This window comes from Arthrobacter sp. BPSS-3 (assembly GCF_044628475.1).
GTDB lineage: Bacteria > Actinomycetota > Actinomycetes > Actinomycetales > Micrococcaceae > Arthrobacter.
On record NZ_JBIMMV010000001.1, the window covers coordinates 110,253 to 166,199 of the forward strand.

A 55,947-nucleotide genomic window follows, 5' to 3' on the forward strand; every position below is an offset into this window, starting at 1 on the left:
CTCCGCGTTCATCTCCTGGCAGTACTTCCAGGCCTCGTCCAGGCGGCCGCTCTCGGCCAGGGCGCCGATGAGGGCGCGGAGGGCACCGATGATCATGGTGGAGCCCTTTGGCAGCTGTGCGCAGAGCCGGACAGCCTCCTGGGCGTAGTCGACGGCGTCCTTCAGCTGGCCCTGGCCCTGTGCGGCGGCGGCGAGCATCTGCCGGGCCCTGACCCCCAGGCCCGCCGATTCGGCGGCCAGCGGGTGGTCCAGGAGGCGCTGGACCATGGCCCGGCACTCGGCCCAGAGGCCCTGCTTGATCAGGCACTCGGCCTGCATGTAGGTCATGTTCCACCAAGCGCTGGTGTTCTTGGATTCCAGGGCGATCTGCGCGGCGGTCGCGGCGTGCTGCGCGGCCAGCGGGTAGTCCCGGAGATCCCAGGCCTGGCGGGCGTAGAGGCCGGCCAGCACATACTCGGCGTCACTGATGGAGACCGGCTGGCTCCAGGCCTCCAGGGCCTTCGGGGCCAGGTCCAGGCGTCGGGCCAGTTCCTCGATGACGTCGGCGGTGGGTTCGCGGCGCCCGGTTTCGAGCAGGGAGATGTAGCTGGGCGAGTACAAATCCTTGCCCAGTTCAGCCTGCGTGAGCCCGCGGTCCAACCGCTCCGCGCGGAGTTTTTCGCCAAATCCGTTCCCCACGGATCCCACCTCATTCCGGACAATCGATGTACTAAATGCTTGACAGTCTCTGTGGAAGAAATTTTACAATGTATGTCAACAAGGGAACTACAGACTTGGTAACGACTCCGACTCGAGATTTGAGGATCACCATGGTGAAGAAGATTGCAGCAGGCCTGGCACTCGCAGGGGCCTTGGCCTTCTCCGCAGCGGCTCCCGGCATCATCGCCGCCGGCTCCAGCTCCGATTCCACGCAGGTTACCGCCGTCGGCAACTGGCCCGACCCGATGCGCGTGGCCTCCGCGGTGGGTAACTGGCCGGACCCTATGACCTACTCCACCAACGTCGGCAACTGGCCTGACCCGATGTAATCCCTGATTCGATTTCGTGACCGACCGGCAGACTCCACGGCCCCGGCATCCCAGGATGCCGGGGCCGTGACGTGTCTGTCGGAGTTTTGGTCCGGCCGCCCCGAAGCTGCATACCCGGGGAGCGGGCACAAAAAAGAGGGCCTTCCAGCTGGAAGGCCCTCTTTTTTTACTGGTCGGGATGACAGGATTTGAACCTGCGACCTCGTCGTCCCGAACGACGCGCGCTACCAAGCTGCGCCACATCCCGATCCGTTGCTGCAAAAGCAACTTCACAAGAGTATCCGATACCGGCCCCGGATGCGAAATCGGGACCGCCGAAACGTCCTCCCTCGGCGGTGTTACCCATCCGGGCGGGCACCGGCGGCTCCGGCTCAGACCAGCGAATCCTTCCAGGCCCCGTGCAGGGTGGCGAAACGGCCGCCCCCGCCGATCAGTTCCGCGGGCGACCCGTCCTCCACCACCTTGCCGTCGTGGACCACCAGCACCCGGTCCGCGGTCTCCACGGTGGAGAGCCGGTGCGCGATGATCAGCGCGGTGCGGCTGCCGACGTGGCCGTTGTCGGGACGGCCGGCCGGAGCGCCGTCCGCAGCGGTTCCATCCGCCGCCCCGGTGCCGCGGAGCAGGCTGGCCAGCCCGGCCTGGACCATGCGCTCAGACGGGATGTCCAGGGAGGAGGTGGCCTCGTCCAGGATCAGCACCGCGGGCCGGGCCAGGAAGGCGCGGGCGAAGCTGATCAGCTGTCGCTGGCCGGCGGACACGCGGCCGCCGCGCTTGTTCACGTCGGTGTCGTAGCCGTCCGGCAGCTCGGTGATGAACCCGTGCGCGCCGACGGCCTTGGCCGCCGCCTCGATCTCCTCGCGGCTCGCGTCCGGCCGGCCCAGGGCGATGTTGTCCGCCACGGTGCCGCTGAACAGGAAGGCCTCCTGGGTGACCATGACGACGTTGCGGCGCAGGTCCGCCGTCGCGAGTTGCCGGAGGTCGACGCCGTCGAGCGTCAACGACCCGGCCGAGACGTCGTAGAACCGGGCGATCAGCTTGGCCAGCGTGGACTTGCCCGCGCCGGTCTGGCCCACTAGCGCGACCGTCTGGCCGGCCGGGATGTGCAGGTCCAGGGTGGGGATGATGACCGGGCCGTCACCGTAGCGGAACTCCACCTGGTTGAAGTCGATCCGGCCGGTGGCGCGGGGGAGGGCCACCGGGTGTTCCGGCGGCCGGACGGTGGGTACCTCCTCGAGGAGGCCGGAGACCTTCTCGAGGGCCGCCTGGGCGCTCTGGAACGAGTTGTAGAACATCGCCATCTGGTCCACCGGCTGGAAGAAGCGCTTGGTGGAGAGGATCAGGGCCAGTAGCACGCCGACGGCCAGGCCGCCGTCGAGCACCCGGAAGCCACCCACCAGCAGGACGACCGCGACGCAGATGTTGCCGATCAGCACCAGGCCGGGCTGGAAGACGCCGTTGAGGTTTATCGAACGGACCGTGACCAGCCGGTATTCCTCGGACAGTTCGGCGTAGCGTTCGGCGTTCTGCCGTTCCTTGCGGAAGGCCTTCACGGCACGGATGCCGGTCATGGTCTCCACGAAGTGCACGATCAGCCGTGCCGAGACCACGCGGGACTCCCGGAATGCGATCTGCGAGTGCTTTTGGTACCAGCGGGACAGGAAGTACATCGGGATGCCGGCGGCCAGAACCAGCAGGCCGCTGCGCCAGTCCAGGGCGAAGATGGTGATGGCCGTGAAGATCATGAACAGCAGCCCCGACGCGAGCGACGAAACCCCGGAGTCCAGGAGTTCGCGCAGCGCTTCCAGGTCGGAGGTCTGCCGGGCAATGATCCGGCCCGAGGTGTACTTCTCGTGGAACTCCAGGCTCAGCCGCTGCGTCTGTCGGAAGACCCGGACCCGCAAGTCCAGCAGCATTGACTGGCTCAGCCGGGCGGTGGACGTCACGTAGAGGGCGGTCAGTCCCGCCGTCGCGATCGCCGCCGCCAGGTAGGCTGCGCCGGCGAAGACCAGCGGGAAGCTGTCGCCGGAGCGCAGCGCCGGGAGCGCCCGGTCTATACCGAAGGCGATCAGGGCGGGGCCGGCCACGCGTGCGGCCTGGGACAGCACGACGGCGGCGATGGTGAGCCAGAAGCGCAGCCGGACGGGCCGGATCAGCGAGCCCAGCAGGGCTAGGGAGCGGCGCCGCACGGCGCGGCTCTCGGCCTTGGAGAGGTGGGCGTTGTCCTCGTTCGCGGTGCCGAAGGTGGCGGTGCTCATGGCGAAACCTCCTCCGCCTCGAGGGCGGAGAGCTCGGAGTCCAGGTCCCGCGGTTCCGGGTCCAGGCTGGCGATGACGTAGCGGTAGTGGCTGTTCTCCGCCAGCAGTTCGGTGTGGGTACCCACCGCGGTGATCCGGCCGTCCTGCAGCAGGGCCACCCGGTTCGCGAGGGCAACGGTGGAGGGCCGGTGTGCCACCACCAGGGTGGTGGTGTCCGCGAGGACCTCACGCAGCCGGGTTTCCACCAGTTCCTCGGTATTGACGTCCAGGGCGGACAGCGGGTCGTCGAGGACCAGCACGGTGGGGTCGGCGGCGACGGCGCGGGCCAAGGCGATGCGCTGGCGCTGGCCGCCGGAGAGGCTGAGGCCCTCCTCGCCGATCAGGGTGTCGAGTCCCTCGGGCAGCGAGTAGGCGAAGTGGGCCTGGGCGGTATCCAGGGCCTCGGCCAGGATCTCCTCCCGGCGCTCCGGGGGGACTGTGTCGGCGACGCCGAGGAGGACGTTGTCCCGGACCGAGTTAGAGAACAGGGTGGTGTCCTCGAAGGCGACGGCCACGGCGCTGCGCAGCCCGGCGACGTCGAACTCGCGCACGTCAACGCCGTCGATCTCCACCGAACCGGCGGTCACGTCGAACAGGCGGGGGACCAGTTGCAGCAGGGCGCTCTTGCCGCTGCCGGTGATGCCCACCAGTGCCATGGTCTCGCCGGGCCTGATGTCCAGGGTGATGTCCTTAAGGATGGGCTTGTCCGGGGCGTCGTCGAAGGCGAAGGTGGCGTGCCGGAAGGACAGCGCCCCCTTCAGGTCGGCCGGGCTGCGGGGCTGCTCCGGGCTGGTGATGGTGTTCACCGCGTCCATCACCTCGAAGTGCCGGTCGATGGCGGTCTTGGCGGTCAGCGCCATGGCCAGGAGCATGCCGCAGACTTCCACGGGGGCGGCGATGACGGCGGCGGTGGCGAAGAAGGCCACTAGGGCGCCGATGCTGAGCTGGCCGTCGGCGGCGAGCAGGACGCCGACGACGAGGCCGGCGCCGAGGGCCAGCTCGGGCAGCAGCGTGACCACCAGGCTGAAGGTGGCCAGGTGCTTGGCCTTGTCGATCTCGGTCTGGCGCAGCTCCTCGGCTTGTTCGTTGAAGTTCTCCAGGGCCTCGCGGCTGCGCCCGAACGCCTTGAGCACGCGGATGCCGTGGACCGATTCCTCCACGGTGGTGGCCAGGTCACCGGCCTGGTCCTGGCTGCGGCGGGCCACCTTGGAGTACCGGGTCCGGAACCGGAAGCCGTAGATCATGATCGGCACGGCCGCGGCGAGGAAGATCAGGGCCAGCTGCCAGCTCATGGCGAACATGACCACGACGCCGATCAGCACGGTCAGCGTGGTGACCACCAGCATGATCGCGCCGAAGGCCATCCAGCGGCGGAGGAAGTTCAGGTCCGTCATGGCCCGGGACAACAGCTGCCCGGACCCCCACCGGTCGTGGAACGCCACGGCGAGGTCCTGCAGGTGGTCGTAGAGGGAGACCCGCATCCGGGTTTCCACCGTGGTGGCGGGGTTGATCACGAATTGCCGGCGCAAGGCCACCAGTCCGGCCTCGGCGATGCCAAGCAGCAGGACGATCCCGGCGGAGATCCAGACGGCCTGGCCGCTGCCGCCGGGCTTGAGCGAATCGTTGATCAGTACCCGCAGTACCTGCGGGATGGCGAGGGCGACGACGCTGGCCATCAGGGCACTGAGCAGGCCCATGATCAGGCGCGGCAGGATCGGCCGGACGTGGGGATAGAGGCGGTTGATGGAAGTGAAGAACGGGGTCTGTGTAGCCATGCCTGCTTCTTAACTGCAACTGCGAAAGGGTTTACGCAACTGAATGTAGTTTCCGGTAGCAACTACCCTAGGCCATGGCGTGACCACGTTCACAGCATTCTGCGGCCCCCGCGAATCTGGCACAGAAATTATGTTCCGTAATGACCGGACCGCTGCGGGCCGGTGCGTCTAAGCCTTCGCGGTGAGGGTCAGCAGCACGGCCTCGGGCTTGCAGGCGATGCGGACCGGGGCGAAGCGTGAGGTGCCGATGCCGCCGGAGACGTTGACCGGCGTCGTCCGCCCGTTGCTTTCCCAGTCGTGCAGGCCCTTGGCCCGCCAGGTGGGCAGGTCGCAGTTAGCTACGAGCGCGCCGTAGCCGGGGAGGCAGATCTGGCCGCCGTGGGTGTGCCCGGCAAGGATCAGGTCTGCCGCGTCCTCGGTGAAGTGGTCCAGGACGCGCTGGTAGGGGGCATGCGCGACGGCGATCCGCAGGTGCGGTTTGGTGTCCTGGCCGCGGGTGCCGCGGGGCCAGCCGGCGTACTTTTCCAGGCGCAGGTGCGGGTCGTCCACGCCGGAGAAGTCCAGCCGGAGGCCGTCCACCACCAGGGACTGGCAGCGGTTGGTCAGGTCCACCCAGCCGGACATGCCGAAGCCGGTGCGCAGCCGGGGCCAGTCGAGGGCCACGGGGGTCTTGGGGGTGGAGGAGGGGCCGGTGAAGTACGACGCGGGGTTCTTGAACCGAGGCGCGTAGTAGTCATTGGATCCCGGCACGAAGACGCCCGGGAACCGAAGCAATGGCCGCAGGGCGTCGAGGACCGGGCCGATGGCCTTGACGTGGCTGACATTGTCGCCGGTGTTGACCACCAGGTCCGGCTCCAGCTCCGCCAGGGAGGCCAGCCAGTCGGCCTTCTTACGCTGCCCGGGAATGAAGTGGATGTCGCTGAGGTGCAGTACGCGCAGCGGGCCGTAACCCGGGGGCAGGATCGCCAGGGACTCCTCGCGCAGCACGAACTGGTTCTTCTCCCACAGTCCGTAACCCGTGGCGGCGGCACCCGCCGCGGCTCCGACGGCGGTGGTGACGGCAAGGCCGCGCCCGATGCTTCGGACGCGGCTCGCCAGCGTGCTCATGTCGGCCATGTGTTAGCCGTTACCGTTGCCGGGCTTGGTCGGGGCCGGTGCCGGGCTGCTCGGCGCGGGAGCCGGTGCAGCCGGGCTGCTCGGTGCCGGGTTATTCGGTGCCGGCGTCGCCTGGGTGTTCTGCCGGGTGTTGGGCACCGGGCTGGGCGTGTAGCCGTTGAGCAGGTTGGACGGCGGCTCCGGGAACGGATTCGTTCCGTAGCCCGGGGCAACGGCGGACATAAAGTTCGAGAACTGCGGCCCGGCGAGCATGTAGCCGTCGATGCCCTTGTAGAACTGGCCGTTGATCGTGAGGTTCTGGCCGGCTCGGCCCTGGGCGCCCAGCGCGTCACCGAACCAGGAGGCGGTGGCCAGGCCGGTGGTGTGGCCCACCACCCAGGTGGAACCGTTGTTGTTCGAGGTACCCGTCTTCGCGCCGATCGGGAAATCGGTCCGGGTGGAGATCCGCGGCCGGATCAGTGAGCCGGAACCGCGGTTCAAGACCTCCTGCAGCGCGTAGTTCACGCCGCGGGCAACTTCGGGCTTGACCGCGTCCCGGCAGTTGGTGTTCTGGGCTGGCAACTGCGCTCCGTTGGCGTCGGTCACCGAGGTGATGGCGATCGGCTCGCAGTACTTGCCGTCGTTGGCGAAGGTCGCGAAGGCGCTGGCCATGGCCAGCGGCGACGTCTGGGTGGAGCCCAGCAGGTTCCCCGTCGTGAACATGTTGATCTTGGGGTTCGGGTCCGCGATGTTGCCGTTGGCATCAAGGATGATCTTTTGGTCTTTGTCCTTGGCGGGGAGTCCCGAGTGCAGCCCCACGGAATCCACCATCTTCTGGATACCGCAGAAGTCCAACTGGGCTGCGGAAGCGAAGGTCACCGTGTTGATGGAGTTATACAGGCCCTGCAGGACCGTCATGGGCTTGTAGTAGCCGTCCTCGGCATTCTGCAGGTCGTCCGCTGCACCCAGTGCCGACTCCGCCGTGTTGTAGGCGCCGGTGGTCACGCCGCAGGAATTCCTCCACTTGAAGTTGATCGGATATTTCCGGACGGAGCCGTCGACGATGGTGTTCATCGACTTGCCCTCGTTCAGCCACTCCGCAAACGTGAACGGCTTCATGGTCGAGCCGGGCTGCATGCCGCCCACGCCGTTGAGGTCCTGGCCCTTGCTGTCATAGGCGTCGACGTTGAAGTTCAGCTGGGTATCGAACTTGCCGTCGCCGGCCAGGAAGGAAGTGTTCTGGGCCATGTCGATGATCTTGCCGGTGCCGGGCTGGACGGACACCAGCGAGGCTCCCCACTTGTCCGGGTTAGCCCCGGCGGTGGCGTTGACCTGCTCCTGGGCCACGGCTTGGGCCTTGGGGTCCAAGGTGGTCTTGATGGTCAGGCCGCCGCGGAAAATCTTCCGCTCCCGGGCATCGGCGTCCGCGCCGTAGGCGGGGTTGTTCTGCAGCAGGTGCATGACGTAGTCGCAGAAGTACGGGGCCATGGTGGCGTTGCCGCAGCCCTGCTTGGGCTGGGTCACCTTGGTTTCCACCGGGGTGGCGACGGCGGCGTCGTAGTCGGCCTGCTTGATCTTTCCCTGGGTGAGCATGGCCTTGAGGACCAGGTCGCGGCGGACCTTGGCGTTGTCCGGGTGGGTGATCGGGTCGTAGAAGGACGGGCTGTTGACCAGGCCGGCCAGCAGCGCGGCCTGCGGCAGCGTCAGGTCCTTGGCGGAGGTGCTGAAGAAGAACTTCGAGGCCGCCTCGATGCCGTAGGCGTCGCGGTTGAAGAAGACGATGTTGAGGTAGCCCTCGAGGATCTGCTCCTTGGAGAACTTCTTCTCCAGGGCGATCGAGAGCTTCATCTCGCGGAGCTTGTCGCCGATGCTCTTGTTGACGCCGTTGAGGAGCACCTGGTCGCTCTTGCCCTCCATCTCCAGAGAGGAGTTGATGACGTTGTTCACGTACTGCTGCGTGATGGTGGAGGCGCCCTGCTTGTTGCCGCGGGCGGTCGCCACGAGCGCGCGGAGGATACCGGTGGTGTCCACGCCGCCGTGCTCGTAGAAGCGGCTGTCCTCGATCGAGACCACGGCGTCCTTGATGTACGGAGACATCTGGTCCAGGGAGACGCGCGTGCGGTTCTCCGAGTAGACGCTGGCGATCACGCTGCCGTCGGCGGCGAGGATGGTGGTGGCCTGGCTCGGCGGGTCCACCTGGAGTTCCGCCGGGAGGGCCTCAAAGAATTTGATCGACCCGCTGGCCGTGTTGCCCGAGAGCGCCGCGGCGGGAACAAGCAGCCCCGCAACGAGCACGCCACAGACAACACTCACGCCAAGGAAAAGGATGAGCTTTCCGAGGGTGGTGGCAGTGTCGAATACAGGGTTCTTACCAGTCGCCATGTTTTCCACTTTAGCGGCAAGCACTAGGCTTTCCTTCATGACCAAATGGGAGTACGCCACGATTCCGCTCATTATTCACGCCACCAAGCAGATTCTTGATCAGTGGGGTGACGACGGCTGGGAGCTGGTGCAGGTAGTTCCGGGCCCCGACGGCAACGGCCTGGTGGCCTACCTGAAGCGGGAGAAGCAGTAACCATGAGCACGTCCGAAGCCACGACGCCGGCAGCCTCCGCGGGCGCCACGTCCGCCGTCGAACAGCGCCTCGCCGAACTCGGCCTGACGCTCCCCGAGGTGGCCGCACCCGTGGCCGCCTACGTGCCCGCCGTCGTCTCCGGCAACCACGTCTACACCTCCGGCCAGCTGCCGTTTGTCGGCGGACGCCTGGAAGAGACCGGCAAGGTCTCCTCCGGCGCCGAGGGTGCCTCCGACGAGGCCACCGTCTCCCCGGAAGACGCCCAGCGCTACGCCGCGATCTGCGCCGTGAACGCCCTCGCCGCGGTCAAGAGCGTCATCGGCGACCTGGACCGGATCACCCGGATCGTCAAGGTGGTCGGCTTCGTCTCCTCCGACCCGTCCTTCACCGGCCAGCCCGGCGTCATCAACGGTGCCTCCGAGCTGCTGGGCAAGGTTCTCGGCGACGCCGGCCAGCACGCCCGCTCCGCCGTCGGTGTCTCCGTCCTGCCGCTCGATTCCCCGGTGGAAGTCGAACTGATCGCAGAATTCGCCTAAGGCCGGTCGCTTTCCTTGCCACACCTCGCACGACGTTTGTTTGATCTTCCTCCGGACCTCGAGGGAGCGGCCCGCAGCTGGCTGGAGCACGGGGAGCGCACCCCGCGCGCCCCGCGTTTCGCCTCCTCCGTGGTGCTGCTCCGCGATTCGCCCACGGGCCTGGAGACCTGGCTCGGCTACCGGCCGGGCACCTCGCCGCTGGGCGTGCTCGCCTTCCCGGGCGGCTCGCTGGAGTCCTCCGACGACGACGCCGTCGGCTGGCTGGGGCCGCCGCCGTCGTACTGGGCCGAGCGGATGGGTACGGCCGACGTCGGACTCGCCCGCCGGCACGTGATCGGCGCGATCCGGGAGCTCTTCGAAGAGACGGGCATCCTGCTCGCCGGCCCGGACCTGTCCTCAACCGTGGAGAACAACACCTCCCCGGAGTGGATGCGGGCCCGCGAGGCCGTCGCGGATCAGGAGAAATCCTTCACCGACGTGCTGGCCAAGCGCGGACTCTCCGTCCGCACCGACCTGCTCAAGCCGCTGGTCAACTGGCTCAGCCCCGACTTCTCGCACCGGCGCTTCAATACCCGCTACTTCGCCGCCACCGTGCCGATGAACCAGCAGCCGTCCATGCTGGCCAGCAAGGGTGTGTGGGCGCGCTGGGTCTGCGTCCGCAAGGTCATTGCCGAGCGGGACACCACCGCGTTGGGTGACGAGGTGGGCCAGCCGAACACCGTGGGTCTCCGCCTCGGCCAGCTCCTGGTTCCCGGCTCGGAGATCATGCTCGAGAAGATGGCCAGCGCCAACGGCTGCATCGCCTACCTCAGCTACAAGCGCAGCGCCCACGTCTACCAGCCGACGCTGCTGGAGGAGGACGGCGTGCTCATGCTCGAGGTCGAGGCCGCCAAAACCGTCGCCAACGAGCCCCAGCGCGAACGCTAGCCCCGCCCGTCAACTACGCCAAAGGGCCGGCTCCGAGGAAATCGGAGCCGGCCCTTTCGCGTTTGCTGCTGGGGTGCGTTTAGCGGGAGCGCTGGCGGAGGCGCTGCATGTCCAGGATGACGACGGCGCGGGCCTCGAGCCGCAGCCAGCCGCGCTGGACGAACTCTGCCAGGGCCTTGTTGACCGTCTCGCGGGAGGCGCCGACCAGCTGCGCGAGCTCTTCCTGGGTCAGTTCGTGGGCGACCAGCACGCCGTCGGTCGCCGGACGGCCGAAGCGGTCGGCGAGGTCCAGCAGGGCCTTCGCCACGCGGCCCGGAACGTCGGAGAAGACCAGATCGGAGAGGGAGTCGTTGGTGCGGCGCAGGCGCCGGGCCAGTGCCTGCAGCAGCTGGGCGGACACCTCGGGGCGGCTGCGGAGCAGGGCGTTCAGGCTCTCGTTCTTCAGGCCCGCGAGGCGGGTCTCGGAGACGGCCGTCGCGGTGGCGGTGCGGGGGCTCGGGTCGAAGAGGGCCATCTCACCAAACAGCTCGCCCGGTCCGAGGATCGCCAGCAGCGACTCGCGGCCGTCGGGGGAGGTGCGGCCGAGCTTCACCTTGCCGGAGACGATGAAGTAGAGCTGGTCGCCCTGGTCGCCTTCCCGGAAGACCGAGGCACCGCGGGAAAGGTCCACCTCGGTGAGCTCGTCCGTCAGCAGACGGAAGGCCTCGTCGTCGAGCGTGGCAAAAAGGGGTGCGCGGCGCAATACCTCGATATCCATGAAAACTCCTGACTAACTGTGTCGGCTGGGGCGCTTCAGCCATTGTTTCAGAATTTTGCGGCTTCTGTGACGTACTTGGCACCGGGACGCGCCAGAAGACGCGGCGGTGCCGGGCCCGGCGGGTACCCCGCAGCTGCTCCGGTGACGATCCGGCGGCGGCCCGTGCCCCGCAAACTGTCAGGGTGCACCGGTAGAATGAGCCTCCTACCAGCCCCTAAGGAGCCCCGTTGTTTGGCTTGACCATCCTGGACCTCGCGTTGATCCTGACGCTGTTGTCCTACCTGATCTACGGCCTGCGCAACGGGTTCCTGGTGACCCTCGGCGGCATCGCCGGGTTCGCCGCCGGAGCCGTGGCCGCGTTCTTCGCGGTGCCCCTCGTCAGCGACCTCGTCGGCGACCCGGGGTGGCGGCTCACCGCCATCATCGCCGCGACCGTGGCCTTGATGATGCTGGGGCACGGGCTCGGCACCATGATCGGCCGGCGCATCCGCAGCGTCGTCAAACCCAGTCCGCTGCGGTTTGTGGACCGGGTGGTCGGCGGCGGCGTCAACGTCGCCGTGTCCGCCCTGGTGATGTCCATGCTGGCCTTCAGCATCAGCGCCCTCGGCGTCCCGCTGGTCTCGCAGCAGCTTGCCGACTCCAAGGTGATCGGCTTCATCGACGGCGTCACCCCCACGCCCGTCAAGGCTTCCCTCGCGCAGCTGCGCTCCGCCGTCATCGGCGACGGTATTCCCACCCTGTTCGAGGGGATCGGTGGCCAGCCGGTCCCCGTCCCGGACGCCAGCACCGACACTCCCGCGCTGAACCGCGCCTCGGCATCGGTCCTGAAGATCGCCGGCACTGCCTACCAGTGCGGCCAGAACCAGACCGGGACCGGGTTCGTCGTCTCAGCCGGGCGCGTGGTGACCAACGCGCACGTCGTGGCGGGCGTGCCCGAACCGGTCGTCGAGGTGCCCGGCGGCGGCGCGCTTCCCGGCCGGGTGGTCTACTTCGACAGCCAGCACGACCTGGCGGTCCTGGCCGTGGACGGCCTCCGCTCCGCACCGCTTCAGTTGAGCTCCAACCTGCCCGCCGGGAGCCCGGCCGCGTTCGCCGGCTACCCGCATGGCGGCCCATTCCAGTCCAAGCCGGCCGCCATCCGGGACATCGCCACCGTGCTGGTGCCGGACATCTATGGCAACAACGCCGCCCCGGAGGACGTCTACCGGCTGGCGGGCGACGTCCAGCCGGGCAACTCCGGCGGCCCGCTGTTGACCACGGACGGCCAGGTAGCCGGGGTGGTCTTCGCGAAGTCGACGTCGGAGAACTCCCTCGGGTTCGCGATCACCATGAACGACCTGGGACCGGTCGCGGCGAAGGCCTCCGGCCTGGGGGACCTGGTCTCGCCCGGGCAGTGCATCAAGAAGTAGGCCTTAGCCCGCGCCCTCGAGCCATTCCAGGCTCTGGCCGTGGGGCCCGGCCGCGGCCACGGGCACGCCGTCCTCCATCACGAGGAAGCGTCCCCGGAGCCGCCCCTCGTCCATCTCCGGAACCACACTGGACCCGTCCGGCTGCACGATGACCATGTGGCCCTCGTTCGAGATCCAGTGGCAGCCCCGGTCCGCGGCGAGCAGGGCGATGGTGTCCCGGAAGCGTTCCCGCCCGTCCGCGTCCAGGTAGGCCATTACCGCGCTGTGGAAGACCACCAGTGCGGCCTCCGGCGGGGCCTCGGCCGCGAGGCTGACCAGGTGCTCGTTCAGGTCGCCGGCCACGAGCCGCGGCGGCGTGGCGCGGGCGACGGCGATCGCCTGCCGTAGCCGCTCGCGGCGGAAGTCCTGTTCGGGCCAGACCAGCGCCTCCAGCCACGCGACGTCGTCGGGATTGTTGACGTCCAACGGGTTCAGGTCGATCCCCGCCCGCCACACCACCTCCGGCACCTTGGGCGGAAACGGGACCGGTCCCTTGGTGTCACAGCGCAGCACCGGGTAGCTGCCCGGCGCCGCATCCGGCGGGTCCAGCCGTCTCAGGGCGCCGCCGTCGACGAATTCGTACCCGTACCGGTCGGGAAACAGGGTCAGCCCGGCGGAGGCCCCGACCTCCAGCAGGGCGAGGGGCCGGTCCTCGGCCGCGGCGATCCTGGCCAGGGAAGGCAACAGCGCGGCGCACCGGCCCGCCTCATTGGTCTGGGTGGAGCGCCCCAGGACCGTCCGGGACACCTCGTCCCAGTGCGCGTCCAGGAAGGCCCGGAACTGCGGGTACGGACCGGTCGCGGCCCCGGCGTAGCGCGCCGCGGCCAGCAGCAGGAGGGGCTGGCGCTTGGCGTGCGGCCACCGGTCGATGCGTTCCACCAGGGCGGCGTCCTCGGCGATCTGCAGGGACCAGTCGGCGTAGCAGGGGGAGTTGCCCGGGGCATCGACGGTGCCGAAGTTCCTGTACCAGTCGGCCGTGGCGCCGGTCCCTGCCGCCGGGGTCATGTCAGGCCCGGCCCGAGTCCAGGGCCGCCAGGTAGTCCACGGCGAACCGGTAACCGAGGACGCCTGCGCCCGCGATGACCGCCTTGCTGATGTCCGAGAGGTAGGACGTGTGCCGGAACGGTTCCCTGGCGTGCACATTCGTGATGTGGACCTCCACCGTGGGGATCTGCACCGCGCTGATCGCGTCCCGGATGGCAACCGAGGTGTGGGTGTAGGCGCCGGCGTTCAGGACAATGCCGATGGCCTTGCCGCGGGCGGCGTGGATGGCGTCCACCAGCGCGCCCTCGTGGTTGGACTGGAAACACTCCACCGCCAGGCCATGGGCGGCGCCGGCCTCGACGGCGAGCCGTTCGACGTCGGCGAGCGTGGCCGTGCCGTACTTCTCCGGTTCCCGGGTCCCCAGCAGGTTCAGGTTGGGTCCGTTGAGGACCAGGATGGTGCCGCGCCCGGCGTCGGTGACGGCGCCGTCGGTGGCGGCCCCGGGGGAGATCGCTTCGCTCATGGTTCACAATCTAGCGCGTCGCGGGCCTCCCGTGCCGCCAGCCGGTCGATCCGGCGCAGGGCGACGGCGCAGACGAGCAGGTACGGCGGAGCCCACCATGGAACGGTGAAGGTGACACGGCATCCGCCGGGGACGGCGGCGACGAGGTGCCCGGTGGCGGCCACGCCGGCGACCGCCCAGGACCAGGCGCTACCTTTTTCATCGCACCCGTCCCGGAAGGAGCCCTCCTCGAAGGAAGTGACGATAAAGGGCAGGCTCACGCCCACCAAGGTCCGGACCCTTCCCCGGCTCCCGGCGCGGAGCACGTGTTCCTCACCGCCGGGGCGGTGCCCTGCCAGCTCCGCCCCGGTAATCGAAGGTCCCCAAAGCGGCCAGAACCTGATGTCGGTGAGCAGGCGCCACACCACCGGGGCCGGCGCGGCGATGCGGCGGGAGACGCTCCACCGTCTCCCGCCCACCACCGCAGCAGCCCCGGGACGTGCCTTTCCGGGCCGCCGGCCGGTCACTTCTTCAGCGAGGCCGCAATCTGCGCCATCACGGTGTTGTCCGCCAGGGTGGTGGCATCTCCCACCTCGCGGCCCTCCGCCACGTCCTTGAGTAGCCGCCGCATGATCTTGCCGGACCGCGTCTTCGGCAGTTCCGGGACGATCAGGATGGTCTTGGGCTTGGCGATCGGGCCGATCTCCTTGCCCACGTGGTTGCGCAGTTCCTGCACCATCGCGTCGCCTGAATCCACGGCGTCGCCGCGCAGGATGACGAAGGCCACGACGGCCTGGCCGGTGGTCTCGTCAGCGGCGCCGACGACGGCGGCCTCGGCAACCGCGGGGTGGGAGACCAGCGCCGACTCGATCTCCGCGGTCGAGAGCCGGTGGCCGGAGATGTTCATGACGTCGTCGACCCGGCCCAGCAGCCAGATGTCGCCGTCGTCGTCCTTCTTGGCGCCGTCGCCGGCGAAGTACATCGTCTCGAACCGGGACCAGTACGTGTCCTTGAACCGCTCCGGGTCACCCCAGATGCCCCGCAGCATGGAGGGCCACGGCTCGCGGATCACCAGGTAGCCACCGGCGCCATTGGGGACGGACTCGCCCGCCTCGTCCACCACGTCCACGGCGATGCCGGGCAGCGGCACCTGCGCGGAGCCGGGCTTGGTGGCTGTGACCCCGGGCAGCGGGGCGATCATCTGCGCCCCGGTCTCGGTCTGCCACCAGGTGTCCACGATCGGTGCGGGATTCTCCTTCTTCTCGCCGTTGGCTCCGGCGTTGGCGCCGATAACCTCGCGGTACCACATCCACGCCTCGGGGTTGATGGGTTCGCCGACGGACCCGAGGACCCGGATGGAGGAGAGGTCGTACTTGCCGGGGATGTCCTTGCCCCACTTCATAAAGGTCCGGATGGCCGTCGGGGCGGTGTAAAGGATGGAGACCTTGTACTTCTGCACGATCTCCCACCAGCGGCCCTGGTGCGGGGAGTCCGGCGTGCCCTCGTACATCACCTGGGTGGCGCCGTTGATCAGCGGCGCGTAGGCGACGTAGGAGTGGCCGGTGATCCAGCCGACGTCGGCCGTGCACCAATACACGTCCGTCTCGGGGTGCAGGTCGAACACGGCGCGGTGGGTGTAGGCCGCCTGCGTGAGGTAGCCGCCGGTGGTGTGCAGGATGCCCTTGGGCTTCCCCGTGGTGCCGGAGGTATAGAGGATGAACAGCGGGTGCTCTGAGTCGTGGCCGACGGCGGTGTGCACGGCGGAGGCGGCGTCCACGGTGTCCGACCACCAGTGGTCCCGGCCCTCGTGCCAGTCCACGTCCTGGCCGTTGCGCTTGACCACGACGACGTTCTGGACCGTGTGGCCGGTGCCGTCACCTTCGTGGGCCAGGGCCTCGTCGACGGCGGCCTTGAGCGGGCTGGGCTTGCCGCGGCGGTAGGTGCCGTCGGCGGTGACGACGAGTTTGGCCTCGGCGTCGTCGATGCGGGAGCGGAGTGCCTCGGCCGAGAAACCGCCGAACACAACCGAGTGGATGGCGCCGATCCGGGCGCAGGCCAGCAGCGTGATGACCGCCTCGGGGATCATCGGCAGGTAGACGGCGACCCGGTCGCCCTTGACGATGCCGAGGGACTCGAAGGCGTTCGAGGCCTTCTTTACTTCCTCGGTGAGCTGGGCATAGGTGTAGGTCCGGGTGTCGCCGGGCTCTCCCTCGAAGTGGATCGCCACCCGGTCGCCGTTGCCGGCCTCGACGTGCCGGTCCAGGGCGTTGTACGCGGCGTTGACTTCGCCGCCGACGAACCACTTGGCGAAGGGCGGATCGGACCAGTCCAGCGTCTGCGTGAAGTCCTTGCTCCAGCTCAGCAGGCTGCGGGCCTGCTTTGCCCAAAACGCCGGCCGGTCGGCGTCGGCCTCCGCGTACTCGGCTTCGGTGACCACGGCATTGGCCGCGAACTCCGCCGAGGGGGCGAACTTCCGGTTTTCCTGCGACAGGTTTTCGAAGGCGTCGCCCTGCCGGGCGGGGACGGTGGACCCGGGGGTCTGCTGGGACATGGTGAACCTCATCATTCATCGATCCGTGCTGCGCGGACGCCGTGCTCAACCGCTCCCGGTGCCGCCTGCGCGGCTCCGGGCACCGGCCGGTCACGGACGTGCCTCGTGTGCTGTTCCGAAATACACCCTAGCGCCCGGCCCTGACAGAACGTGTGCCCCGTCACATCGACCGCCGCGAACGGTGTTTATTTAGCGCCGAGCGGCGCCCCGGTGCCGCGCTCCGCCGGGGGCGGCCGCGCCGTGGGAGCCGCCGCGAAAGACTTCGCAATCTGGTGCTGGAGTGACGGCCGGTCAGCTAGTGATCGGTCCGGCACTTGGTTAGGCTGAGATGAAGTCGTGACATCCGATGGGGGCAAAGGGGACCGCTAAGGGTCCCTTTTTTGCCTGCCGTTAGGCCGCACTGTCCAGGGTGCGGCCACGCTAAGGAGAACAGAATGAACGAGCAAGGCAACGGGCAGCTCCGCGCGCCCAACCGCACCGACGGACCGGCGGAGCAGCAGTCCTCCGTGCAGGCGCCGTCCCACGGCAAGGCGGAGCAGCCGCGTTTCACCGTGGACAAGCCGAACATCAAGAACAACGAGGCTGTTGCCGGCCCGTTCACCGTCCGGGACCTCACCGTCTTCGGGTCCGTCCTGGTGCTCTTCGTCGCCTCCCTGATCCCGATGTTCGCGGTCCGGTACAACCTCTGGAACCTGGGCAGCCTGTTCTTCCTGGGCCTCGGGATCCTCCTGCCGCTGATCGTCGCCGCCCTGTTCGTCGCCCGACGGGTCAGCCCGGGCACCCGGCTCCGGGTCGGATCCCTGTCTGTTGACCAGTTCGGCTCCGTCGTCGCGAGCTTCAGCGTGGCGTTCTTCTTCCTGGCCGCCGCCGGCGCCTTCGTTCCCAGCATGCTGCTGGGCCTCATCGGCGCGATCGGTCTCTTCACCGCCACGGTCCTTGGCCGCCTGATCCCGGCGCTCGCCGGCGACTTCCTGCACCGCGCCGAGGCCCCCGCCCACGTCGTCGCCCGCGAGGCTGCCGCCCCGGTCCGCCGCCCCCGTGCCCCCAAGGCCGCCAAGCCGGCCGCCGAAGGCTCCGCCTCCAAGCCGGGCGCAGCCCTGGCCGGCTGGGCCAAGCGGATGAGCCCCTCCGGCGGCCCCGCTAGCAACGCGACCTCCGAACCCACCCCGCGCGGGTACGAAGCCCACGACGCGGCGCGGGTAGCCCGCCCGTCCGCCGAGCCGGCCACCCAGGCTCACGGCGTCGTCGCACCGGCCGCCGGCCGTCCCGAAGCGGTCCACGCGCCTGCGGCTCCCGCAGCAGATGCCGCCACCGCCGCCCACCCGGCCCCGGCCGCAACCGCGGGAGCAGCGTCGGCACCGGCCGGATCCGGCGCATCCGTACCCTCCGCATCCGTGGCCCCCGCCGGCAAACAGGCCGACGCGGCCCCCGCCTCCGAGCAGACTCAGGCCGCCGCGGCGCCGGTCCCGCCCGCCGGTCACGACGCTCCGACGGCCCTCACGCCGCAGGTCCGCCAGCAGGAACCCATTGGTGCCACGGTCGACCCGGCCAGCCGTCCGGAACAGGGAAGCGCCCAGCCCGCCTACGAGGCCTTCTGGTTCGCCGTCGCCCAGCCACGCACCGCCGTCGATGAGCGCACCGGGACCCCGTCCTTCGTGGTCGAGCCCGGCGGCTGGGTGCTGGCGCTCGAAGACCGCGGCCATGAATTCCTCGTCCAGCACACGGACGGACGCGTCGGAGTGCTCCGGGACCTCAGCAACATCGAGCGCGGCTAGACCCGCCGTGGCCAGCAGGGCGGGGAAGCAGACGGCGGCCGGGGCGGGCACCGGCGCGGCCGGTGCGCCCCGGAGTGCCTCCGGCGAAAGCATGCTGGCGCTCAAGCGCCGGGCCCGCCGCATCAACCGCGCGCTGGCCGAGCAGTACCCCTACGCCCACGCCGAACTGGACTTCCGCAGCCCGTTCGAACTCGTAGTTGCGACGGTGCTCTCCGCCCAGACCACGGACGTGACCGTTAACCAGATCACGCCGTTGCTGTTCGCCCGCTACCCGGACGCGCGCAGCCTGGCCGAGGCGGAACCGGCCGAACTGGAAGCGATCATCAAACCCACCGGATTCTTCCGGGCCAAGGCGCGGAGCCTGATGGCGCTGGGCACCAGGCTCGTCGACGAGTTCGACGGCGAGGTGCCCGGCCGGCTCGAGGACCTGGTAACGCTTCCCGGCGTCGGCCGGAAGACCGCCAACGTGGTTCTCGGAAACGCCTTCGGAATCCCCGGAATCACCGTGGATACCCACTTCGGCCGCCTGGCCCGGCGCTTCGGGTGGACCGACTCGGACGACCCCGTCAAAGTCGAATCCGACGTCGCCGAACTGTTCGAACCCCGGGACTGGACCATGCTCTCGCACCGCGTCGTCTTCCACGGCCGGCGCGTCTGCCACTCCCGCAAACCCGCATGCGGTGCCTGCGCGGTGGCCAACTGGTGCCCCAGCTACGGGGCCGGCGAAACGGATCCGGAGAAGGCCCGCAAACTCCTCAAGTATGAGCTGGCACCCGGCCAGGAAGAGCTGCTGGGGAAGCTGCTCGCCGAAACCCACCGGGCCGCGGAAATCCGGATGGAATCGCAGCGGAGGACGCCATGACGGCCCGGCAGGACCTAATCGATCTGGTGTCCGCCGTCGAGGCCGGAACTGCGCCGCCGCCGGACCCGCGCTGGCGCGAACTCTCCGTGTCCGCGGGGGAGCGGGTGCGGCGCGCCGCGGTGCTGATGTTGTTCGGGTCCCTCGACGACGTCCCGGCCGCCTCCGTCAAACTGCTGGCCCCCGCCGACCTGGACGTCCTGCTGTTGCAGCGCGCCCAGACCCTGGATGACCACCCGGGCCAGGTGGCCTTCCCCGGCGGCGGCATCGACCCCGGCGAGACGGTGACCGAGGCCGCGCTCCGGGAAGCCGAGGAGGAGACAGGCCTGGATCCCGCTGGCGTCGAGGTCCTGGGCATCATGCCGGAGCTGGCCCTGCCGCGCGGGAACTTCCTGGTCACGCCGGTCCTGGGCTGGTGGGCGTCGCCGTCGCCGGTGCGCGTGGTGGACTACGGCGAGTCGTCCCAGGTGTTCCGGGTGCCGGTGCGGGACCTGCTGGATCCGGACAACCGGATCATGGCCACCGTCAGCCGCGCCGGGCAGACGTTCAAGAGCCCCGCCTTCGCCGTCAACGGCGTGGTGGTCTGGGGATTCACCGGGATGATCCTGAACCAGCTCTTCGACCAGCTGGGCTGGTCCGTCCCGTGGGATCGGACCCGCCTGCACGGGGTGGACGCCTAGACAGGCGTGGCGGACTTGTCCACCACCAGTCCGGTGGCGGCGTTTTCCCGCACCGCGGTGATCCCGGCGGCGGCTCCCTGCAGGCTGTTGTACAGCGGCGAAACGGCGACGACGGTGCCGTCCGGCGCCGTCAGCGTGAAGTAGTACGACTCGTTTCCTGCCGCCGCGATTTCGAATGTGCCAGCCACGTTGCTGTCCCCTCGTTTCCTGCCTGCATCACCAAGTGGTCCCTACCGCGCGCCCGGCCGGAGGGCCGGGCGTCGACGGGGGACTTTGTGAACGTAACAAGGCCCCGACCGGCGCCGCAACGCTACCGCCGGGTACGTTACGCCGAGGGTCCCGGGGGAGCGGGGCGTTGGCGTGCGGGCGTTACTTGGCGTTGTCGTAGGAGTCGACGACGGCGACGCTGACCGGGAATTCCACCGGGATCGGACCGAACAACAGGTCCTTGGCCGCGGCAGCTGATTCCTCGATGGCACGGGTGCAGGCCTCGACGGCGTCGTCCGGGCAGTGCACCATGACCTCGTCGTGGAGGAAGAAGACCAGTTCCCCCACGGGACCGCCGCCGGCGCGCATGGTGCGCAGCCGCCGGCGTAGTTCCGCCAGCCAGCAGGCCGCCCAGTCCGCCGCCGAGCCCTGCACGACGAAGTTGCGGGTGAACCGGCCGCGGGAACGGGCCAGGGACTCGGCGCGGCGCTGCTCCTCCGCGGAGGCCGAGCGCTGGCTGCGCAGCCACCGCTCGGAGGGCGGCGGGCTGCTGCGGCCAAGGCGCGTAGTCACGGTCCGGCCCGCCTCGCCGTCGCGGGCGGCCTGTTCGACGAACCCCACCGCCTGCGGGTAGGTCCTGGCCAGCTGCGGCATCAACCGTCCCGATTCGCCCGAGGTGGCCCCGTAGATCGCGCCCAGCAGGGCCACCTTCGCCTTGGCGCGGTCGCCGCCGAATCCCTGCGCCGCGATGCCCGCGTAGAGGTCCTTGTCCCGCGCGGCGTCGGCCATCCGGGCGTCCTGGGCGAGCGCCACCAGTACTCGCGGTTCCAGCTGGGAGGCGTCCGCGACGATCAGTTTATGGCCGGGGTCGGCGTGGACGGCGCCGCGGATCTGCCGCGGGATCTGCAGCGCTCCGCCGCCGCGCGAGGCCCAGCGCCCGGAGACGACGCCGCCCACCACATACTCGGGCCGGAAGCGGCTGCCGGAGACCCAGGCGTCCAGCCAGGCCCAGCCGTTCGCCGTGTACAGCCGGGCCAGCTTCTTGTATTCCAGCAGGGGCCCGATCGCCGGGTGCTTCGCCTCCTTCAATTCCCATTGCCGGGTGCTCTTGACCTCGATGCCGTTGCGGTGAAGGGCCCGCATGAGGTCCTGCGGAGAGTCCGGGTTCAGGGCGGGCGACTGCAGGAGGGTGCGCAGTTCGACGGTCAGGGCCTCGAGTTTGGCCGGCCGGTGTCCCGGGGCGGGACGGGGCCCCAGGAAGTCAGCGAGGATCTGTTCGTGCAATTCCTCGCGCCAGGGCACCCCCGCGTGCTGCATTTCCGCGGCGATCATCGCGGCGGCGGATTCGGCCGCGAGGAGGAGCTGCAGGCGCTGTTTCTGCCGGTCGCCGCGGTCCGGGGCACCGGCCAGGGCTTCCTGCTGGGCGGCGTATTCGATTCGAAGCTGCTCGGGGGAATGCCGGGGCGAGGCGGCGGGCAGCAGATCATCGAAGAGGGCGCCCTGATCCGCCGGCGGGGGCGGAGGTTGCAGCATCCGGGGCGGCTGCTGCTCGTCCCCATCCTGGGTAAGTTTTTCGGCCGCGCGCGCATAGGGCGTCCCGGCGGTGAATTCGGCGTGGGCGAGGATGGCCCCGCACAGGGTCAGGTCGTAGCAGCGTTCGACGTCGACGCCGGCGGCCAGCAGCGACGGGTACCAGTCTTGGGTGCGGAGCCAGATCCAGCGGGGCCGCTGCCGTTCCAGGGTGCGGACGACGCCGGGCAGGTCGGCGGCGGGCACCACGCGGATGTCGGGCGCGGCGGGATCCGGGGCGCCGTCCGGGGTGAGGCGTTGGAGGGCTGCGCCGTCAGGGTGGGCGGCGAGCAGCACATGCATGGGATCAATTCTGCCCTGTGGTCGGGCCCCGTCCGGTCACGGCGGTGTGGCCGGTTCTCCACATTGCACCCGGTTGTCCACATAAGAGCGTCCGCGGCTCACCTTCCGTCGCGCTGGTGGGGATGGTGGACCCATGAACAGGCATGAGCTGAGGAGTGTCCCTCCGGAACGGCCGACGGCCGGGGTGCCGCTTCCCGGCCCGCCGTGGCAGGGCACCGGCGCCGGCGGCCGGAGGGCGGGTCCGGGGGAGCCCCGGTGGCTGCCGGACGCCCAAGAGGTCGGCGGCGCCGCCGAAACGTTGCTGGTGACCGCGTCCGAGCCGCTGCGCCTGGAGGTCGAGCGCATCGTGGCGGTTACCGGGCGGCAGCTGACCTGCGTCGCCGGCGTCGAGGAGGCAGCGGCCTACTGGGCCGTGGCCGGAGCCGTATTGGTGGGCGGTGACATCACGGAGCTGCCCTACCGGCGGCGCGCACCCGCCGTCGTCGTTGGATTGAGCGGTGACGGTGACGGGCTCTGGCGCCTGGCCGCCGCCGTTGGAGCCGAACGCGTCGCGGTGCTCCCCGAGGGCGGCCCGTGGCTGGCCGAATACCTCAGCCGTTCCGGGAGCGAAGAGCCGGGCGGTCACGTCCTCGGCATCGTCGGCGGCTGCGGCGGCGCTGGCGCGACCACGACGGCGGTCTGGCTGGCCCAGGAAGCCGCTCGCCAGGGCGTCCGGGTACTGCTGGTCGACGGCGACCCCTGGGGCGGTGGTCTGGAGCTGGCGCTGGCCGCCGAGGAGGAACCCGGCCTCCGCTGGCCCGACCTCACGGATGCCAGCGGGAGTATCGACCCGGCCACGCTGCACAGCGCCCTGCCGGTCATTGGGGGTTTCTCCTTCCTGTCGTGGCCCGGGAACCGGCAACCGGGCCCGGCGCTCGGTCCCGCCGCGGCGGCGGTGGTGCTGGACGCGGCCCGGCGCGGCTATGAGCTCGTGGTGGTGGATACCGGCCGCGGACGGGAGGCGCTGCGGGCGTTTGGTTGGGAGTGCGACAGGCTCCTCGTCGTTCTGCCGGCCCAGCTGCGCGCCGCCGTGGCCGCGGCCCGGCTCGTTCCCGAGCTGCCGCCGGTGGAGACCTCCCTGGTGGTCCGCAACCGTCCCGGCGTCGCCGTCGACGAGCAGCTGCTGGCGGAATGCGTCGGGCTGCCGGTGGCGGGCGTGTTGCCCGAAATCCGCGGGATCGCCGCCGCCACCGAGCTCGGCCGGCTGTTGGAGACCGGGAACCGGCGCAGCGTGCAGCGGTTTGCCGCGGCGGCCCTGGATGCTGCGAGCGCGGCGGTCCCGTGAGCGCCCACGCCGCGGCTGGTCCGGTGGACGCGCCCAGCCTTGGACAACGGCGGCAGCGGGAGGTCAGCCCCGGCCCCGATGCGGGGCTGCTCGAAGCCGTCCGGACCTCGGTCCTGGCCGACGCCGGACCGGTCACCGCTTCCCGGGTGGCGGCCGCCGTTCAGGCGAGCGGACGGTTGCTGGGCACCGCCGGCTCGTTGGCCGCCGTGGAAACCATCAGCGCGGAGCTGACCGGGCTCGGCCCGCTGCAACCGCTGGTGAGGGACCCGCTGGTGACCGACATCTTCGTGAACGGGCCGACCTCCGTCTGGTTGGACCGCGGCCGGGGCCTGGAACGCGCACCGGTGACCTTCACTGGCGAGGCACAGGTCCGTGCGCTGGCGGCGCGGCTGGTGGCTGCCGGCGGGCGACGGCTCGATGACAGTTCCCCGTGCGTCGACGTCCGCCTGGAGGGTGGCTTCCGGGTCCACGCGGTCTTGCCGCCGATTTCCACCGGTGGGACGCTGCTCAGTGTGCGGATCCGCCGGGCCACCGTGTTCTCCCTCGACGAACTGGGGCGTGCCGGCATGTTCGGGCCGCTGCTGCGGACCGTGCTGGAGCGGATCGTGGAGCGGCGGCTCAGCTTCCTGATCAGCGGCGCCACGGGCTCCGGAAAAACGACGCTGCTGGCCACTCTTTTGGGGCTCTGCAGTCCCAGGGAGCGGCTGGTGCTCATCGAGGACGCTGCGGAACTCAACCCGGTGCATCCCCACGTCGTGTGCCTGGAGTCGCGGCACACCAACATCGAGGGCGGCGGTGCCGTTGACCTGGGCGAACTGGTCCGACATGCGCTGCGGATGAGGCCCGACCGGCTCATCGTCGGAGAGTGCCGCGGGGCAGAGGTCCGGGAGTTGCTCACGGCCATGAACACCGGCCACACGGGAGCCGGCGGCACCATCCACGCGAATACCGCCGCTGCCGTGCCGGCCAGGCTCACGGCGCTCGGGGCGCTCGCCGGACTCGGCCCGGACGCCGTCCGACTGCAGGCCGCCAGTGCCCTCGACGCGGTGGTGCACCTGGAACGGACCCGTCACGGACGGCAGGTGGCATCGGTGGGGCTGATGCGGGACGACGGTTCCGGACTCGTGGTGGCCACCGCCCTGGAATCGGCCGACGGCGCCGTGCGGGGCGGCCCGGCGTGGCCGGCGTTGGCCGCCCGGCTCGGGCTGCCGGTCACGGCGGTCACCGGCCCCTTGCCGCTGGAAGTTCCTGATGAGGGTGCGGAGGTCCAGGAGCCGGGGTTCTTCCTGCCCGGAACGACGCCGTGACTGTGTTGCTGGGTGTGGCCTTGGCGCTAGCCGTCGGGGTCCTGAGTGGTTCCGTCCGCCCGTCCCGGCGGCGGATGCGTGTGGCGCTCGCCGATCCATCGGCGCCGCCGGGACCGGGGCATCGACCGACTGTGCCCGGTACGGATAGTGGCCCGGTCCGGAACGCCCTTCGGCTCCTTCATCGGCGGCGGGACGCCGGTGCCGAGGAGGCCTCCATGACCGTCCTGGTGCAACAACTATCCGCCCTGCTCAAGGGTGGGCGGTCCGTCGGGCGTGTCTGGGACGAGCTCTGGCTCCTGTACGGGGCACGGTATGACGACGCCGGCTCGGGCGCAGACCACGCGCCCGTTCCGACGGCCCCTCATCCTGGCCCCGCACCCGGCCGCCGGGTGCGCCCGCTGACCGGAGGCCGACCGGGGATGCCCACGCTGAGCGCCGGATCGCTGGAGCTTCTGTCCGCAGCCCGGGCCGCGGCCGGACAAGGGGCTCCCATTGGCGGGGCCATTCGCCGACGGCTGGCCCGCGAGGAGGGAACCGCGGCGGGCCACCGGCAACCGGCGGGACAGTCTGCGGAGCGGGGCGTCTGGCTGGAACTGGCCGCCTGCTTCGACATTGCCGAAGCCAGCGGATGCCCACTGTCAGACATCCTGACCCGCTACGCCGCACACCTCGAAGCCGGCGACGACGCTGCCGGCGCCCGGCGGACCGCGCTGGCCGGTCCCAAGGCAACCGCTGCCATCCTGACGTGGCTGCCTTTTGCAGGCCTCGCACTCGCCATGCTGCTCGGAGTCGACGCGGCAGGGATATTGCTCGGAACTCCGCTCGGCCTGCTCTGCCTGACGGCCGGTGCCGGCCTCGCAGCGGCCGGAAGGATCTGGTCGCGCCGCCTGGTCCGCTCCGCCGAGGGGCACCGCTGGTGACCGCGCCCGCCGGGAGCCTTGGCGTAGCCCTGTTGCTCGCCGTGGCCGCCACGGTCCTGCTCCTGGACCGGGCGATGCTGCCGCGGCGGTGGCTCGCCCGGGCGCGGCACGGAGCCGTGGGAGATCCGCTGTGCGGCCGTGATCCGGCCGGCGGAAAGCCTCCGGAACCGACGGGCGGCCTGCGGGATCCCGCCATGATGATGGAGCTGATCGGGGCCATGCTCGACGCCGGTGCAGGCCTCGGCCGGTCCCTGGGGCTTCTGGCCGGCCGAGCCGACCCTGACTTACGCGTCCACTTGCAACCGGTTGCTGCGGCCCTGGCCCTCGGCGCCGACTGGGACACGGCCTGGCGGGGCGCGCCGGGGCTTCCGGAGGAGCTGGACGCCCTGCGGGAGGCGTTGCGGTTCGCGGCGGTCACAGGGGCCCCATCGTCGGCCATGCTGTACGCGCAGGCGGCCCGTATGCGGCGGCAACAGTTCAGGGCCGCGGAGCGCCGCGCAGCCGCCCTCGGTGTGCGCTTGGTGGTGCCGCTGGGTCTGTGCTCCCTCCCGGCCTTCGTCTGCTTGGGCATCGTTCCGGTACTGCTGGCCATGCTTCCTTCGGGTCCCTGAAGTAGGCACCGGGCCACAGTTCCTCCACAGCCTGAGTTATCCACTTGGACGTATGCGGACCTGTCGAGGGTTTACCGCGGCGGGGAGATTGGAAGCAGCCGGCCGGCGCGCCGGACAACCCGAGAGGACTATCCATGAGCTTTCATCCACAGATCCCCGCAGCCCCGGAGGACTCCTCCGCAGATGCAGCGTCGGCCGAGGTCCGGGAAATCTATCCCGGCGCACGGCAGGCCACTCCCGTCCGGAGCGTCTCGCCTCGCCGCAGGCGGACAAGCATCTGGCGCGGTTCCGAGGCAGGAATGGCGACCGCAGAATACGCGATCGCGACCTTGGCCGCCGTCGGCTTCGCCGGACTTCTGGTCCTGATCATGCGCAGCGACGAGGTGCGCGGATTCCTGCTCAACGTGATCCGGACCGCGCTGGCCCTGCCATGACCCTCTGGCCGGACGGCCGGGCCCCGACGGGTCGGAGCGTGCCTGCACCGCCGGGACGTCATGGTCCAGCCGCTGCTCCCGGCGAACGTGGCGCCGTGACGGCCGAATTCGCCGTCGCGTTGCCGGCAGTGCTGCTGGTGCTGGGGCTGCTTTTGACCGGGGCCGCAGCGGGACTGACGCAACTGAGGCTGGAGGAGGCCGCGAGGGCCGGTGCCCGGGCGTTGGCCCGCGGCGAGGACCAGGCGTCCGTGTCCGCCGTGGTCCGCCAGGTGGCCGGAGACTCGGCGAGCGCGGCGGTGGCCTCCGACGGCGGGTGGCTCAGCGTCACGGTGACCGGACCTGTCCGGGGCGCCGCGGGCCGGCTAGTGCCGTGGCCATTGACGGCCCGAGCCTCGGCCCGCCCGGAGACCGTTGACGGTGCGGCACCATCGACACCGACGGCCGGGCATCCGCCTGGCACCGCGATCAGCCCCACGGCCCCCTGGCCGCTCACGGCGGCGAGGCCTGCCCGGTCCGATCTGCGTGGCCGGTGGGTTTCGTGACGGGGATGCGCATCCGGGGTTCCGAAGGCATCGACGGCGCTGTCCGCCGTGATGGGCCGGTGGGCATCGTGACGGAGGCGCGCGCCCGGGATTCCGAGGGGCACGGTCGCTCTGTCCTCCGTGTTAGTCCGGTGGTGGCCGTGACGCGGACGCGCGTCCAAGAGTCCGAGCGGGGCTCCGGTACCGTGCTGGCGCTCGCCTTGGTGTTCGTGCTGCTGGTGGCCGGGAGCGCAGTGGGGCTGCTCGCCCAGGCGGCGGTCCTCGCCTCGCGGGCCGCCGCCGCGGCGGACCTCGCCGCCCTCGCAGCCGCCGATGCCGCCCGCGGACTGGCGCCGGGGGAGCCCTGCGCCGTCGCCGCGGAGGTCGCCGCCCGGAACGACGCCCGGATCAGCTCCTGCAGTATCGAGAGCGGGGACACAGTCCAAGTCGGCACCGAACTCCACACCCGGGCACCGTTCGGGACCGCCACCGGTCTGGCCCGCGCAGGCCCTCCCGCAGGGGAAGGCACCCCATAAGCGACCAGGTGTGGCAGGCGCGCCCGGCCGTTAGACCAGTCGGTTGCTACTGGACGGCCGGTGCCTGCGGGGCTCCGTCCGGATCCGCCGGAGCAGTGCTGCCCCCGGTATCGGGGGCCATCTGGTCGGTGGCGTCTGCCAGCAGCATGCCGAGCAGGCGAACGGCGCCGTCCTTGTCGAGCGGGTTGTTCTTGTTACCGCACTTGGGCGACTGAACGCAGGACGGGCATCCGGACTCGCATTCGCAGGCCTCGATCGCATCCTTGGTGGCGGTGAGCCAGACGCGGGCCTTCTCGTAGCCGCGTTCGGCGAAGCCGGCTCCGCCCGGGTGGCCGTCGTAGACGAAGATCGTCGGCACTCCGGTGTCGGCATGGATCGCAGTGGAGACCCCGCCGATATCCCACCGGTCGCTGGAAGCCACCAGCGGCAGCAGCCCGATGGCCGCGTGCTCCGCAGCATGCAGCGACCCGGGGAACTGCGGCTCGATGAGCCCGGCCCCGGTCAGGGAGCGGTTGTCCATGACAAACCAGACCGCCTTAGTGAAGAGGTCCCGGGCCCCGAGTTCCAGCGGTTCCTCGCCGAGCACCTCATTCGAGATCAGGGCCTTCCGTTGAAAGGAGACCACCTGTGTCGTCACCTTCACATCGCCGAAGTGCACCTCGACATCTCCCCAGCGTGTGGTCCGCCGGGTCTCCAGCACCTCGATCTGGGTTATGTCCCGGGCCGTCGTGTAGTAGTCGGGGTTGGCCCGGCGCACCACCACACAGTGTTCGGCCTCATTCAGGTCCTCGACGACGTAGCTCTCGCCTTGATGGACGTACACCGCCCCTGTGTGCGCCTGGTAGTGCGTCTGGGGCGAATCCATGGTGCCCAGGAGCGAGCCGGTGTCGGCATCAACGATGCTCACAGGTCCGCCGCCGTCGGCCCGCAGGTTCACCATGGCGGCCGCGCTCTGCGGGTGGGTCCAGAACCAGCCGGCGGGACGTTTCCGGAGATAACCCTGTGCCACCAAGCGGTCCAGGAGGCCCTCCGCCGTCGGCCCGAAGAGCGGGACCTCCGCCGGTCCGAGCGGCAGCTCGGCGGCGGCGGCGCACAAATGCGGGCCCAGGACGTAGGGGTTCGACGGGTCGAAGACGGTGGCCTCAACGGAGACGTCAAAGATCGCCTCCGGGTGGTTCACCAGGTAGGTATCGAGCGGGTCATCGCTGGCCACGAACGCGGCGACGGCATCCTGGCCGGCGCGGCCCGCCCTGCCGATCTGCTGGAACAGCGACGCCCTCGTCCCGGGCCAGCCCGCCACCAGGACGGCATCCAGGCCTGAGATGTCGATGCCGAGCTCCAGGGCGGATGTGCTCGAGACGCCCAGCAGCTCGCCGGACCTGAGCGACCGCTCGAGGGCGCGCCGCTCCTCCGGAAGGTACCCGGAGCGGTAGGCAGCCACGCGCTGCGGAAGGCTGGGATCGACCTCGTCGAGGAGGCGTCTCGTGATGGAAGCGATAGTTTCGGCACCGCGCCGGGACTTGATGAACGCGATCGTCCTGATCCGGGAGGAGACCAGGTTCGCCAGGAGGTCGGAGGTTTCAGCCACGGCGGTCCGCCGTTCCGGGGCCCCGTTCTCGCCGCGCTGTTCCGTCAGCGCCGGTTCCCAGAACGCCACGGTGGTCGCCCCGTGCGGCGAGCAGTCCTCGGCGACCGCTTCGACCGGCGCACCGATCAGCCGGCCGAACGAGGTCCCGGGGGCCGAGGCGGTGGCGGATGCGGCGATGAAGACCGGCCAGGACTGGCCCGTGCCGGCCCCGGCCTCCGCTCCGGAGTTGTAGTGGGCGCAGATCCGGCGGAGCCTGCGCATCAGGTTGGCGACGTGGGAGCCGAAGACCCCGCGGTAGCTGTGCGCCTCGTCCACGATCACGTAGCGGAGGCGGCGGAAGAACCGCGCCCACCAGGCGTGGTTGGGGAGGATACCGAAGTGCAGCATGTCCGGGTTGGCCAGGATCACGTTCGCGTGGTCCCGGATCCAGCGGCGGGAGGACGGGTCCGTGTCCCCGTCATAGGTCTCGGCCCGGACGGTGGAGAGCCCCAGCGACCGGATGGCGGCCAGCTGGTCCGCGGCGAGCGCCTTCGTGGGAGAGAGGTAGAGGGCGACGGCGCCGTCGTCGTGGATCTTTCCGGGGTCCGCGCGCACCCGCAGCTCGGACCGGTGCACGGCGTCGAGGGCGGGGAGCTGGTACGCCAGCGACTTCCCGGAGGCGGTGCCGGTGGCGATCACCACGTGCCGGCCCCCGTGGGCGAGATCGGCGGCCCGCACCTGGTGCCGGTACGGCTCGTGGATGCCGAGACGGCCGTAGGCCTCCACCAGATCCGGGTGCGTCCACGCCGGCCACGGCTCGTTGACGGCCTCGCGGGCGGGGATGGTCCGCACGTGCCGGAGCTGTTCCGGGTCCGCGCCGCGGCCCAGCAGCGGGATCAGGGACTCGTGCGGATTCACTCCAACATTGTTTCACCCGGGCTCAAATCGGGTCCCGGGCTCACAAGGGGCTCACCCCACCGAGAGGTCGGCCCCTTCGTGAGACGAGGAGAGCATCAGGACATGGCAGACCGTGGTCCACCCCAGATGCGAGTAGAGCTGCTGGCCGTCCAGGGACGCCAGCAGCAGCCCGGCCTCGACGTCGTGCTCAAACGCCTGCGCGGCGAGCGCCCGCATCACGAAGCTGCCCAGGCCGCGGCGTTGAAAACCGGGTTCGGTCACGATCTTGTCGAAGACGGCGGTGTGGTCGGCGACGAACACGCGCCCGCTGGCCGCGACCCGGTCACCGGCGTAGACGACGGCGTGGTGGACACCGCCCTCCGTCGAGGGAACCCAGCGGAGGTCGTCGTCGGGCAGCCACGGGTCCTCGGCGTCCTGGGTTTCCATGTCCACGACCATCATGGTTTGCGACTGGGAGGTGACGTTCAGCCCGTGCCGGGCGGCCAGCCCGGCGTAACGGTCCACGTCGTTGGTGAGGATGGTGAGGATCCGGGCCGGCGCCTCGGCAGTCCTGGCGGCCAGGGCGGAGAACTCGTTGTCGGAGGGATCGTGCGCGAAATACTCCCAGTCCCCGGTCGAGTCCGCGCGGAGGACCGAGGGAAAACGGCCCTCCCGTCCGGTCTCGTAGCTACGGCATCCGGCCCAGCCGGCGACCCAGACCTCCAGGAGGTGGGTGGTGTCTTCAACCATCGCGTCCAGACTCATGGGATGAGAGTATTCCAGCCCGGCCGCCAGCAACAGGGTCCGGCCGGGGAGCGGGTGCTTGCTTACGCAATTGTGACCCGGGTGTCGGTCCGGCGCCGCGGCCGCCCCGGTCCCGGGCGTCCTGCCACGCGGATGGGGCTCGCTAATCGAGCGGGTCCCGGACCCCCTCCCACGTTGGCCGGGCGCACCTGCCGCCCTCATCACAGGACCCCGTGATGAGGGTCCCGGACCCGCACTACGAGGGCCGCGGGCCACTGTCACGAGGTGCGTGGACCACGCCCGGCAGGGTGGCCGCACTGCAAAGCCCAGTACGCTTAAAGGCGTGGCTTTGAACAAAATCGTCCTCTTTTACGGCTTCACCCCGGTGCTCGACCCCGAAGCGGTGCGCCTCTGGCAGCGCGCCCTCTGCGAAAAACACGGACTCACCGGCCGCATCCTGATCTCCAAGGACGGCATCAACGCTACCGTCGGCGGCGAGATCGGGGCGGTCAAGCAGTACGTCAAGGCCACCCGCGAATATCCGGGCTTCCGCGGCATCGACGTGAAGTGGTCCGACGGCGGCGCCGAGGACTTCCCCCGGCTCAGCGTCAAGGTCCGGGACGAGATCGTCTCCTTCGGCGCGCCCGGGGAGCTCACGGTGAACGAGGACGGCGTCGTCGGCGGCGGCACGCACCTGGCCCCTGAGGAACTGCACACCCTCGTGGAGGCGAAGAAACAGGCCGGGGAGAACGTGGTCTTTTTCGACGGCCGGAACGGCTTCGAGGCGGAGATCGGCCGTTTCAAGGACGCGGTGGTCCCCGACGTCGCGACCACCCACGACTTCATCCGCGAACTGGACTCCGGCAAGTACGACGCGCTCAAGGACAAGCCCGTGGTCACCTACTGCACCGGCGGGATCCGCTGCGAGGTGCTCTCCAGCCTGATGGTCAACCGCGGCTTCAAGGAGGTCTACCAGCTCGACGGCGGGATCGTCCGCTACGGAGAGGCGTTCAAGGACCGAGGCCTCTGGGAAGGCTCGCTCTACGTCTTCGACAAGCGCATGCACCTGGAATTCAGCGACGAGGCGAAGACCATCGGCCGCTGCGCCCGTTGCGAGGCGCCCACCAGCAAGTTCGAAAACTGCTCCAACCCCAGCTGCCGCACGCTGACCCTGTACTGCGCGGACTGCGCCTCGGACCCGGCCACCCTGCGCTGCCCTGACGGCTGCCCCGCCTGACCGCGGGGCAGCGACGACGAAGAGAGCGCGTCACAACCGCCCCACCCGGTAGGCGAAGTTGGCCGGGGCAAGCGCCTCGACCTTGACCGTCAGGACCGAGTCCGCGGCCAGCTGCACCACGGTGACCCGGGAGGAGCCGCAGCGCAGGCTCAGGTCCACCAGCGCGCTCTCCTTGTCACTGATGGTGAAGGCCACCCGGCGGGTGCTCCGGCACGCCAACGACAGGGCGTAGGTTCCGGCCGGGAGCCGCTCGGTGGCCTCGGTGCGGTCCGCCCCGGCGTCGAGCAGCCCGGCCCGGGACTGGAATATCTGCGCGGTGGTGGCCGGCAGGATTTCCCGGGCCCACTGCTCAAGCTCCGCCCCCATCACCGGGCGGTTCAACGCCGGGTCACGGCTGATCGCGCCGCCGGTGGGCGTCACGGGGCCGGTCGCCGTCGTCCGGCTGCCATCGTCGTACTGGTACTCGCAGCCGCTCAGCCCGCAGGCCAGGGCCGCGGCGAGAGCGACGGCGGCGGGGCGGCCACGCGGGCGCCGCTGCGTCGGGGCCGGCGCGGTGGGCATAATCCGACTCTAAGCCCGTGGAACGCCGGGCGGCCAGAGCGCGGACGCCACCCGGAAGAACGCGCCCGGAGGCCCTCACCGGGACGCCGCCGCGGAGCACACCCCGGCGATGAACTCCAGTTTCTCCAGCACCGCCGGTGACAGCACAAACGGGTACAGGTCCTCCTCGCCCATGCTCCGGTTGATTTGGTTCAGGGCGATTGCGAGCGGCAACCACTCGGTGTCCACCGTTTCCCGGAAGGACCTGCCGTCGGCCGCGGGGATGAGTCCGTATTCGCGGGCGGTGTCCAGGGTGTCGCTGATGTGCAGATAGTGCGCGAAGGTCTCGGCGAAATCCTCGTAGGGGTGCATGGTGGCGTAGCGGGAGATGAACCGTTCGTTCCACTCCTTTGGTGCGCCCTCGCTGTAGTGCCGGTCGATGGCGGCCTGGTAGTCCTCGGTGTCGTCGCCGAACAGCCGCCGGGCCGCCGCGGTGGTGTCCCGGTCGGCGAAGACCAAGACGGTCTCGAAGTAATGGCCCACCTCGTGCCGGAAGTGGCCCAGCAGGGTCCGGTACGGCTCGTCGAGTTCGTTGCGCATCCGTTCGCGGTAGCCGTCGTCGCTTTCGGCCAGGTTGATGGTGATGACGCCGTCGGCGTGGCCGGTCACCACGTGCTCGTGGGCGCTGGAGAGCAGGTCGAAGGCCAGGCCGCCGTCGGGATCATCGCTCCGGGGCACGATCGGCAGCCCCAGGGCGTCGAGTTCGGCCACCAGCTGGCGCTTGGACCGCTCCGCCTTAACGAACTGCGTGAGGCCCTTCGCGTCGTCGTCGTTGGGCCGGGTGCGGGTGAGTCCGCAGCTGAAGCACTCGCCGCCGCGCTCTGCGGCGAGCCAGGTGCAGGCCGCCAGCCCGGCGTGGGCGCATGGGAACCAGTGGGTGCCGGCGTCGTCCCGGTATTCGCCCGCCGCGTCGACGGCGACGACGGCGACGCGGGGCCGGAAGTAGGCCAGCCGGGCGCCGCAGTGCAGGCACTCCTGGTTCTCGACGTACACGGCCGAGCCGCAGGAATCACAGGAGTGTCGTTTCACCTCCCGATCCTACGCTCCGGGCCGGGGCCAGGTGGTCGGGGGCCCGCGGCCGGAGGGCTACTTTCCGGCGGCCTGACCGCGGCGCCGGAACGTGCCCGCGATGGAGAGTTTGCCGGAGTACTGGATGGAGCCGTACCGGAACAGGTGCGCGGCCAGCCGCAGGATCAGGACGCCCACCACCAGGAGCTCCACGATGATGATCACCGACTCCAGCGGGCTGAGGGTGCCGAATGCGTTCCGCAGCAGGCCCGTGACTGGGGCGGACATCGGGAAGTAGGTGAAGACCTGCACGATCGGTGCCTGCGGGTCGGAGATGATCAGGCTGATCGCGTAGAACGGCACAAAGATCAGCGCCATCAGCGGCCCGAAGATGGTGCCGGCGTCCTTGGTGGTGGGCATGACGGCGCCGATCGCCACCAGCACGCCGGTGAAGACGGTGAAGCCGCCCAGCAGCAGGAGCGCCCCCACCACCATGGGTCCGGGTTCGAAGGTGATGGTGGACAGGTCCAGGGCCGGGAGCGCCAGCTTGTCCCGGAAGAACAGGAAGCCCACGGCCACCGGCGTCAGCAGCACCAGGATCTGGACCGCGCCCACCATGAACAGCGCGGCCACCTTGCCGATGATCAGGGTGGTGGGGTTCAAGGTGGTGAGGATCATCTCCGTGACCCGGTTTTCCTTCTCCTCCAGGGTGCTGCTGAGCATCTGGTTGGAGAGCAGGATGATCGAGACGTAGAAGATGACCAGGAACATCAGCGGCGGGATCGCGGAGCCGATGCCCCCGGTCAGGCGGCCGTCCTTGAAGGTCTGCGCCTCGGTTTTGACGTCGCCGCTGGCCGCCGCGGTGAGCTGCGGTGAGCCGACGGCGGCCTGCGCCGAGACGGTCAGCAGCTGCTTGGCGACGGCGTCGTACTTGCCGTTCTCGAAGATGCCCCGGTCCGCGCCGTAGATTTTCACGGTCTGGGTGGCCGGTTCGGCGGGGAACGCGAAGTAGGCGTCGCTGCGGCCCTGCTTCACGTCGCGGATGGCCGTCTCCGCGTCCGACGCCTTCGTGCCGCCGATGGCCCGGGCGATGGTGTCCGAGACCAGCCGGGAGTCATCGGTGTAGGTGAAGGAGAAGGATGCGGTCTTCTGCGCGTCGGAGCGGGCCTCGGTGGAGGAGTTGCTCAGGTAGACCAGGGCGAACACGATGGCGATGACCACCGGGATGGCCAGGGTGGCAATCCAGAAGCCGCGCTTCTTCAGCGTCCGGGTGAACTCGAACGCGATCACGGTGCGCAGGTTGTGCCTGGCGAAGGGCCGGCGCGGCGGGACCGGCGCGGGGGCGGCCTTGGCGGGCGCCTCGGGAAGGGTGCTGTGGTGCGTCATCGGGTCCGGGCCTCCGCTAGTTCGTGCTGTTCGCCGTAAACCTTGATGAAGACCTCATCCAGGGACGTCCGGGCGCTGGTGAAGGAGCGGACCGCCGCTCCGTGGTCGATGAGTTCGCGCAGCACGGCCGCCTCGTCCGTCCCGCCGCGCGGCGAGAGTTCGGCGTTCCCGCCGGCGTCGCTGACGACGTCGTAGCGCGACGACGCGGGCAGGGTGCCGGAGTAGCTGAGCCGGTAGCGGGTGCCGCCGAACTGTTCCTGGACCTCGGAGACGGTGCCGTAGGCGCGGGCCGTGCCGTCCTTGAGCAGGATGACCCGGTCACAGAGCCGCTCCACCTCCTCCATCTGGTGGGTGACCATGATGACGGTGGCGCCGGAGAGTTTTTGTTCGTCGATGATGTCCATCAGCAGCCGTCGGTTCACCGGGTCGAAGCCCTTGGTGGGTTCGTCCAGGATCAGCAGTTCGGGGTCGTTCATGATGGTGACGCCCAGCTGGACCTTCTGCTGCTGGCCGCCGGAGAGCTTGTCCAGCCGGGTGGCGGCCTTGTCGCCGAGGTCCACCCGGTCCAGGTACCCGCGGGACCACGTCCTGGCGCGGGACTTGTCCAGGCCCTTGAGCCGGCCGAAGTACACCATGACGTCCAGCACGGATTCCTTTTTATAGAGGCCGCGTTCCTCCGGCAGGTACCCCAGCCGGGCGCCGTCGCGCGGGCTGAAGGGTTTCCCGCCGATGTGCAGGGTGCCGGCGGTGGGCTGATAGATGCCCAGCAGGGCCCGCAGCGTGGTGGTCTTGCCGCTGCCGTTGCTGCCCAAGAAGCCGAATGTTTCCCCGGCCCGGACGTCGAAGGACAGGTCACGGATGACCGTCTTCTCGCCAAAGTCCATGCGGAAGTCTTGAATGTGTACCAGCGGCTCCGGTGCCGCGCCCCCCAACGTCATGCGGCCATTTTAGCCGCCGGCAGCCGACGTGAGGTGCCGCGGATTCCCCCGGCGTGGCCCGCGCAAGCGTTGCAGGCCCAAGCACGGCAGGCCGGCCCGGCCGCCCTAGGGTCAGGCCGGGGGTCAGGCCGCGGGGGTCAGCTGGTACGCGTAGATCAGCGGCGCGTCGACGCTGGAGGCGCTGATCGCCACGGTCCCGGCGGCCGGGACCTTGATGGTGGCGGTCTCCCGGCTGCCGTTGCAGGCCGCTCCCGCCTCCGCCAGCTGTTTGCCGTCCAGGCTGACGGCGAAGAATTCCTTGCCGCCGCCGTCGCAGCTCATGGTCAAGGTGTAGGTGCCGGCCCCCAGGGTGGCGCTCTGCACCACGGGGGTGCGGTTGAGGATCTTCCCCGCGTCCGAGAGGACGATCCCGCTGGCGGAGGGCAGTGCAGTGGCCTTCCATGCGTTCGCATCCGTTGATTCCACCGACGTGACGGGCGCGCAGGCGGAGGCGCCGAGGACGACGGCGGCGCCGGCTGCCGCGGCGTACGCCCCGTGGAGCAGGCGGCGCGGGACAGGCATCGGGGAAGCAGTGGGCATGATTCCAACTTACCGGGTCCGCAGCAGGGCCGATGGCCGCCGACCGCACCCTTGAACTTGACGCTGCGTCAAGATTTATCCTCGAAGAAACGGCCCGGCAGGGCCGTCGGGAGGGACCAAGTGGAGGGAACCGGCATGGAATGGTCCGTGCAGCAGCTGGCCAGGCTGGCCGGCACCACCAGCAGGACGCTTCGGCACTATGACGCTGTCGGCCTGCTCAAGCCCAGCCGCACCGGCGCCAACGGCTACCGCTACTACAACCACGCCGCGCTGCTCCGGTTGCAACGGATCCTGCTTCTGCGGGAACTGGGGCTCGGACTGCGGGCGATCGCCGACGCGCTGGCCCACGAACAGCAGGCCGAACGCGCGCTCGCCGGGCATCTGCGCTGGCTGGTCCAGGAACAGGACCGCCTGGCCCGCCAGATCGCCTCGGTCCGGCGCACCCTCGAGGCAGTGACAAAAGGAGAGGACATCATGGCAGAGGCAATGTTCGGCGGATTCGATCACACCCGCCACCGGGCCGAGGTCGAGGAACGCTGGGGCAAGGAGGCCTACGGCCGGGCGGACGCCTGGTGGCGGGGAATGGGCGGCACGGACCAGGACGCGTGGAAGCGGGCCGCCGAACAGCTCAGCGCCGACTGGCAGGCCGCGGCGGAGTCCGGCGGGGCCCCGGACAGCCCGGCGGCCCAGGACTTGGCCGCCCGCCACGTCCGCTGGCTTGCCGCCATCCCCGGAACCCCGGCGGCGGACGGCGGCGCCGGGCTGAAGGCCTACATCCTGGGCCTGGGGGAGCTGTACGTGGCGGATCCGCGGTTCGCCGCGAACTACGGCGGTGCGGCCGGTGCGGCCTTCGTCCGGGATGCGCTGCGGGTGTTCGTCGAGGGGCAGCCTTAGCCCGGTCGGTGAGCTAAGCCGGAGGTCCCGGGCCTCGCCTAAACTTGACCGGTGACCTCCTCGACTCTTTTCACCGCCGGCAACACCCCCGATGCCCCGCGCAGCGACCTCCCGGACCTGACCGGGGCCCTCGCCCGCGACCTGCTGGCCATCGGCTACACCGTCGACGGGGTCGCCGCGTTCCTCGGTGAGGCCGCCCACGCCGCCCTGGCCCGGGACCAGCTCATCCCGGCCCTGATCGCCGTCGACGACGCCGTCGCTGCCGACCCGGCCGCCGCCGCGCTCGCCGCCGTCGTCCGCCTCTGGTTGCTGGCCGAACCGCAGACCGCTGCCGCCCTCGACGCCGCCCTGCCCTCGGTGGGCGCCGCCGGCCTCGGCGAACTCGGCCTCGTGGAAGGGGCGGAGGATGACCTGGTCCGGGCCCGTGTGGACCTGCGGCCCTACGGCTGGGATCCGGCGACGGATGAGGAAGGGCAGCCGAACGGGGGCGCCGACCTCTGGGTAGCCAGCGACTTGGCCGCGCACCAGAGCCCCGGCGTGCTGCGCCGCGACCATGTGCTCGGAATCGGCCAGGCATCCACCACCCTGGTCCAGGTCACCGCCCGGCGGCACGTGGCCCGGGCCCTGGACCTCGGTACCGGCTGCGGCGTCCAGACTTTCCACCTGCTCCACCACGCCGAGCACGTCACCGCCACGGACATTTCCGACCGCGCATTGGCCTTCACCCGCTTCAATCTGGTCCTCAACGCCCGGGAGCTGCACCTGGACCCGGAGGACCTCGGCGGCCGCGTCACCCTGCGGCGCGGGTCGCTGCTAGAACCGGTCGTTGGGGAGGAGTTCGACCTGGTGGTCTCCAACCCGCCGTTCGTGATCACCCCGCGCACCGCCGGGGAATCGACGGCGGCCCAGTTCACCTACCGCGACGGTGGCCTGCCCGGCGACGAGATCGTCGCCGCCCTGGTCCGGGACCTCCCCTCCGTCCTGGCGCCCGGCGGCACCGCGCAGATGCTGGGCAACTGGGAAATCCCGGCCGGCCAGGAGTGGTCCGCCCGGCCGCAGCAGTGGGCCCCTGAGGATGCCGATGTGTGGTTCATCCAGCGCGAGCAGGTGGGTCCCGAGCAGTACGCCGAAACCTGGCTGCAGGACGCCTCCGAGGGCCGGGACCGGGACCTGTACCGCCGTTCCTACGCCGACTACCTGGACGACTTCGCCTCCCGCGGCGTCACCGCGATCGGCTTCGGCATGATCTTCCTGCGCCGCCCTGCCGCGGAAGCAGGAACGGTGCTGCGCCGCTTCGAGGAGATCACCTACCCGATCGAGCAGCCCGTGGGGCCGCACCTCGGGGCGGCGGTGGAACGTGCCGACTGGCTTGCCGGCCACGACGTCGCGGCGGCGCACCTGCGCGTGGCCGACGACGTCACGGAGGAACGGCACCAGCGCCCCGGCGCCGAGCACCCCGGCGTGATCCTGCTGCGCCAAGGTGCCGGGCTCCGCCGCACCAACCTGCTGAGCACGGAACTGGCGGGCTTCGTGTCAGCGTGCGACGGCGAGCTCACCGCCGGGCAGATCGCCGGGGCGCTCGATGCCCTCCTGGGCGGGTATGAGGGCCACGACAGCGGCACCTTCCGGCAGGGGCTGCTCGACGACGCCGCCAACCTGGTCCGGGACGGCTTCCTGCTTCCGGCCTGATTGGGTCCTGCCTGATTGGGTCCTGCCTGATTGGGTCGCGACTGATTGTTCCGTGCCCGGGATGCGCAGGACCACCACCGCCACGGCCGCCGCAACCAGCACTCCCGCGGAGCCGGTGGCGAGGAAGCTGGTGCGGACCGGCAGCGCCGCACCGAGGAGGCCGCCGAGGGCCAGCGCCGCTATTGACACCGCCCGCGTCATCCCGCCAAGGATCGCCATCGCCTGACCGCGCCCGGTCTCCGGAATCCGGAGGATGGTGATCGCCCCGAAGCAGGCGTTGAGGACGCCGCAGGCCGCGCCGGTCGCGGTGTAGGCGGCAAACAGCCACGCCACCGTGGGCACCAGGGCCGTCGCCCCAAGGAGGGCCGAGGTCAGCACCATCGCCGCCAGCAGCGCCCGGAGCCGGTTCCGTCCGTTCCCGATCCGGCCGGCGAGGGCCGCGCCGGCGGCCATGCCAAGGCCGAAAGCCGCGGCCAGCAGCCCGTACTCCGCCTCGCTCGCTCCCAGTTCGCCGCGGGCCAGGAACACCTCGAGGACGTTGGTGGCCTCGCCGGCGACGATGAAGAACATGGCGCCGAGAACCAGCGCCCACACCAGGACGTCCCGCCGGAGCAGGTGCAACCCGTCGAGCAGCGCCGGGGCAGGCCGCCCCGCGCGTTCGGCGGCCGTGCCGCGCCGGGTGCGGATCAGCAGGGCACCGGCTCCCATTGCGAGGTAGCAGCCGCCGGCCACCGCCACCACCAGCCCGGGGCCGCCCCAGCCGGTCAGCAGGCCGCCCGCGGCCGGCCCCGCCATGCCGGCGATCATGGTGGTGGCCTGCATGGTGCCCACCGCCTTGGGCGTGCGTTCCTCGCCAACAATCCGGGGCAATAGGGCCTGCCAGGTGGGGCCCGCCACGGCCTGAGCCGCGTCCAGCAGGAAGGTCATGGCAAACAGCAGCGGAAGGTTCAGGACACCCTCCCGCAGCCCGAAGGCCATCCCCGCCACCGCCGCGGCGCTGGCCAGGGATGCCGCCGTCGCCAGCGTGCGTGAATCCCGGGTGTCTGCGAGCCGCCCGGCCCAGGGGGCCAGGAGGACCAGGGGCAGGGCGGAGCAGGCCAGGTAGGCGGCCACCAGCCACGGCCCGGCGCCGGGACCGTTGCCCGCGGACTCCGCCTGGAGCCGAAGCATGACGGTGACGACGACGGCGCCCATGCCGGCGGCGGCGAAGAAGCGGGAGCCGCTGGCGAGCAGGAAGTCGTGGTTGCGCCACAAGGGGGCGACCGGCGCGGGGGCCTTATGAAGTGTTTCTTTCATAACTGGACCATAGGTCCGCGCCGGGCAAGTGTCAAGCATTCCTTTCATAGTTTGGAAACCGTCGCTAGACTGGGGGAGTGAAGACAGAGAACCCGCCGGCGGATCCCGCCGAGGCGCCGGCCGGCAAGCGCAGGCCGCGCCCGGAACAGAAGGTGGAGATCACCGACCCCAAGGCCATCCGGGCCCTGGCCCACGCCGCGCGGCTGGAAGTGATCTCGGAGCTGTACTCCACCCAGGTCAGCCGCACCGCCACGGAGCTTGCGGCACAGACCGGGCTGACCCCCAGCGCCATGAGCTACCACCTGCGGGCCCTGCAGAAATGGGGGATCGTGGTGCCCGCGGCCACCGCCGGGGACGCACGCGAGCGCCGCTGGAAGGCCGCCGGAACGGACTTCACCATCAAATCCGGCGGCGGACCGGCCAGTCCGGAATTCGCCGTCCTGGACCTGGAACTGGACGCCTACCGCCGACGGGTCAAGGCACACGCCGAGGCCCGGGATGAGCAGCGGCGGCGCGGCGAATCCGGGGAACCGCCCGCCTCGGTGGTGCTGGCCAGCAACCTGCTCTATCTCACGCCGGCCCAGCGTGCCGAGCTGACGGAGCGCATCTTCGGGCTGCTGCGTGACTACGAACTCGAGGCGCCGGACGCGATCCCGGACGGGGCCGTGCGGATGGCCACCATGTGGTCGATGATCCCGGACGACCGCGGCGGCCCCGCGGCCGTCTGAACGGCGACCCGTCCGGCGCGTCCTGAAAAGCCCCCGACAAACGGAAGAGTGTCCGTGACCGCACCGCTTGCCTCCATCGAAATCGACGAATACCTGCCGCACCCGCCGGCGGCCGTCTGGCGGGCTCTGACCGACCCGGACCTGATCGCCGACTGGCTCATGGACAACAATTTCGAACCGGTCGTCGGGCACGACTACATCATGCGTGGGACCCCCGTCCCGGCCGTCGGCTTCAGCGGACTGGTCGCCAGCCGTGTCCTGGACGTCCGGGACGGGCACCTGCTGCGGATCTCGTGGCGGGACGCTGAAGCGGGGAACGACCTGCAAAGCACCGTCACCTGGACCCTTGCCCCGGAGGGAACGGGAACGCGGCTGGACCTCGTCCACGAGGGATTCGACCCCGCGGAGCCCAGCCACGCCGTCGCCCACCGCATCATGGCCGGAGGCTGGCAGGGCCACCTGCTGACACGGCTGAAGGAGACCCTCGGCCGCATCGCAGCCTAGCCTCACAGCAGCGGCGGCACGGGTCCGAAGCCGCCGCGCATTTGTGCATCAATGCGCGGTATTCCGCAAAATATGGTGAACTAGGCGGATATGGGCGGTTCTGCCCGAGCAACCTTTTTTCTGTAGGAGCACCGTGCCAAGCAAGGCCCCCACCGGCAAGAAACTCGTGATTGTGGAGTCTCCGGCCAAGAGCAAGACCATCGCCAAGTACCTGGGCGAGGGCTTCATTGTCGAGGCCTCCATCGGTCACATCCGTGACCTCCCGCAGCCCTCGGAGCTCCCCGCGGAACTGAAAAAGACCTCGGTGGGCAAGTTCGCCGTCGACGTCGACCACGACTTCAAGCCCTACTACGTGGTGTCCCCGGACAAGAAGAAAAAGGTCGCCGAACTCAAGGCCCAGCTCAAGGGCGCCGACGCGCTCTACCTCGCAACCGATGGGGACCGCGAGGGCGAGGCCATCGCGTGGCACCTGCTGGAGGTCCTCAAGCCCAAGGTCCCGGTGTACCGGATGACCTTCGGTGAAATCACCAAGGAAGCCATCCACCGCGCCATGGACAACCTGCGCGACGTGGACCAGGACCTAGTGGATGCCCAGGAAACCCGCCGCGTGCTGGACCGGCTCTACGGCTACGAGATCTCCCCGGTGCTCTGGCGCAAGGTGGCCCGCGGGCTCTCCGCCGGCCGCGTGCAGTCCGTCGTGACCCGCATGGTGGTGGACCGGGAACGCGAGCGGATGGCCTTCAAGGCGGCCTCCTACTGGGACCTGACCGGCCAGTTCGGCACCGACGCCGGAACGGCTTCCTCGTTCAAAGCAAAGCTGGCGTCCGTGGACGGCTCCAAGGTCGCCAGCGGCCGGGACTTCAACGACGACGGCGAGCTCACCGCCCGCGGCGTCGTCCACCTGAACCAGGAACTCGCCCTGTCCCTGGCCTCCGGCCTGCAGGAGGCGGAATTCCGCGTCCGCTCCGTCGACACCAAGCCCTACACCCGCCGCCCGACCGCGCCGTTCACCACCTCCACGCTGCAGCAGGAGGCCGGCCGCAAGCTGCGCTTCTCCTCGAAGAGCACCATGCAGGTGGCCCAGCGGCTGTACGAAAACGGCTACATCACCTATATGCGTACCGACTCGAACGCGCTGAGCAACGAGGCCATCACGGCCGCGCGGCGCCAGGCGTCCGAACTGTACGGCCCCGAGTACGTCCCGGCCTCGCCGCGCGTGTACAGCGGCAAAGCCGCCAACGCCCAGGAGGCGCACGAGGCCATCCGCCCCGCCGGCGACTCCTTCCGCACGCCGGCCCAAGTGGCCAAGCAGCTCTCCGGCGACGAGTTCCGCCTCTACGAGCTGATCTGGAAGCGCACCGTTGCCTCCCAGATGGCCGACGCCAAGGGTTCGACGGCGACCATCCGCCTCGGCGCGATCGCCACCGACGGCCGGGATGCCGAATTCTCCGCCTCCGGCACCGTCATCACCTTCCCCGGCTTCCTCGCCGCCTACGAGGAAGGCAAGGACGAGAGCCGCGGCGACGACGACTCGGACGAGGCCCGCCGGTTGCCGAACGTGGCCAAGGACGACGTCCTCACCGCAGCGGACATCACCGCCGTCGGCCACGAGACCTCGCCGCCGCCGCGCTTCACCGAAGCGTCGCTAACTGCCGAGCTGGAGAAGAAGGGCATCGGCCGCCCGTCGACCTACGCCTCCACCATCTCCACCATCCAGGACCGCGGCTACGTCCGGAAGCAGGGCTCCGCGCTGGTTCCGAGCTGGATCGCGTTCTCCGTGGTCCGGCTGCTGGAGCAGCACTTCCATGACTACGTGGACTACGACTTCACCGCCGACATGGAAGCGGATCTGGACAAGATCGCCAACGGCCAGGAGGCCGGTCCGTCCTGGTTGAAGCACTTCTACTTCGGCGCCGACGCCAAGCCGGGCCTGCTGAGCATCGTGAACAACCTCGGCGAGATTGACGCCCGCGAGATCAACTCGATCCCGATCACGGACGGCATCACACTGCGCGTCGGCAAGTTCGGTCCGTACCTGGAGAGCTCCGTCCCCACCGTGGACCCGAAGACCGGCGAAGTGGTCGAGTCCGCCCGGGCCAACGTCCCCGAGGACCTGGCCCCGGATGAGCTGACCGCCGCCAAGGCCGTGGAGCTGATGGAGACCGCCGCCCCCGAGGAACGCGTCCTCGGCGTTGACCCGCACACCGGACACACGGTGGTGGCCAAGAACGGCCGGTACGGGGCCTACGTCACCGAGATCATCCCGGAGATGACCGAGGAACAGCTGGCCAGCCTGCCTGTGGAGTACTACAAGAACGGCAAGCCGAAGCCGCCGAAGAAGCCGGTCAAGGCCAAGCCGCGCACCGGCTCGCTCTTCGCCTCGATGACCGTGGACTCCGTGACCCTGGACGAGGCGCTGCAACTGATGAGCCTGCCGCGCGTCGTGGGCCAGGACGCCGAGGGCACCCCCATCACGGTGCAGAACGGCCGGTTCGGCCCATACCTGAAGAAGGGCACGGACTCCCGCTCGATCGGCTCCGAGGAGGAGATCTTCACGATCACCCTCGAGCAGGCGCTGGAGATCTACTCCCAGCCCAAGCAGCGCGGCGCCCGTGCCGCGGTGCCGCCGCTGGCCGAGTTCGGCCCGGACCCGGTCTCGGAGAAGAACATCGTGGTGAAGGAAGGCCGGTTCGGCCCGTACATCACCGACGGCGTCACCAACATCACCGTCCCGCGGAGCACCTCCGTCGAGGAGCTCACCCGGGAACAGGCCGTGGAACTGCTGGCCGAGAAGCGCGCCAAGGGCCCGGTCAAGCGCAAGCCCGCCGCCCGCAAGGCACCGGCCCGAAAGGCCGCGGCCAAGAAGTAGGTCCGGGGTTTCGGGCTTCGCGTCCGGCGTCCGGCTCCCGGGTTCGGTGCAGGCCCGCCGTCCGGAAACAGCGACGGCGGGCCGAACCCGCGAGCGGAACGCAAGCCCCGGCGGGGCACGCCGGGGCCGTGGCCGCCGTCGTCGGGAATTGCGCCCCGGGCCGCAAAGTGATCGAGTGGGACAATGACTGAACAGCCCACACCCATGGATTCACAGCCGCTCAACGACCTCGAGGAGAAGCTCGCCCGGGGGGAACAGCCGGATGCCAACCCGGTGGATGTCATCCTGTCTTTCCTCAACAATGAGGTCTACATCGTCAGCTCGGACACTCTGGAGGGCCCCGACTCGCAGGTGGAGCCGCTGGTGCTGGCCAACGCCTCCGGCAACCCCGTGCTGGCCGTCTTCTCCCACCCCAGCCGCGTCACGGAGCAGTACCTCGCCGCCGCGCCGAACATCCTGGGAACCCAGGGCGCCGCGATCCTCGGCAACCTCGGCGACGAGCTCGGCATGGTCATCAACCCCGGCGCCGCCTACGGCTTCGAGATCGACCCGGAGGGTGTGGCCAACATTCGCCGCGACTTCAAGCCCGCCGACGAGGACGAGGCCGGCACCGAGGCCTAAGACCCGGCACCCACCAGCGCCCGCGGACCACCAGTGGTCCGCGGGCGCGGCTCTTTAGGCGGCCGGTACCCGCCGGGCAATAATGTGCCTATGCGACTAGGCGTACTCGACATAGGGTCCAACACCGTCCACCTTCTCCTCGTGGACGCCCATCCCGGCGCCCGGCCGGTGGCCTTCGCCTCGCATAAGCGCTCCCTCTCCCTGGTCCAGCATCTGGATGGCGACGGCAACATCAGCGACGACGGCCAGAACGAGCTCGTGGAGTTCGTCCTCGAGGCCTGGGAATTCGCCGCCAAGCACAAGGCCGAGGACCTGCTGGCCTTTTGCACCTCCGCCATCCGCGAGGCCACCAACGGCAGCGAGGTCCTGGCCCGCGTCAAGCACGAGACCACCGTGACGCTGCGCGAACTCAGCGGCAGCGAGGAGGCGTCCATGACCTTCTTCGCCGTGCGCCGCTGGTATGGCTGGGGTGCCGGGCCCATGCTCAACCTGGACATCGGCGGCGGCTCCTTCGAAATGGCCTACGGCGAGGACGAGCTGCCGGAGCTGGCCATGTCCGTCCCGCTCGGCGCCAGCCGGCTGACCCGCGACTGGCTGCCCGAGGATCCGCCCTCCGCCAAGAGCGTCAAGGAATTGCGGAACTACATCCGGGAGACCCTGAAACCCGTCGTCAAGGAGTTCCAGAGCCTGGGCCGGGCCAACCACGTGGCCGGCACCTCCAAGACGTTCCGGTCGCTGGCCCGGATCGCCGGGGCAGCCCCGAGCGGCGCCGGTCCCTACGTCAAACGCGAGCTCTACGCCACGGACCTGGGGCTCTGGGCGCAGCGCATCTCGGCCATGGAGATCGAGGACCGCCTGCACCTGCCCGCCGTCTCCGAGGCCCGGGCACCCCAGCTGCTCGCCGGCGCGCTCGTGGCGGAGGCCGCCCTGGAAATGTTCGAGTTCCCCAGCCTGGAGATCTGCCCCTGGGCGCTGCGCGAGGGCCTGATCCTGCGCCGGCTGGACCAGCTGGTCACCGAGGGGCCCCTGGAGCCACCGCCCCACGTGGCCCTGGCCAGCCAGCCCGCCGAGCTGCAGGCCCCGGACGACGACGAGAAGGACGAGGACGACGACTCGGACGACGACGACACGAAGGACGGCGGTAAGAAAGACAAGGAGCACGACGGCGAGAAGAAGGACGGCCACAAAAAGGGCAACGGCAAGAAGGACAAGAAACACTAGCCGGGCTGTCCCCGCCCGTGAGGGCGCCGGGACGCCGTCGGCGAACGCCCCGCTCCGAACCGTTCGTTAAAGCGAAAGCACCGGCCGTCGCTCGCGGGAAAATGGGGGAAACCCGCTGCTGACGACCGGTGCCGGGGCAGGCATCCGCATGCCTGCTGCATCACTCGCACCCTCTTGATGAGGTACTAACTACGGTAGGGGCCGAGGATGGGAGCAAGCTGGCCCGAAGTTGTGAGCTGGCTGTGAATCGGGGCCGACTGCAATGATGGGGGCATGAGCAACCGAATCGCCTTCCTGGGCTGTGGGTCAATGAACGAGGCAATCCTGGGCGGACTGATCGCCGGCGGGACCGATCCCGCGGACATCGTCGCCACCGTGCGGAGGGCCGGGCGGGCCGCGGAACTGGCCGAACGGCACACCGGCATCACCGCGATCGCCGGCGAAGAGGAACCCGAGAACAACGTGCAGGCCGCCACCGGTGCCGACGTCGTGATCCTGGGCGTCAAGCCCGTGGGAACCGCGGCGCTGGCCCGGGAGATCAGCGGGGCGCTCTCCCCGGACACGCTGGTGGTCAGCGTCGCCGCGGCCGTGTCCCTGGAGCAGCTGGAGGCGGCGCTGCCGGCCGGGCAGCCGGTGATCCGCACCATGCCCAACACGCCCGCCCGCCTGGGCCGCGGCGTCGTCTCCGTCTCCGGTGGGACGCACTGCTCGGCGGAACAGCTGCAGCAGGCCAAGGACATCTTCGCCGCGGTCGGCACCGTCGTCGAGATCCCGGAGGCCCAGGTGGACGCGCTCTCCGCGGTCAGCGGCTCCGGCCCGGCGTACGCCTTCTACCTTGCCGAGGCGATGGCCGCCGCCGGCGTCGAGCTGGGCCTGGACCCGGAGCTCTCCAAGCTGTTGGCCCGGGAGACCGTGGCCGGTGCCGGCCTGATGCTCGCCGAACCCGGCGCCGACCCCACCGCCCTGCGGATCGCGGTGACCAGCCCGAACGGGACGACCGAACGCGGGATCGCCACCTTCGACGAGCAGGGGCTGTCCGGCATCATCGCCGCCGGCGCCCGGGCCGCCGCGGAACGCGCTGCCGAGATCACCAAGCAGCTGGGCTGACACCCAGCCCCCACCCGCACACGGACAGGACAGCACGCATGGAACTGCACATCACCGGCGACGACGCCGCGGACAAGCTGCTCAGCGACGACGCCTTCGCCCTGCTCACCGGCATGCTGTTGGACCAGCAGGTGACCATGGAATCGGCCTTCGCCGGGCCGGAGAAGATCCGCACCCGGATCGGATCGCTGGAGCCTCGCACGATCGCCGGCTACGACCCGCAGGGTTTCGTCGAGGTCTTCAAGGAAAAGCCCGCCGTGCACCGGTTCCCCGGCTCCATGGCCGGCCGGGTCCAGGCGCTGGCCGAGACCGTGGACAAGGAGTGGGGCGGGGACGCCACCGCGATCTGGACCCAAGGCGAGCCCGACGGCGCCGAGGTGCTCCGCCGGCTCAAGGCCCTCCCGGGTTTCGGCGAGCAGAAGGCGAAGATCTTCCTGGCGCTGCTGGGCAAGCAGTGCGGCCTCAAGGCCGAAGGCTGGCGCGAGGCCGCCGGGCACTACGGCCAGGCGGACGCCTACCTGTCCGTGGCGGACATCGTCGACCCCGACTCCCTGGTCAAGGTTCGGGCCAGCAAGCAGGCCGCGAAGGCCGCGGCGAAGGCGGCCAAGGGCGCGGAATGACGGGCGCGCCTCGCCCGTCCCGCCGTCGTCGGGCTGGGCGAGGCGCCGCAGTCGTCCGCCGCCGGCCCTTACGGCCGGGCGGCGAACCGTTCCAGCAGGTCCACGTGGCCGGAGACGATCAGCATGTCCCGGGCGGAAACCTTGGTCTCCGGCCGGGCGTAGGTGAAGTCCTCGCCGGGGGACTTCACGCCCACGATTGTCACGCCGTACTTGGACCGGACCTTGGATTCCTCCAGGGTGAAGCCCACGGTCTCCCGCGGCGGGTACATCTTGACGATCGCGAAGTCGTCGTCGAACTCGATGAAGTCCAGCATCCGGCCGGAGACCAGGTGCGCCGCGCGGACGCCGGCGTCGGCCTCCGGGTAGATCACGTGGTTGGCGCCGATCCGGGTGAGGATCTTGCCGTGCGAGGGCGTGATCGCCTTGACCCAGAGGTGCTCGATCCCGAGGTCCACCAGGTTGACGGTGATCAGCACGGAGGATTCGATCGAGGTGCCCACGCCGACGACGGCGGAGCTGAACTCCTGTGCGCCGAGCTGGCGGAGGGCGTCGATGTTGGTGGCGTCGGCCTCCACTACGTGGGTGAGGACGCTGGACCACTTCTGCACCAGGGTGCGGTCGCGTTCGATCGCCAGCACCTCGCGGCCCTGCTTGACGAGCTGTTCGGCGGTGGACGCGCCGAAGCGGCCCAGCCCGATCACCAGGACCGGGGCATTGTGGGCGGGGCGGTTGACGGCGCCTGAGGAACTAGCCAATGATCGGTCTCTCTTCCGGGTAGTGGTACAGCTGGCTTCGCTGGCGCAGGGCCAGCCCGGCCGCGAGCGTGACGGTCCCGACGCGGCCGGCGAACATCAGCACGGTGAGGACATAGACGCCGGCCGGCGGCAGTTCGGCGCTGAGGTTGGTGCTCAGGCCCACCGTGGCGAAGGCGGAAATCGTTTCGAACAGGACCCGGTCCAGGGTGGCGCCGCTGATCTGCAGCAGCAGGAGCGCGGACACGGCCACCAGGGTGGCACCGGCGACGATCACCGAGATGGCCACCCGCATGGTGCCCTCCGGGATGGTGCGGCCGTAAATTTTCACGTCGGCGTCGCCGCGGGCCTCGGCCACGATGGCCAAGAACATCACGGCGATGGTGGTGACCTTGATGCCGCCCGCCGTCGACGCCGAGCCGCCGCCGGCGAACATCAGGGCGTCGCTGAGCAGCATGGTGGCCGAATCCATGTGGTTCTGGTCCACCAGGTTGAAGCCCCCGGAGCGGGTCATGACGGAGGCGAACAGCGAGTGCGTGATCTTGTCGCCCACGCTCATGCTGCCGATGGTGCGGACGTTGTTCCACTCCAGCAGGCCCCACAGGACGGCGCCGGCGGCCAGGAGGATCAGCGAGACCTGGATGGTCAGCTTGGTGTGCAGGTTCCATTTCTTCCAGTTCAGGCCGTTCTGCTGGAGCACCATCACCACCGGGAAGCCCAGGCTGCCCAGGAAGACGCCCAGCATCAGCGGAACCAGGATCCACAGGTCCGTCTCGTAGGGCACGATCCCGTCCGAGTGCGGCGTGAACCCGGCGTTGTTGAAGGCGGAAATGGAGTAGAAGATCCCGTGCCAGAGGGACTGTCCGAAGCTCTCGCCCAGGGACAGGAACCGCGGCACCATCGCGGCGGCGAGGACCGCCTCGATCACCACGGAGGTGACGATCACGATCCGCAGCAGGGTGCCCACCTCACCGAGCCGGCCGGCGTTGTTCATGGCCTCCTGGGCGATGAGTTTGCCGCGGACGCCGAGTTTCTTGCTCACCACCAGGGCGAGCAGGGACGCCAGGGTCAGTGTGCCGAGGCCGCCGACGAAGATCCCCACCAGGATCACGAGCTGCCCGAAAAAGGACCAGTGCACGGCCGTGGACACCACGGTCAGGCCGGTCACGCAGACCGCGGAGACGGCGGTGAACAGGGCCTGGTGCAGCGGCGTGGCCTGGCCTGTGGCGGAGGAAACGGGCAGCGAGAGCAGGGCGGTGAAGACGAGGACGACGACGGCGAACGCGGTGACCGCCAGCCGTGCCGGGGACGTGTTCGCGATGTCGTCCACGAAGTCGCGCAGCCGGGTGAGGATCCACAACCCTTCCCGCTCCGGCTGGCCGGGGTGCCAGCTGGCCGGGTGGGGTGACCTCGACTGGCTTTGCTTCATGTGCGGTTAGTCCTCGGTTGAAACGGCGTCCACAGTAGTAAACCACTATATTCCGCGGTCGGACGGGGTAGGGGGTGCGCTCCGGTAGCCTGTGAGGGATGACTTTCCTGCCCGGACTCGCCCAGGCCGCATTACCAACGACGGTGGTGTGGGACTCCGCTATGACGGCGTACAACTTCGGCCACAGTCACCCGATGGCGCCGGAGCGGATGGAACTGACTGCCCGGCTGTCCCGGAGCCTCGGCCTGCTGGACCTTGACCACGTCACGGTGGCCGCCCCGGAGGTCGCCACCGACGCCGAACTCGCCGCCGTTCACAGTGAGGACTACATCGCCGCCGTCCGCCGCGTCAGCACCGACCCCGCTACGCCGGATGAGAAGCGGGGCCTCGGAACCGAGGACGACCCCGCCTTCGCCGGGATGCACGAGGCGAGCGCGCGCCTGGCGGGCGGATCGCTGCTGGCGGCCGGCGCCATTCTGGACGGCAGCGCGGTCCGTGCTGTGAACTTCGGCGGCGGCATGCACCACGCGTCCCGTGAGCGGGCAAGCGGTTTTTGCATCTACAACGACGCCGCCCTCGCCATCCAGCGGCTGCTTGACGGCGGCGTGCAACGGGTGGCGTACGTCGACGTCGACGCCCACCACGGCGACGGGACCCAGAGCATCTTCTGGGACGACCCGCGGGTACTCACCATTTCGCTGCACGAGACCGGGCTGACGCTGTTCCCCGGCACCGGGTTCGCCAACGAGATCGGCGGCCCCAACGCCCAGGGCAGCGCCGTGAACGTGGCCCTGCCGGCCGGAACCGGCGACGCCGGCTGGCTGCGCGCCTTCCATGCCGTCGTGCCGCAGCTGGTAGGCGCGTTCGAACCCGAGGTCATCGTCAGCCAGCATGGCTGCGACTCGCACAAGCTGGACCCGCTGACGCACCTGAACATCAGCGTGGACGGCCAGCGGGAGGCGGCGTCCGCCGTCGCCGGCCTCGCCGCCCGCTACTGCGACAACCGATGGATCGCCACCGGCGGCGGCGGGTACAACGTCATCACCGTGGTGCCGCGCTCCTGGAGCCACCTGGTGGCGATCGCCGCCGGCCGGCCGGTGCCGCTGCGCACCCCCGTTCCGGAGGACTGGCGCCAGCATGTCAAGGACACGTACGGGGCGAAGTACGGCGTGGAGCCGCCCACGGTGATGGGCGACGACGTCGATCTCTGGTGGCGCTCCTGGGAGGTCGGCTTCGATCCCAACGACGCCGTGGACCGCACCGTCATGGCCACCCGCAAGGAAGTTTTCCCGCTCTACGGCCTGGACCCCTGGTTCGACTGAACCCGGCCCCGCCCGGTGGATGCCATCCGGCGTATATGTCGCTAGGGTGGAGGGCATGGTGACAGACGACGTATTTGCCGTCATTGCAGAGTCCACCCGCCGGGAGATCCTGATGGCCCTCCGCGACGGGGACAAGGCCGTGGGGGAGCTGGTGCAGGAACTCGAGGCCAGCCAGCCCACCATCTCCAAGCACCTCAAGGTTCTGCGCGAGGCTGACCTGGTCAGCATGCGGGCGCAGGGCCAGAAACGCTACTACGCGCTGAACCCCGGCCCGCTTGCCGACGTCGCCTCGTGGCTGGGCACGTTCGACGGCGTCGCTCCCGCCGAACCCGCGGCTACCGCGCCTGCGTCCTCCGCCGCGCCGGTCGATGCCGCGTCCGCCGCGTCGCCGGCCGAGGCACCCGGGACCCTGGCCGAAGCCGTCACCGGAACCCCGGCCAGCAACGGCCGTCCCACGGAACTCCCGGCGGAGAGCTCGCTGAGCCCCGCCGTCGCGCTCCCGGTCGGCACCCTGCCCGACGGAACACTGGCTCCGGGAGCTGTGGCCGAGGACCGGCGGCCGCAGCAGATCGGCCGGACCGTGGGCCGCGCCGCAACCCGCGCCGCGGACCTGCTGGCCAACCTGCCGAAGTTCGGCCGCAAAAAGTAAATCCTCGAACGCACGACTCAGGCCGCACGACTCTGACAGCACGACTCAGGCCGCCATGAATGTTCATGGCGGCCTGATCTGTGTGTCCTCTGGGGCGGGCGGCACCTACCGCTGCAGCAGGTGCACGTGGTCCGGGGTCAGGTCCGTGATACGGCTCACGCCCAGGAGCGCCATGGTGCGGCGCATGTCGGTGGCCAGAATCTCGATCGCCCGCTCCACGCCGGCCTGGCCGCCCGCCATCAGCCCGTAGAGGTAGGCCCGTCCGATCAGCGTGAAGTCCGCCCCCATAGCCAGTGCCGCGATGATGTCCGCACCGCTCATGATGCCGGTGTCCAGGATGACGGCCGCGTCACTGTTGTCGGAACGGAGCGCCGCCGTGACCTCCGGCAGGGGGTGGAAGGGGATCGGAGCGCGGTCCAGCTGCCGGCCGCCGTGGTTGGAGAGCACGACGCCGTCGGCCCCGTGGTCGACGACCTTGCGGGCGTCGTCGACGGTCTGGATGCCCTTGACCACCAGCTTGCCCTTCCAGGTTTCCCGGAGCCAGTCCAGGTCATCGAAGGTCAGGGTGGGGTCGAACATCGAGTTGATCAGGTCGGCCACCGTGCCGGTGTACCGGGAGAGTGAAGCGAACGTAAGCGGCTCGTGGGTGAGGAAGTTGAACCACCACTCCGGCCGGTAGGAGGCGTCCAGGACCGTCTTCAGCGTCAGGGCCGGCGGGATGGTCATGCCGTTGCGGACGTCGCGCAGCCGGGCCCCGGCGACGGCTGTGTCCACGGTGACCATGAGGGTGTCGTTCCCGGCCTTCGCCGCTCGGTCGATCAGTTCGAGTGAGCGGTCCCGGTCCGTCCAGAGGTAGAGCTGGAACCAGTTGCGGCCCTCCGGTGCGGCGGCCGCAACGTCCTCGATGGAAGCGGTGCCCATGGTGGAGAGGGTGTACGGGATACCTGCCGCGGCGGCCGCCCGGGAACCCGCGTACTCGCCCTCGGACTGCATCATCCGGGTGAAGCCGGTGGGGGCGATGCCGAACGGCAGCAGCGAGGCCTTGCCCAGGATGTCCGTGCCCAGGTCAACGGCCGAGACGTTACGGAGAACGCCCGGACGGAACTCGATGTCCTGGAAAGCCTGCCGGGCGCGGTTCAGGGTGATCTCTGCCTCGGCGGCGCCGTCCGTGTAGTCGAACGGGGCCTTGGGCGTCCGGCGCTTGGCGATGGCGCGGAGGTCCCAGATGGTGCTGGCGCGGCGGAGGCGGGCGGCACGGCCGAGTTCCGGCTTCTTGAACTGCATCAGCGGCGCCAGGTCCGCGTATTTCGGGATCCTGCGCCGCAGGGCATCCGGCAGCGCCGGTGCCTGGGGGCCCGCCGGCCGGGACGCCGGCTGGGCGGCCGGTGCGCCGGAGCCCGCGCCGGCACCGCCGTCGAGGGTGCCCGAAGCGTCATCCGCTCCGGTGTCCTGCGGGGTGGTCGGCGCCTCGGGGTTGGTGGTCCCTACGGGTTGCGTCATTGCTGCCTCCGGGTCTGTCACGCTGTGGATTGCGGTGTCGGTCGTTGGAATTCGCTGCATGCCATGATCCAAGGACCACGGGAAGCAGGCCCGGGATCATGTGGTCTAACCACACTGTAGGACGACGCGGCTTCCAGTTCAACCATCGTCCGCCCGGGCGAATGTTACGGGCCGCTTTTTTGCAGCAGGTCCGGCCGCCGCGCTATGGTCATTGCCATGACTAACCGTTGGTATGCGTATTTTTCGTTGGCTCTGGAGGGGCCCGCGTCTAACTGACACGCATCCAACTTTCCTTCAGAGCCAACAGGGCAGAGACAATTCTCTGCCCTTCGCCATTTCTCCGGCGGGTTCTGACCAGGGCCCGCTCCCCATCCGGAACAGGACCCATCATGAGCATCGAAGCAGCCCCGGCCCGCCAGCAGTCCACCTCTGACCTGCGGATCAACGACTTCACCCCGCTGCCCACCCCGCATGCGATGATTGCCGACCTGCCGCTCGACCAGCGCTGCGCCGACGTCGTCGCCCGCGGCCGGGACGAGGTGCGCGCGGTGATGGACGGCGTCGACGACCGGCTCCTGGTGATCGTGGGCCCCTGCTCGATCCACGACCCCAAGGCCGGCCTGGAGTACGCCCGCCGGCTGGTCAGCCAGGCCGAGAAGCACCGCGGGGACCTGCTGATCGTGATGCGCACCTACTTCGAGAAGCCGCGGACCACGGTGGGCTGGAAGGGCCTGATCAACGATCCGGGGCTCGACGGCGGCCACGACATCGCGGGCGGCCTGCGGGCCGCGCGGCAGTTCCTGCGCCAGGTCACCGCCCTGGGACTGCCCACCGCCACGGAGTTCCTGGAGCCGATCAGCCCGCAGTACATGGCCGACCTGGTGTCCTGGGGTGCCATCGGCGCCCGCACCACCGAGAGCCAGATCCATCGCCAGCTCGCCTCGGGCCTGTCCATGCCGATCGGGTTCAAGAACGGCACCGACGGCGGCCTGCAGGTGGCGCTCGACGCGTGCAGCGCGGCCGGTACCGCCCAGGCGTTCCTCGGCATCGACGGCGAGGGCCGGGCCGCCATGGTCAGCACCGCCGGCAACCCGGACACGCATGTCATTCTGCGCGGCGGCAGCGGCGGCCCGAACTACGCAGCCGCCGACGTCGCGGACGCCTCCGCCAAGCTGGCCGGACGGCAGCTGAACCCGCGCCTGATCGTGGACGCCAGCCACGCCAACAGCGGCAAGAACCACCACCGGCAGGCCGAGGTGGCCCTGGAAGTCGGCGCGCAGCTGGAGAATGGCGGGGCGTCCGCGGCGGCGATCGGCGGCGTGATGCTGGAGAGCTTCCTGGTGGGCGGGGCGCAGGCGCTCGACGTCGAGGCGCACGCCGCCGGGACCGACGACCTGACCTACGGCCAGAGCGTGACGGACGCCTGCATGGACTGGGACGTCACGGCGTCCGTGCTGGACCAGTTGGCGGCTTCGGCCCGGGCCCGCCGGGACCGGCTTATGGCGGAATAGTCCTGTCCAATTCCTGAGGAACTCTTTCACATTGGCACCAGAAACCCCTAGAGTATCTAGCACATGGTTGTTTGATGGCTCAGCATCGGCACACCGCCATGTCGTTCAGACGGGGCAGCCGTTCGCTTGAGCAAAAGGAATAAGGGAAATGTCTTCGGAGGCCAACTTCTCCAACGCGCGCTTTCTCACTGTGGCCGAGGTCGCGGAGGTCATGCGCGTATCCAAGATGACCGTGTATCGCCTGGTGCACTCCGGTGAAATGCCGGCGGTGCGTTTTGGCCGCTCCTACCGGGTTCCGGAAAGCGCCGTCGAACAGTACCTCAAGGGTGCTGTGGTCGACGGGCACACCGAAACGGCCTGAGCCCGCCGCCGTTCAGCCCGGGCCGCGCTTCATCCCTGCCCGGGCCGCGGTCGTGGTGCGGGCCGCGGAGGCGGTACCCTGTTAAGGAACGTTTAACGTCATTGTAAGAACCTGTCAGTTGTTTCAGTCTGCTGCTAAGCCCGCGGACACTTCCCAACGGGCAGGTACTGCATCTAGCCGGTAAGGAACTTACGTGGGTTCAGTTATTAAGAAGCGTCGCAAGCGTATGGCCAAGAAGAAGCACCGCAAGCTGCTTCGCAAGACCCGCCACCAGCGCCGCAACAAGAAGTAGAGATACTTCGTTCAGCGTGAAATGCCCGTTGCCATCCGGCAGCGGGCATTTTCTTTGCCCGGACGAGGGCCAACCGGGGCGGTGTGCTTTGAGGCTCGGGCGCGGAAT

Annotated in this window: 52 protein-coding genes, 1 tRNA gene and 1 pseudogene (1 of these 54 cut by a window edge); 30 read left to right on the top strand and 24 right to left on the bottom strand. The window is 69.8% G+C overall.

The features are described from left to right. Positions 1-678: the 5' portion of a helix-turn-helix domain-containing protein gene (locus tag ACFVY3_RS00555; protein WP_400158413.1), read on the bottom strand. It extends 606 nt beyond the left edge of the window; 678 of the gene's 1,284 nt are visible here — the first part of the coding sequence; it begins with the start codon at positions 676-678; its stop codon lies beyond the left edge, outside the window. 131 nt (positions 679-809) lie between these two features. Here ACFVY3_RS00555 and ACFVY3_RS00560 point away from each other — a divergent pair, with 131 nt between their 5' ends. After that, entirely contained in the window at positions 810-1,028 is a 219-nt protein-coding gene (locus tag ACFVY3_RS00560) for a hypothetical protein (protein WP_290256171.1), read from the top strand. 170 nt (positions 1,029-1,198) lie between these two features. On the opposite strand, the gene ACFVY3_RS00565 is transcribed toward ACFVY3_RS00560, so the two are convergent. From ACFVY3_RS00565 to ACFVY3_RS00585, 5 genes are all read right to left on the bottom strand, one after another. Beyond that, a tRNA-Pro gene (locus ACFVY3_RS00565) sits at positions 1,199-1,275 on the bottom strand. Positions 1,276-1,399: 124 nt separating this feature from the next. Then, on the bottom strand, positions 1,400-3,283 hold the full coding sequence (locus ACFVY3_RS00570; protein ID WP_400158414.1) for an ABC transporter ATP-binding protein: 1,884 nt from the start codon (positions 3,281-3,283) through the stop codon (positions 1,400-1,402). After that, a complete protein-coding gene (locus tag ACFVY3_RS00575; protein ID WP_400158415.1) occupies positions 3,280-5,097 on the bottom strand; it encodes an ABC transporter ATP-binding protein in 1,818 nt (605 codons plus the stop codon). The genes ACFVY3_RS00570 and ACFVY3_RS00575 overlap by 4 nt, the downstream gene beginning before the upstream one ends. A 168-nt stretch (positions 5,098-5,265) precedes the next feature. Next, a complete protein-coding gene (locus ACFVY3_RS00580; RefSeq protein WP_400158416.1) occupies positions 5,266-6,213 on the bottom strand; it encodes a metallophosphoesterase in 948 nt (315 codons plus the stop codon). Between the two features lie 3 nt (positions 6,214-6,216). After that, entirely contained in the window at positions 6,217-8,574 is a 2,358-nt protein-coding gene (locus ACFVY3_RS00585; protein ID WP_364133874.1) for a transglycosylase domain-containing protein, read from the bottom strand. 37 nt (positions 8,575-8,611) lie between these two features. Here ACFVY3_RS00585 and ACFVY3_RS00590 point away from each other — a divergent pair, with 37 nt between their 5' ends. From ACFVY3_RS00590 to ACFVY3_RS00600, 3 genes are read left to right on the top strand one after another with little or no spacing between them, the layout of a single operon-like run. Beyond that, the gene (locus ACFVY3_RS00590; RefSeq protein ID WP_003797879.1) at positions 8,612-8,767 is read left to right on the top strand and encodes a DUF4177 domain-containing protein; all 156 of its coding nucleotides are present in this window, start codon (positions 8,612-8,614) and stop codon (positions 8,765-8,767) included. Between the two features lie 2 nt (positions 8,768-8,769). After that, positions 8,770-9,303 carry a RidA family protein gene (locus tag ACFVY3_RS00595; RefSeq protein ID WP_364133871.1) on the top strand — a complete coding sequence of 178 codons (534 nt, stop codon included), beginning with the start codon at positions 8,770-8,772 and terminating at the stop codon, positions 9,301-9,303. Between the two features lie 15 nt (positions 9,304-9,318). Beyond that, positions 9,319-10,230, top strand: a complete 912-nt coding sequence (locus tag ACFVY3_RS00600) for an NUDIX hydrolase (protein ID WP_400158417.1) — start codon at positions 9,319-9,321, stop codon at positions 10,228-10,230. Between the two features lie 79 nt (positions 10,231-10,309). On the opposite strand, the gene ACFVY3_RS00605 is transcribed toward ACFVY3_RS00600, so the two are convergent. Then, positions 10,310-10,987, bottom strand: coding sequence for a Crp/Fnr family transcriptional regulator (locus ACFVY3_RS00605; RefSeq protein WP_290256164.1), 678 nt, complete (start codon positions 10,985-10,987; stop codon positions 10,310-10,312). A 227-nt stretch (positions 10,988-11,214) separates the two neighbouring features. Between ACFVY3_RS00605 and ACFVY3_RS00610 the strand changes: the two genes are divergently transcribed. After that, positions 11,215-12,396 (top strand): MarP family serine protease, encoded by a 1,182-nt coding sequence (locus tag ACFVY3_RS00610; RefSeq protein ID WP_400158418.1) that lies wholly within the window; start codon positions 11,215-11,217, stop codon positions 12,394-12,396. Positions 12,397-12,399: 3 nt separating this feature from the next. On the opposite strand, the gene ACFVY3_RS00615 is transcribed toward ACFVY3_RS00610, so the two are convergent. Genes ACFVY3_RS00615 through acs form a run of 4 tightly spaced genes read right to left on the bottom strand, consistent with a single transcriptional unit; the run spans position 12,400 to position 16,472 of the window. After that, a complete protein-coding gene (locus tag ACFVY3_RS00615; protein WP_400158419.1) occupies positions 12,400-13,440 on the bottom strand; it encodes a DUF2332 domain-containing protein in 1,041 nt (346 codons plus the stop codon). A gap of 1 nt (position 13,441) precedes the next feature. After that, complete coding sequence (gene aroQ / locus ACFVY3_RS00620) at positions 13,442-13,942, bottom strand: type II 3-dehydroquinate dehydratase (protein WP_377971760.1); 501 nt, start codon at positions 13,940-13,942, stop codon at positions 13,442-13,444. After that, on the bottom strand, positions 13,939-14,448 hold the full coding sequence (locus ACFVY3_RS00625; RefSeq protein ID WP_400158420.1) for an SRPBCC family protein: 510 nt from the start codon (positions 14,446-14,448) through the stop codon (positions 13,939-13,941). Before ACFVY3_RS00625 ends, aroQ begins: the two co-directional genes overlap by 4 nt. Then, positions 14,445-16,472 carry an acetate--CoA ligase gene (gene acs, locus ACFVY3_RS00630; protein ID WP_400158421.1) on the bottom strand — a complete coding sequence of 676 codons (2,028 nt, stop codon included), beginning with the start codon at positions 16,470-16,472 and terminating at the stop codon, positions 14,445-14,447. Before acs ends, ACFVY3_RS00625 begins: the two co-directional genes overlap by 4 nt. A 434-nt stretch (positions 16,473-16,906) precedes the next feature. On the opposite strand from acs, the gene ACFVY3_RS00635 reads away from it, so the two are divergent. From ACFVY3_RS00635 to ACFVY3_RS00645, 3 genes are all read left to right on the top strand, one after another. Next, complete coding sequence (locus tag ACFVY3_RS00635; protein WP_400158422.1) at positions 16,907-18,247, top strand: hypothetical protein; 1,341 nt, start codon at positions 16,907-16,909, stop codon at positions 18,245-18,247. A gap of 91 nt (positions 18,248-18,338) precedes the next feature. Further along, positions 18,339-19,109, top strand: a complete 771-nt coding sequence (gene nth / locus ACFVY3_RS00640; protein ID WP_364134673.1) for an endonuclease III — start codon at positions 18,339-18,341, stop codon at positions 19,107-19,109. Further along, complete coding sequence (locus ACFVY3_RS00645; RefSeq protein ID WP_400158423.1) at positions 19,106-19,786, top strand: NUDIX hydrolase; 681 nt, start codon at positions 19,106-19,108, stop codon at positions 19,784-19,786. The genes nth and ACFVY3_RS00645 overlap by 4 nt, the downstream gene beginning before the upstream one ends. On the opposite strand, the gene ACFVY3_RS00650 is transcribed toward ACFVY3_RS00645, so the two are convergent. Both ACFVY3_RS00650 and ACFVY3_RS00655 read right to left on the bottom strand, forming a co-directional pair. Next, positions 19,783-19,974 (bottom strand): YegP family protein, encoded by a 192-nt coding sequence (locus ACFVY3_RS00650; RefSeq protein ID WP_377971767.1) that lies wholly within the window; start codon positions 19,972-19,974, stop codon positions 19,783-19,785. The genes ACFVY3_RS00645 and ACFVY3_RS00650 overlap by 4 nt on opposite strands. 181 nt (positions 19,975-20,155) lie before the next feature. Continuing rightward, on the bottom strand, positions 20,156-21,865 hold the full coding sequence (locus tag ACFVY3_RS00655; RefSeq protein WP_400158424.1) for a bifunctional 3'-5' exonuclease/DNA polymerase: 1,710 nt from the start codon (positions 21,863-21,865) through the stop codon (positions 20,156-20,158). Positions 21,866-21,998: 133 nt separating this feature from the next. On the opposite strand from ACFVY3_RS00655, the gene ssd reads away from it, so the two are divergent. The 7 genes from ssd to ACFVY3_RS00690 all read left to right on the top strand — a co-directional run bounded on the left by ssd (position 21,999) and on the right by ACFVY3_RS00690 (position 27,518). Beyond that, positions 21,999-23,189, top strand: coding sequence for a septum site-determining protein Ssd (ssd, locus tag ACFVY3_RS00660; RefSeq protein WP_400158425.1), 1,191 nt, complete (start codon positions 21,999-22,001; stop codon positions 23,187-23,189). A gap of 23 nt (positions 23,190-23,212) precedes the next feature. Next, positions 23,213-24,496, top strand: a complete 1,284-nt coding sequence (locus ACFVY3_RS00665) for a TadA family conjugal transfer-associated ATPase (protein ID WP_400158698.1) — start codon at positions 23,213-23,215, stop codon at positions 24,494-24,496. A 215-nt stretch (positions 24,497-24,711) separates the two neighbouring features. Next, positions 24,712-25,416 (top strand): type II secretion system F family protein, encoded by a 705-nt coding sequence (locus tag ACFVY3_RS00670; RefSeq protein WP_400158426.1) that lies wholly within the window; start codon positions 24,712-24,714, stop codon positions 25,414-25,416. Further along, on the top strand, positions 25,413-26,027 hold the full coding sequence (locus ACFVY3_RS00675) for a type II secretion system F family protein (RefSeq protein ID WP_400158427.1): 615 nt from the start codon (positions 25,413-25,415) through the stop codon (positions 26,025-26,027). The genes ACFVY3_RS00670 and ACFVY3_RS00675 overlap by 4 nt, the downstream gene beginning before the upstream one ends. A 134-nt stretch (positions 26,028-26,161) precedes the next feature. Continuing rightward, positions 26,162-26,461: a DUF4244 domain-containing protein gene (locus ACFVY3_RS00680; RefSeq protein WP_400158428.1), complete on the top strand. Its 300-nt coding sequence runs from the start codon at positions 26,162-26,164 to the stop codon at positions 26,459-26,461. 95 nt (positions 26,462-26,556) lie between these two features. Continuing rightward, positions 26,557-27,003 carry a TadE family type IV pilus minor pilin gene (locus ACFVY3_RS00685; RefSeq protein ID WP_400158429.1) on the top strand — a complete coding sequence of 149 codons (447 nt, stop codon included), beginning with the start codon at positions 26,557-26,559 and terminating at the stop codon, positions 27,001-27,003. Between the two features lie 140 nt (positions 27,004-27,143). After that, the gene (locus ACFVY3_RS00690; protein ID WP_400158430.1) at positions 27,144-27,518 is read left to right on the top strand and encodes an Rv3654c family TadE-like protein; all 375 of its coding nucleotides are present in this window, start codon (positions 27,144-27,146) and stop codon (positions 27,516-27,518) included. A gap of 46 nt (positions 27,519-27,564) precedes the next feature. Here ACFVY3_RS00690 and ACFVY3_RS00695 read toward each other — a convergent pair whose 3' ends face one another. Together ACFVY3_RS00695 and ACFVY3_RS00700 are read right to left on the bottom strand one after the other, a co-directional pair. Continuing rightward, the gene (locus ACFVY3_RS00695) at positions 27,565-30,003 is read right to left on the bottom strand and encodes a DEAD/DEAH box helicase (protein ID WP_400158431.1); all 2,439 of its coding nucleotides are present in this window, start codon (positions 30,001-30,003) and stop codon (positions 27,565-27,567) included. Between the two features lie 51 nt (positions 30,004-30,054). Further along, positions 30,055-30,747: a GNAT family N-acetyltransferase gene (locus tag ACFVY3_RS00700; RefSeq protein WP_400158432.1), complete on the bottom strand. Its 693-nt coding sequence runs from the start codon at positions 30,745-30,747 to the stop codon at positions 30,055-30,057. A gap of 322 nt (positions 30,748-31,069) precedes the next feature. Between ACFVY3_RS00700 and ACFVY3_RS00705 the strand changes: the two genes are divergently transcribed. Next, positions 31,070-31,963, top strand: coding sequence for a rhodanese-related sulfurtransferase (locus ACFVY3_RS00705; RefSeq protein WP_400158433.1), 894 nt, complete (start codon positions 31,070-31,072; stop codon positions 31,961-31,963). A gap of 30 nt (positions 31,964-31,993) precedes the next feature. On the opposite strand, the gene ACFVY3_RS00710 is transcribed toward ACFVY3_RS00705, so the two are convergent. The 5 genes from ACFVY3_RS00710 to ACFVY3_RS00730 form a co-directional block, all read right to left on the bottom strand. Continuing rightward, complete coding sequence (locus tag ACFVY3_RS00710) at positions 31,994-32,524, bottom strand: hypothetical protein (protein ID WP_290256145.1); 531 nt, start codon at positions 32,522-32,524, stop codon at positions 31,994-31,996. A gap of 75 nt (positions 32,525-32,599) precedes the next feature. After that, positions 32,600-33,592 carry a putative zinc-binding metallopeptidase gene (locus tag ACFVY3_RS00715; RefSeq protein WP_400158434.1) on the bottom strand — a complete coding sequence of 331 codons (993 nt, stop codon included), beginning with the start codon at positions 33,590-33,592 and terminating at the stop codon, positions 32,600-32,602. A gap of 57 nt (positions 33,593-33,649) precedes the next feature. Continuing rightward, positions 33,650-34,957, bottom strand: a complete 1,308-nt coding sequence (locus ACFVY3_RS00720) for an ABC transporter permease (RefSeq protein WP_400158435.1) — start codon at positions 34,955-34,957, stop codon at positions 33,650-33,652. Further along, positions 34,954-35,895, bottom strand: coding sequence for an ABC transporter ATP-binding protein (locus ACFVY3_RS00725; protein WP_400158436.1), 942 nt, complete (start codon positions 35,893-35,895; stop codon positions 34,954-34,956). Before ACFVY3_RS00725 ends, ACFVY3_RS00720 begins: the two co-directional genes overlap by 4 nt. A 123-nt stretch (positions 35,896-36,018) precedes the next feature. Then, positions 36,019-36,474, bottom strand: coding sequence for a hypothetical protein (locus ACFVY3_RS00730; RefSeq protein ID WP_400158437.1), 456 nt, complete (start codon positions 36,472-36,474; stop codon positions 36,019-36,021). A 135-nt stretch (positions 36,475-36,609) separates the two neighbouring features. Here ACFVY3_RS00730 and ACFVY3_RS00735 point away from each other — a divergent pair, with 135 nt between their 5' ends. Next, a complete protein-coding gene (locus ACFVY3_RS00735; RefSeq protein ID WP_400158438.1) occupies positions 36,610-37,368 on the top strand; it encodes a MerR family transcriptional regulator in 759 nt (252 codons plus the stop codon). 51 nt (positions 37,369-37,419) lie between these two features. Beyond that, positions 37,420-39,057 carry a methyltransferase gene (locus ACFVY3_RS00740; RefSeq protein ID WP_400158439.1) on the top strand — a complete coding sequence of 546 codons (1,638 nt, stop codon included), beginning with the start codon at positions 37,420-37,422 and terminating at the stop codon, positions 39,055-39,057. A 42-nt stretch (positions 39,058-39,099) separates the two neighbouring features. Here ACFVY3_RS00740 and ACFVY3_RS00745 read toward each other — a convergent pair. Next, positions 39,100-40,401, bottom strand: a pseudogene (locus tag ACFVY3_RS00745) (MFS transporter); the annotation flags it as partial. Between the two features lie 29 nt (positions 40,402-40,430). On the opposite strand from ACFVY3_RS00745, the gene ACFVY3_RS00750 reads away from it, so the two are divergent. The 7 genes from ACFVY3_RS00750 to ACFVY3_RS00780 all read left to right on the top strand — a co-directional run bounded on the left by ACFVY3_RS00750 (position 40,431) and on the right by ACFVY3_RS00780 (position 48,023). Continuing rightward, complete coding sequence (locus ACFVY3_RS00750) at positions 40,431-41,081, top strand: ArsR/SmtB family transcription factor (RefSeq protein WP_400158440.1); 651 nt, start codon at positions 40,431-40,433, stop codon at positions 41,079-41,081. A 54-nt stretch (positions 41,082-41,135) separates the two neighbouring features. Beyond that, entirely contained in the window at positions 41,136-41,585 is a 450-nt protein-coding gene (locus ACFVY3_RS00755; RefSeq protein WP_400158441.1) for an SRPBCC domain-containing protein, read from the top strand. A gap of 133 nt (positions 41,586-41,718) precedes the next feature. Continuing rightward, positions 41,719-44,454 (top strand): type I DNA topoisomerase, encoded by a 2,736-nt coding sequence (gene topA / locus ACFVY3_RS00760; protein WP_290256136.1) that lies wholly within the window; start codon positions 41,719-41,721, stop codon positions 44,452-44,454. A 183-nt stretch (positions 44,455-44,637) separates the two neighbouring features. Beyond that, a complete protein-coding gene (locus ACFVY3_RS00765; protein ID WP_290256135.1) occupies positions 44,638-45,075 on the top strand; it encodes an SseB family protein in 438 nt (145 codons plus the stop codon). Positions 45,076-45,165: 90 nt separating this feature from the next. Beyond that, the gene (locus ACFVY3_RS00770) at positions 45,166-46,296 is read left to right on the top strand and encodes a Ppx/GppA phosphatase family protein (RefSeq protein WP_400158442.1); all 1,131 of its coding nucleotides are present in this window, start codon (positions 45,166-45,168) and stop codon (positions 46,294-46,296) included. Between the two features lie 273 nt (positions 46,297-46,569). Continuing rightward, the gene (proC, locus tag ACFVY3_RS00775; RefSeq protein ID WP_400158443.1) at positions 46,570-47,403 is read left to right on the top strand and encodes a pyrroline-5-carboxylate reductase; all 834 of its coding nucleotides are present in this window, start codon (positions 46,570-46,572) and stop codon (positions 47,401-47,403) included. Between the two features lie 38 nt (positions 47,404-47,441). Further along, positions 47,442-48,023 (top strand): HhH-GPD-type base excision DNA repair protein, encoded by a 582-nt coding sequence (locus tag ACFVY3_RS00780; RefSeq protein ID WP_400158444.1) that lies wholly within the window; start codon positions 47,442-47,444, stop codon positions 48,021-48,023. Between the two features lie 68 nt (positions 48,024-48,091). On the opposite strand, the gene ACFVY3_RS00785 is transcribed toward ACFVY3_RS00780, so the two are convergent. Next, positions 48,092-48,778 (bottom strand): TrkA family potassium uptake protein, encoded by a 687-nt coding sequence (locus ACFVY3_RS00785; RefSeq protein WP_290256130.1) that lies wholly within the window; start codon positions 48,776-48,778, stop codon positions 48,092-48,094. Next, complete coding sequence (locus ACFVY3_RS00790; protein ID WP_290256129.1) at positions 48,771-50,204, bottom strand: TrkH family potassium uptake protein; 1,434 nt, start codon at positions 50,202-50,204, stop codon at positions 48,771-48,773. The genes ACFVY3_RS00785 and ACFVY3_RS00790 overlap by 8 nt, the downstream gene beginning before the upstream one ends. Before the next feature lie 98 nt (positions 50,205-50,302). Between ACFVY3_RS00790 and ACFVY3_RS00795 the strand changes: the two genes are divergently transcribed. Together ACFVY3_RS00795 and ACFVY3_RS00800 are read left to right on the top strand one after the other, a co-directional pair. Then, complete coding sequence (locus ACFVY3_RS00795) at positions 50,303-51,526, top strand: acetoin utilization protein AcuC (protein WP_400158445.1); 1,224 nt, start codon at positions 50,303-50,305, stop codon at positions 51,524-51,526. A gap of 55 nt (positions 51,527-51,581) precedes the next feature. After that, positions 51,582-52,175: an ArsR/SmtB family transcription factor gene (locus tag ACFVY3_RS00800; protein WP_400158446.1), complete on the top strand. Its 594-nt coding sequence runs from the start codon at positions 51,582-51,584 to the stop codon at positions 52,173-52,175. A gap of 105 nt (positions 52,176-52,280) precedes the next feature. On the opposite strand, the gene ACFVY3_RS00805 is transcribed toward ACFVY3_RS00800, so the two are convergent. After that, positions 52,281-53,675, bottom strand: coding sequence for an alpha-hydroxy-acid oxidizing protein (locus tag ACFVY3_RS00805; protein WP_400158447.1), 1,395 nt, complete (start codon positions 53,673-53,675; stop codon positions 52,281-52,283). Between the two features lie 389 nt (positions 53,676-54,064). Between ACFVY3_RS00805 and ACFVY3_RS00810 the strand changes: the two genes are divergently transcribed. The 3 genes from ACFVY3_RS00810 (at position 54,065) to ACFVY3_RS00820 (ending at position 55,839) form a co-directional block, all read left to right on the top strand. After that, on the top strand, positions 54,065-55,186 hold the full coding sequence (locus ACFVY3_RS00810; protein WP_400158448.1) for a 3-deoxy-7-phosphoheptulonate synthase: 1,122 nt from the start codon (positions 54,065-54,067) through the stop codon (positions 55,184-55,186). 148 nt (positions 55,187-55,334) lie between these two features. Then, positions 55,335-55,547, top strand: a complete 213-nt coding sequence (locus tag ACFVY3_RS00815; RefSeq protein ID WP_290256124.1) for a helix-turn-helix domain-containing protein — start codon at positions 55,335-55,337, stop codon at positions 55,545-55,547. 193 nt (positions 55,548-55,740) lie between these two features. Beyond that, positions 55,741-55,839 carry a 30S ribosomal protein bS22 gene (locus tag ACFVY3_RS00820; RefSeq protein ID WP_003792170.1) on the top strand — a complete coding sequence of 33 codons (99 nt, stop codon included), beginning with the start codon at positions 55,741-55,743 and terminating at the stop codon, positions 55,837-55,839. Positions 55,840-55,947: the final 108 nt, after the last annotated feature.

Coding starts and splice junctions, on each gene's coding strand:
- ACFVY3_RS00765 (WP_290256135.1), top strand. CDS start 44,638: ATGACTGAACAGCCCACACCCATGGATTCACAGCCGCTCAACGACCTC.
- ACFVY3_RS00560 (WP_290256171.1), top strand. CDS start 810: ATGGTGAAGAAGATTGCAGCAGGCCTGGCACTCGCAGGGGCCTTGGCC.
- ACFVY3_RS00790 (WP_290256129.1), bottom strand. CDS start 50,204: ATGAAGCAAAGCCAGTCGAGGTCACCCCACCCGGCCAGCTGGCACCCC.
- ACFVY3_RS00805 (WP_400158447.1), bottom strand. CDS start 53,675: ATGACGCAACCCGTAGGGACCACCAACCCCGAGGCGCCGACCACCCCG.
- ACFVY3_RS00770 (WP_400158442.1), top strand. CDS start 45,166: ATGCGACTAGGCGTACTCGACATAGGGTCCAACACCGTCCACCTTCTC.
- aroQ (WP_377971760.1), bottom strand. CDS start 13,942: ATGAGCGAAGCGATCTCCCCCGGGGCCGCCACCGACGGCGCCGTCACC.
- ACFVY3_RS00635 (WP_400158422.1), top strand. CDS start 16,907: ATGAACGAGCAAGGCAACGGGCAGCTCCGCGCGCCCAACCGCACCGAC.
- ACFVY3_RS00780 (WP_400158444.1), top strand. CDS start 47,442: ATGGAACTGCACATCACCGGCGACGACGCCGCGGACAAGCTGCTCAGC.
- ACFVY3_RS00605 (WP_290256164.1), bottom strand. CDS start 10,987: ATGGATATCGAGGTATTGCGCCGCGCACCCCTTTTTGCCACGCTCGAC.
- ACFVY3_RS00725 (WP_400158436.1), bottom strand. CDS start 35,895: ATGACGTTGGGGGGCGCGGCACCGGAGCCGCTGGTACACATTCAAGAC.
- ACFVY3_RS00615 (WP_400158419.1), bottom strand. CDS start 13,440: ATGACCCCGGCGGCAGGGACCGGCGCCACGGCCGACTGGTACAGGAAC.
- ACFVY3_RS00645 (WP_400158423.1), top strand. CDS start 19,106: ATGACGGCCCGGCAGGACCTAATCGATCTGGTGTCCGCCGTCGAGGCC.
- ACFVY3_RS00655 (WP_400158424.1), bottom strand. CDS start 21,865: ATGCATGTGCTGCTCGCCGCCCACCCTGACGGCGCAGCCCTCCAACGC.
- acs (WP_400158421.1), bottom strand. CDS start 16,472: ATGTCCCAGCAGACCCCCGGGTCCACCGTCCCCGCCCGGCAGGGCGAC.
- ACFVY3_RS00585 (WP_364133874.1), bottom strand. CDS start 8,574: ATGGCGACTGGTAAGAACCCTGTATTCGACACTGCCACCACCCTCGGA.
- ACFVY3_RS00680 (WP_400158428.1), top strand. CDS start 26,162: ATGAGCTTTCATCCACAGATCCCCGCAGCCCCGGAGGACTCCTCCGCA.
- ACFVY3_RS00590 (WP_003797879.1), top strand. CDS start 8,612: ATGACCAAATGGGAGTACGCCACGATTCCGCTCATTATTCACGCCACC.
- ACFVY3_RS00730 (WP_400158437.1), bottom strand. CDS start 36,474: ATGCCCACTGCTTCCCCGATGCCTGTCCCGCGCCGCCTGCTCCACGGG.
- nth (WP_364134673.1), top strand. CDS start 18,339: ATGCTGGCGCTCAAGCGCCGGGCCCGCCGCATCAACCGCGCGCTGGCC.
- ssd (WP_400158425.1), top strand. CDS start 21,999: ATGAACAGGCATGAGCTGAGGAGTGTCCCTCCGGAACGGCCGACGGCC.
- ACFVY3_RS00580 (WP_400158416.1), bottom strand. CDS start 6,213: ATGGCCGACATGAGCACGCTGGCGAGCCGCGTCCGAAGCATCGGGCGC.
- ACFVY3_RS00810 (WP_400158448.1), top strand. CDS start 54,065: ATGAGCATCGAAGCAGCCCCGGCCCGCCAGCAGTCCACCTCTGACCTG.
- ACFVY3_RS00575 (WP_400158415.1), bottom strand. CDS start 5,097: ATGGCTACACAGACCCCGTTCTTCACTTCCATCAACCGCCTCTATCCC.
- ACFVY3_RS00800 (WP_400158446.1), top strand. CDS start 51,582: ATGGTGACAGACGACGTATTTGCCGTCATTGCAGAGTCCACCCGCCGG.
- ACFVY3_RS00795 (WP_400158445.1), top strand. CDS start 50,303: ATGACTTTCCTGCCCGGACTCGCCCAGGCCGCATTACCAACGACGGTG.
- proC (WP_400158443.1), top strand. CDS start 46,570: ATGAGCAACCGAATCGCCTTCCTGGGCTGTGGGTCAATGAACGAGGCA.
- ACFVY3_RS00735 (WP_400158438.1), top strand. CDS start 36,610: ATGGAATGGTCCGTGCAGCAGCTGGCCAGGCTGGCCGGCACCACCAGC.
- ACFVY3_RS00700 (WP_400158432.1), bottom strand. CDS start 30,747: ATGAGTCTGGACGCGATGGTTGAAGACACCACCCACCTCCTGGAGGTC.
- ACFVY3_RS00595 (WP_364133871.1), top strand. CDS start 8,770: ATGAGCACGTCCGAAGCCACGACGCCGGCAGCCTCCGCGGGCGCCACG.
- ACFVY3_RS00815 (WP_290256124.1), top strand. CDS start 55,335: ATGTCTTCGGAGGCCAACTTCTCCAACGCGCGCTTTCTCACTGTGGCC.
- ACFVY3_RS00570 (WP_400158414.1), bottom strand. CDS start 3,283: ATGAGCACCGCCACCTTCGGCACCGCGAACGAGGACAACGCCCACCTC.
- ACFVY3_RS00710 (WP_290256145.1), bottom strand. CDS start 32,524: ATGCCCACCGCGCCGGCCCCGACGCAGCGGCGCCCGCGTGGCCGCCCC.
- ACFVY3_RS00670 (WP_400158426.1), top strand. CDS start 24,712: ATGACCGTCCTGGTGCAACAACTATCCGCCCTGCTCAAGGGTGGGCGG.
- ACFVY3_RS00720 (WP_400158435.1), bottom strand. CDS start 34,957: ATGACGCACCACAGCACCCTTCCCGAGGCGCCCGCCAAGGCCGCCCCC.